Origin of the sequence: Bacillus sp. UNC69MF (assembly GCF_000746035.1) — a bacterium.
GTDB lineage: Bacteria > Bacillota > Bacilli > Bacillales > Bacillaceae > Bacillus > Bacillus velezensis.
The window spans coordinates 1-57,671 of record NZ_JQKM01000008.1 but is presented as its reverse complement, the minus strand read 5'-3'; the positions used below and the strand labels follow the sequence as shown (position 1 = coordinate 57,671).

Below are 57,671 nucleotides of genomic sequence, written 5' to 3'. Positions count from 1 at the left end.
CGACTTCGTACCGGTCCAGCAATTCTTTGATTTTTTTCCGGGCTTCCGCTGTCTTTTTTACGGGAGCGTGCGGGTAAATGACGTCGATTTTCAGCACTTTTCCCGTCTCATCAACAACTGCCAGTTTGCACCCCGTACGGAAGGCCGGATCGACGCCGAGCACGACTTTTCCCTTCATCGGCGGCTGCAGCAGGAGCTTACGCAGGTTTTCAGCGAAAATATGAATCGCCTGCGCGTCTGCTTTTTCTGAAAGCTCTTTGCGGATATCGCGCTCAATAGCCGGCTGGATCAGGCGCTTGTAACTGTCCTCAATGGCCTCTTTCAGCGTTTCTTTCACAGGCGTTTCACGGTGTTTGATAATTTGCTTTTCTAAATAAGCTTTTATCTGATCGGCGGGCGGTTCGATCGCAATCTTTAAAATGCCTTCTTTTTCACCGCGATTCATCGCAAGCACTCTGTGAGGAACGACCTTTTGGATCGGCTCTTCGTACTCGTAGTACATTTCATAGACGTTTTTCTCGTCATCTGCGGCTGACTTGCCTGCCGCGGAAGTGAGAATTCCTTTTTTATACGTTTCCTGGCGAATCCACTTTCTGAAATGAGGATCATCCGAGATTTGTTCGGCTATGATGTGCTTCGCGCCTTCAATGGCTTCCTCTCTTGAAGCGACTTCTTTTTCTGCACTGATATATTGATCAGCGATGTCGTGAAGGCGGTTTTCTTTCGGGAGAGAAAGAATATAGTCCGCAAGCGGTTCAAGACCTTTGCTTTTGGCGACGGTGGCTTTTGTTTTCCGTTTTTGTTTGAAGGGACGGTATAAATCCTCGACTTCCTGAAGCTTAACCGCTTGTTCGATTTTTTGCTTCAGCCCTTCCGTCAGCTTGTCCTGCTCAGAGATCAATCTGATGACTTCTTCTTTCCGCTGCGTCAGGTTTTGTATGTATTGCCACCGCTCGGAGATTGCCTGAATCTGCACCTCGTCCATTGAGCCGGTCTGCTCTTTTCGGTACCGCGCAATAAACGGGACGGTATTGCCGTCTTCCAGCAGGCGGATGACACTTTCGACATGTTTTTGGGATAACGCTGTTTCTTCAGCAATTTGTTTTTTCAAAAGGGCTAACGTTTCCATATCACAAAAGCCTCCATCTCTTCATTCTTTCTCTAGTGTATCAAAAAACGGCGGAACATAAAAAAAGCAGCCTTACGATAAAAGCTGCCCTAGAATATAGGTCAAATCATCACGTCTGGATGTTGTGTACGGATGAAGTGATTTTGATATATCTTCTATTGAGTGTCCCTGCTTTAAGCAGGTGCGGATATGCGGAACCTCAAGCCCATCCGTGTAGATGATGAACCTCGCCCCTTTTTCGTATGATGACGTATACGTTTTGTATCTTTGCGGTTTGCCTGAGAGGTAACCCGAAATCGGCAGCGGATGAAAGACTTCGCCTGATGGGGAGTGCAGGAAGAAACGGACGTTGCCGATCGAGCAGTATGTCAATTCCCTTTTGATGAAATTGATTTTTAAGATGGAGGCAGTCGCCCCTCTTTTGTTTTTCATCGCTTGATTGCAGCGCTCAATGATGCTTTCCACATCCTCATCCGCATACGTTTCCACGATGTCTTTAATGGCTGACGAGGATTCGTTGGCAAGAGATCCGCTGCCGAGACCGTCCGCTACCGCGCAAACTAATTCTTCTTCATTCGCCTTCATAAAAAAGCTGTCGCCGCATATGGACTTGCCTTCTTTATTTAATTGGTATACAAGAGTTTGAACATGTTCATTTTCTTCAACCTGAATCATTACATTAGCTCCATGGAGGGATCTCCAATCAAGGCCTCTCTCAGTTTTTTCACCGCTTTCCGCTGCAGGCGCGAGACGTGCATTTGAGATATTCCGAGAATGTCCCCTGTTTCTTTTTGGCTTTTATTTTGCACAAATGTTAGATCGATAATCTGTTTTTCGCGGTCGGACAGCACATGAAGCACGCTTTTGATCATCATCTGCTGGTTGACGCGTTCGTATCCTTCCTCCTGCGACCCGACGATATCTAAAATCGTGACGGTGCTTCCGTCCGCATCCGCTTCGATGCTGTGATCGACAGAAAGCGCCTGATAGCTTTTTCCCATCTCCATCGTTTCAAGCACTTCCTCTTCTGACACATCGAGAAAGGCTGCGATTTCTTCGACTTTCGGCGACCGCTGCGTCTCTGTCGTCAGCTGATCCACCGCCATTTTAATGCGCGGCCCGAGTTCTTTAATCCGTCTCGGGACGTGTACGCTCCATGTTTTATCTCTGAGGAAGCGTTTGATCTCGCCGATGATGGTCGGAATCGCAAATGCTTCAAAGGATTTGCCGACCTCGGGATCATACCGTTTAATGGCTCCGAGAAGTCCGATCATCCCGACCTGGCGGAGATCTTCGTGAAAGCTTTTTCCTTTCGAATATTTCTTTGCCAGCATTTCGACGAGATTGGTATACACCTCGACGAGTGTTTCCTGGGCTTCTTTATTATCATGTGTTTGAAAGTCGCGTATGAGCCGATCAACTTCATCTTTAGTTAGTTTCGTAGTTTTTGATGGTTGTGCCATGATCAACTCGCTCCCCATTTAAATACTTTGTCATCGCCACGGTTACGCCAGAGTTGCTTTGAACTTTGACTTCATCCATGAGCGTTTCCATTAAATACAGACCGAGCCCTCCTTCTGACAATTGATCGACTGTGTGTGAAGGTGTGTACGGCCCGAGATCCTGCTGCTTCTGATCAAAATCAAAGCTGTCTCCCTGATCGGCGACAATGACCTCCAGCCGATCCTCAAACACACCGAACCGCACGGATACTTCTCCCTTATTTTCATCTTTGTATGCATGCTGGACAGCGTTTGTACAAGCTTCGCTGACAGCGATTTTTAAATCTTCAATGTCATCATAGGTATAGCCCATTCTGCTTGCGACCCCTGATAACGTAAGCCTGACGATTCCTACATATTCCGGTTCGGCCGGAATTTTCATCTCTATATAATCAACTGATGTACTCATTGCACGCCACCTTCTGACTTTGCCGAAATGTCAATGATGTCCTTAAGCCCCGTAATTTCAAACAGACGGACGAGCCGGTCGGAAAGATTCTCAAGCTTGAGAGAGCCGCCTTCCTTGCTCACCGTTTTAAACACGCCTACAAAAACGCCTAAACCCGTACTGTCCATATAATTTACATCTTTTAAGCAGATTCTCATGTCCTTCCCCTCGTTTGCCAGGGGCATCAGCTTTTCACGAACCACCGGAGCTGAGTATACATCGATTTCTCCAGCGATATTGATTTGTATATCTGAAAGATTCTCCTTCATATCTACCGTTAAATTCATCGTATCACCTCTGAAAGTTATCCTTACTCGTGCTAATGGCTTTTTACCCGTGCTGCTGTTTTTTTAAACCTTTCTTTTCAAAACAATTAACGTAAAATCGTCATGAAGCTGAAAGTCCTGGAGTCTCAGCAGGCTGTCGTAAATGTTTTTGACCATATCCTGCGCGGAGCAGTCCATATGTTCTTCCAGCATGCGCTGAATGTCGCTGCGTTCTAAGAAACCGTTTTCGGTACGGCATTCGGTGACGCCGTCAGAAAAAAGAACGATCATGTCTCCTTCGTCCATGTGCTGTTCATATTGGCTGTAATCAAAATCCTGAGAAATTCCCAGCACCAATCCTTTTGCCTCCAGATCATAAAACTTTTTTTCTTTTTCAGAGTAGTAGAAGCCCGGTTCATGCCCCGCAGAGGCATATGTAAATTGGTGATTTTTCGTATTGTAGTTTGCGTAAAACATGGTGATAAACATGCTTGAGTCCACGTTCTGTTCTACAACGCGGTTAAGATTTTTCAGCACTTGGGAGGGGTGAATGCCGATCTCCGGAAGAGAGTCCATGGCATACTTGATCATCGACATGCACAATGCGGCGGGTATTCCTTTTCCGATGACATCGGCTATCGCGATGTTAATCGATTCCTTGTCTTTGACAAAGTGATAATAATCCCCGCTCATCTGTTTGGCGGGGACGCTGATCGCCCCGATATCCAGATCTTCTTCTTCAGGAATTTTTGTGCCAAGCAGCGTCTGCTGAACATTTGCGGCAATTTCAATTTCTGAACGAAGCTCCTGCTGGATATCTCTCAGACTTTGATGTTCCTGATAAGCCATCCCGTAGCCAATCATGACTTCTATTAAAAAATCCAGCGAATGAAAAACATCTTCCGGCAGATCCGGATACAGTTCCTTTACTACTTTTCGGTGGATACTGATAATCTCCTCCGGAGGAACCTGATGTTCAATCGTTTTTCGGCTGAATTTTTGGGCTTGATATAAAGATGTTTCTGTTAATTCGGCTATATATCGGCTAAGCAGCTGATGATACCGCTGCTCTATAACCTCCCTGAAATCCACGTTCTAACCTCCTACCGAAGCCATTTCACGGCTTGAATCTCTGTTCCTTCCTCTGCAACAGATTGCAGGCTGAATTCGTCCATCAGCCTTTTGACGCCCGGAAGTCCCGCTCCCAGTCCGCCTGACGTTGAAAAGCCGTCTTCCATCACTTTACGGATGTCGGGGATTCCGGGTCCTTTGTCTTCTGCTATAATTTTAAGGCCTTTTTTCCCTCTGTCGTTTACTTGTTCTATGCTGACCTGGCCTTTGCCTGCATATAAGTAAATGTTTCTGGCCAATTCTGAGATAGCCGTCGTGATTCTGGCCTGGTCCACCGTACCGAAGCCTAATTCCTTCGCAACGTTGCGGCCAAGCTGTCTGGCGGCTACGATATCCCATTCTGTCATGATTTTCACACAGGATTGGTCGTTCATCGCTATTCCCCCAATTCCCGCTTCAATGTCTCAAGCCCTTGCTCTAAATCGAGCGCCGTTTCAATTTCCTCAAGTGAGATTCCGAGTTCAATCAATGTGACCGCCACAGCCGGCTGAATTCCCGTCAATACGACCTTTGCGCCCATCAATTTAGACATGGTGATGACATCGCCGAGCACTTTCGCGATAAATGAATCGATCATGTCAACGGATGTCAGGTCAATGACGACCCCGTTTGCGCCGGTTTCATAGATTTTGTTCAGCAGATCTTCTTGAAAATGCAAAGCTGTCTGGTCGTCAAGTTCCCATTGGATGGATACCAATAAGCAGTTATACAGTTTCAGGATCGGGATTTTTGGATGTCTCACAATGTTATTCCCCCAATGAAACGATTTTTCGATTTGTCATTTCAAGCGCTGTTTGAATTCCTTTTTGAAGGGTATTCTTCGTAATAACCTGCGACAAATCAATTCCCAGATTAACGATCGTCTGCGCGATTTCCGGACGGATTCCGACGAGCAGGCATTTCGCGCCGACAAGCCGCACCGCTTCCGATGCCTGAATAATATGGTGCGCCACCATCGTATCAACGACCGGCACGCCCGTGATATCAATTAATACAACCTGTGAACGGTGCTTTACGACGCCGTTTAACAGATTTTCCATAATGTGCTTTGCACGCTCCGTATCAATCGTCCCGACAAGCGGCATGACCGTTACATGCTCAAATACCGGGATCAGCGGAGCCGACAATTCCTGAAGCGCGATTTTTTGCAAAGTAACCGTTTTTTCCCAGGAGATAGAATACTGATTTAAGATTTCCGTGTTGATCGGATTGAAAAAGCTGTCTATTTCCAAAATCAAATCTGCTCTGTCCTGATCGGCCATATTAAGGTCGACCATCGTTTCGTAAAGCAGTTTCCAAAACTCTGACAGGGTGGCTGAAAGAAGTTTCAGTGACAGGCCGAGCTGAACGGCGCGCAGTGCGAGTTCACTGATCTGCTCTTCTGTGGCCTCGTCATTTTTAGTCGATAATAAAAGAATGTCTATATAGTCTTTACAAATATTTTCACATATGTGATTCGTAAGCTGATAGTCTTCCTGATTGCCTACTTCTTTTAGTTTGGCTGTCCAAGTATCAAGCAGTTCATCATGCTGATCAATGATGAACTGATACACTTTCTGATTCGACATGGGTTTCACTGACCTCCCGACACAAAACAACAAATTTTGTTTGATTATCTCTTTATTATAGCGCTTATGTTTTTCGAAAACAAAAAAAGTTGCTCTTTATGAGCAACCAAAATATGACTAAAAATCAATGAGTGCCAAACTGATTTGCAGGGCTTCATCAACCTTATCCATCATTTCATCATCCAGATGAGTTATTTTATCCGTTAATCTTTGCTTGTCAATCGTCCGAATTTGCTCCAGCAAAATAACGGAATCTCTTTCAAAACCGTAGCGTTTTGCATCAATTTCGACGTGGGTTGGTAATTTCGCTTTCTGTATTTGGGCTGTTATGGCTGCAACAATAGCAGTCGGGCTAAAGCGATTTCCGATATCATTTTGGATCACTAAAACCGGGCGTACGCCGCCTTGCTCTGAGCCAACAACAGGAGATAAATCAGCAAAATAAACATCGCCGCGCTTTACAATCAAAATGATTATCCTCCGCTGACTAAGCGCTCAACGGTCGTTTCTGCTTCGCACTCAGCATAGTGAGCCTCAGAAGAGATATTCAAGTTGATTTTCGCCATTTCCATATACCCGCGTCTCATCAAATCACGGTTATGGCGAGTTGTCCGTTCGCTGACATACGCTCTCACTGCTTGTGATATCAGTTCGTTTCTGCTTCGTTTCTCCCGCATCGCTACACCATCCAATTCAGCTACTAAGTTTTCAGGCAAGCTGATTTTCATTTCGGTTCTTGCGCTGGATTCAGACAAAAAACATACACCTCCACCAAACTTACGGATACGACCAATACATCCATCCAGACATAATGATACCATTATTCAAACGTCAAGCAAAGCTGTTTTATAAATTCTCTTTTTCCGGATGACGGCTACTTGTTTGTATTATCTTGCAGTAAAGGATTTCTTACTTCCATTATACTCTCATTTTCCAAAAACATACGGGGAACGCGGGAACTAATGGTACAAGGGACCTCGTAATTAATCGTCTCAAGCCGCCCTGCGATTTCATCCATCGTGATCGTTTCTCCCTTCTGGCTGCCGATCAGGGTGACTTTGGTGCCCGGCGGATAAGATTGATCTAATTCGACCATCAATTGATCCATGCAGATTCTTCCCGCGATGTTCATCCGTTTGCCGCCGATCAGCACAGACGTGCCGCTCAGCTTGCGGAGCCACCCGTCCGCATAGCCGATGGGAACCGTTCCGATCCATTGATCCTTCTCTGCCGTATATGTTGCGCCGTAGCTGACGCTTTCCCCTTTGCGGATCTTTTTCACATGGGATAAAACAGAGTGCAGCGCAAAAGCCGGCTTTAATTGAAACGGAATTTCGCTTTGGATGTCAGCAGAAGGACGAAGCCCGTACATACTGATGCCGAAACGAACCGCGTTAAAGAAGCCTTTTTTAAGACGAAGTCCGGCAGCGCTGTTCGCGCAGTGCACCATCAATTCTTTTAAAGGAAGCGGAGCGATCAATGTTTTAAAGCGGTCAAACTGGAAGAGGAAATAATCTCTGTTTTTCTCATCCGCGGTAGCAAAGTGGGTGAATACGCCTTTACAGACTAAACCGGGATTTTGGCTGAGGATTTTTAACACGCTTTGGATTTCTTCCTCCGTTTTGACTCCGAGTCTGTTCATGCCGGTGTCGACTTTCAGATGAAACGGCACTGTCGCACTTCCGAGGTGGCGCGCAGCTTCCTGAAGCCATTCAACAGAATACCCCGTGAGTGTTACGTCATACTCGGCAGCTGCTTGTACATATTCGGGCGGCACGGCGCCAAGCACGAGAATCGGCGCTGTAATGCCCCGTTTTCTCAATGAAATCGCTTCATCCAGTATGGCTACGGCAAGACAAGAGGCACCCGCTTCAAGCGCGGCTTTCCCAACTTCCAAATCTCCGTGGCCGTAAGCGTTCGCCTTTACAACCGCCATGAGATGGACGTTTTGCCCGATGTGTTTTTTCATATGCGTGACATTTTCTTTAATCGCGGACAGGTTGATTTCCGCCCACGTTTCTCTGTAAAAGGATGCTGTGTTCATTCGATACACTTCCTAGCATTATTTTCAATTCATATTGTTATTATCATACTAAAATTATTCTGCAAAGTGAAATGGAATCAAAAAAGAGACCGACAGCGGCGGCCTCTTTTTTGACGTTATTTTGACGACTGTCCCTGCATGCTTTTGGCGGCGGCCACCATTTCATCTTTTGTAAGATCCTGTGATGACAGAAGATAATCCACTCCGTCATATGTCCACGTTAAAGACGTATCAGATAATGCCGCAACCGTGAAGCCGAGATTAACCGGTTCGCCTTTCAGCGTGACGGCAGAGGCGGCTTTTGCGATATGGGCTTTTTCTTGAATAAGGGTGAATGATTTTTCTCCGCCGTAAGTCATGACGATCCGTTTGCCGTCCGCCGTTGAAATATCTTTCTCTTCAAGCTTTTTGACGCCGGCCGGCACTTGAAGCGGTGTTTTGACCGCAAATGAATCAGACGGCTTGGCGCTTGTGGCGACGTCCATCTGGGAAAGCGTCATATTTTTCTTCTCGTCAAAAGAGTCTTTATCAAACGGCTTGTTGAATTCAAAGCTTTTGAATTCGACTTTTACCATCACTTTCCGGTCTGTATCCATGACTTTGACGAGCGACGGGCTCATGTCCTTTTTGTTGAAAGTGATTTCCTGAGTCGGCAGCATTTTGTTGTGCTGATAGTTTGTTTTTGTTTCAAACGTGTACTTTTTATCTTTGGCGGAATAGACGGCGTCTTTGTCATGCTGCACGTCTTTTACAAGTGACTCAAACAAATATACTTGGCTGCTGTTATTCGGCCAGTCGCTTTGGAATCTGAAGCTCTTATTTAACGACGGCGTGAGGACAAAGACTCCGTTGGCGTTCCGTAAAATGACTTGGTTTTGGTCTTTTTTCGGATTTTCCAGATAGACCCGGTACAGGGAAGGCTTTTTATGCCAGATTTCCACATTGTATACTTGCGGATCACTCCCCGTTTCGATGGTCATTTTGGCTTTCGCTTTGTACGAGGTGTATTCTTTCGCCTTCTTATCTAAACCGTTCACGATATCTTCCTGTGATTTTTGGCCGCAGGCCGAAAGAATAAGGACGGCAAGCAGTCCCGTTAAAAGCAAAACAAAGCTTTTTCTCACCTTTTTTCAACCCCTTCTTCTCAATTGATGTAAAGGGAAGAAATCGCTTGTTTGACTTTAACGGTACGCCCTGAACGGACGGACGCGTACCATAAAAGCCTCAAACAACTTGTCTCCCTTAATGCACTATCAAATATATGAAGGGGTTCCGGCTAATATGCAGACTAGCGTGACAACCTTTCAATCACGACCTGTGCCGCGGCGTATTCTTTTGTATGGGTAATGGAGACGTGAACCGCCGCGCCGTCAAGCTTGGCGCAGGCCAGCACAGGCTTTCCCGCTTTGTCGTTTCCGGTTTCAATATCCTGAAAGCTGAGCTCTTTGCCGATACCTGTGCCGTATGCTTTCGAAAAGGCTTCTTTTGCCGCAAATCTCCCCGCGAGAAATTCAATTTTCCTTTTGTCCGACAGCAATGTAAAACGGGCGTATTCAGCCTCCGTCAATATTCTTTGCGGAAACCTAGCCTGCCGGCTGAGCATGTTTTCAATTCTGTGCAGTTCAACGATGTCGATTCCGATTCCGAAAATCATGTGAATTCCTCCTAAAAGTCCGTACTAAAAAACGGTTTATGTCATAAACGTGTTACTATATATGTAACAAATCAGATGCAAAGGGGCTTGCGATGTTTATACGAACGGAAAATTTCCAGACTTTTATCAGACGTTATCCGGCCGTCAGCTGTATCTTGGCGCTGCAGGCGTTCTTGTGGCTGTTTTTCAGTATGCCGCTTCATTCCGTCATGATGTGGTCAGATGCTGTGACAGGCTATAATTACGGCGTTTCCTCGGGAGAATGGTGGCGGCTGGTGACACCGATGTTTTTACACGCGAATTTCACTCACCTTTTGTTTAACTCCATGTCTCTCTTTTTATTCGCGCCCCCGCTTGAGCAGATGCTCGGAAAAGTCCGTTTTCTGATTGTGTACATCGTATCGGGCATCATCGGCAATATCGGCACGTATCTTGCCGAACCGCTTGATTATGTGCATGTCGGCGCATCCGGCGCGATCTTCGGACTTTTCGGCGTGTATGTGTTTTTGACTGTTTTCCGCAAGGAGCTGATCGGCCGGGATCAGTCGAAAATGATTATGACCCTGCTTATCATCGCGGTGCTGTCGACGTTTATCAACTCTAATATTAACATTATGGCGCATTTGTTCGGACTGGCAGGCGGATTTTTGCTTTCCTTTTTATGCGTGCAGCAAAAAAAGCGGCGGTATTAACCGTCCGCTTTTTCATATGAATACCAGCGCCCGATGCGTTCGGCATCTTCCTCGCTGACATCCTTCAGCATGACATGCTCCATGTGGTGAGCTGATTTCACTGCGGTAGCCACAGATGCGAGCCGCCTTCTTTTTTGCAGAAAGGAGCGGCTGACTTCAAACATCTGCATTCTTCTTCTCAGCATAATCGTGGTCGTCTTCCCGACCAGCCTCGTGGTGATCTGAAGCCTGCCGCCGTTTATGCACCATGACGCTGTCCTAAACGAGGCATATCCAAGCACCAGTTCGACGGGAAGCACAAGGAGCGATGCATATCCCCACGGTTTAAACAGAATACAAAGCGGGATGATCACGAAAACCGAGAAGATTATGGATCGGAATAAATACCGGCGCAGCGCCCTTTTCGGCAAATGATTTCGGTTTTCTTCCAGCACGTAATCCGGTGTGAAACCGTTCAGCATCACTCCGAGCTTTGATTTGCGGATGATCGGAAACAGAATCGTCTGTGCTCCTTCTTTCTCATTCCCCGCACTGCCGGCGCTGACAATCGCAACCGTCGCGTATCCGAATAATTGCCTGATCACATTTTCTTTCATTTTAATGGCTTGGATTTTACGGAGCGGGATTGTCACTTGATGTTTTTCAATAATTCCTCTGGTAATGACCAATTCGTGTTCCTTTTTTTCTATCTTAAAGTTGGCATGCTTGATCATCATACCGGCGATGCTTAACAGCCAGGCGATGAACAATCCTATGAAAATGATCACGGCGTATATACCGATGCTCGCATGCTTGAGAAAAGAAAACCTGTCATAGAGCCAGTCCATCGGAAGTACTTCATCAATCTGAGAAAAGAGGGCGAATACCGCTGAGATGATGACACCGATTCCCCCGGATGTTGAGGCGGCCATAAGCAGCTCACCTACAGACAGGCGGTAAACGGATTGCACATCTTCCCCGCGCATCGGCTCCTGCTCCGCTGCGGTCTCCCCTCGTTCTTCTTGCTCCGCTTTTTGCTGAAAAACAGCCGCTCTGATCCGTTCCGCCTCTTCCACAGTAATGGCGGATAAGACAGCCTCGGCGTTTTTCCCGTCGCCGGCCGTTTCGATTTGAAGCTTAACAAGCTTAAAAAGCTGCTGAATGATGCCGGCACTCGTATTCATTGATTGAATCCGGTCAATGGAGATGTATCTCTTTTTCGTAAAAAACAAGCCTTCTTCAATTCTGAATTCTCCGTCCTCAATCCGGTATGTAAATTTTCTCCACTCGATCACACTTGCCGTAATCAGCCAGATAAGCAGGACGGCGAGCGCAATGCCTCCGTAAAAGCGGATGAAGTGGTTGGAATTAACAATATAGACGAGAAAAAATGGCAGAATAATGTTTTTAATGGTTTCGATAATAGTATGGAATAAGTTCAAAATCACGGCCGCCGGGTGCAGACGTTTCGGCTCAGACATCATCTTCCGTCACCCTTGCCAGACGGGAAATGGAATCCCTCAGCCGGTCAGCTTCCTCCATATCAAGCGCCGGAATGGAATGAACGGTTGCCGCCGTGGAGATTTTGACTGAGGCCAGACGATACCTTCTGAGGAGCGGGCCTTGTGAAGTATCTACGTGCTGCACCCTCACCATCGGCACAATGACCCGTTTGACAATAAAAATGCCGGATTGAATATCAATTTCATTTTCATGGACTTCATAGCGCCAGATCCTGTGCCTGATTTTCGGTATGGCATAGACGGATATCACTGAACCGAATATCCAAATGATGCCGAGGACTCCGGTGATCCAATACGGCCAATGGAAGAAATGGCTTAAAACAGCTGCTGCTATAACGGCCAGAAGACAGAAGGCGGACAGGATGATTTCCTGAAGACGCCAGACTTTTAAGCCGCTTGGACTGATTCTATTTTTTGGCTGTGCTCTCAACATACCTACCTCCCATTTTTTATCATACATACAAATACGGCTGATTTGCAAAAAAGATTCACTTTCCGGCATATCAAAAAAAAGCGGACCCCGTAAAAGGGTCCGCTTCCTGTGTTTTAGTATGATTTTTTCTGGCGTCTGTCACCTGAAGAACGGCGGTCGCTTGAGCGTTTTTTATCGTAGGAAGAACGGTTGTTGGTTTTCCCTTTGCCGCCGCGGTAGCCGCCGCCTTGGCCGTCTCTGCGCTTAGAAGTACGCTGGTTTTTATAGCGTTTGCTGACCATCGGCGCTTCATCAGTGAGGCGTACAGGCGTGCTGTCCGGCTCTTTTGTCGCCATTTTAATGGCTGCAGCCACAACTGTCACTGCATCATGATCTTCTAACAATTCCGCAGCTGCCGTCATGTAGAAGTTCAGGTTGTTTTCGCTGATCGCCGTGCGCAGACGGTCAACCGTCACCTGCTGCTGTCCTTCTAATGCTTCGTCAAGCGTCGGCTCTTTCATACGGTCCATTTTGCGTTTTGTCGTTTGTTCAATCGCGCGAAGCATGCTTTTCTCACGCGGTGTGATAAACGTCATCGCCATACCCGTTTTTCCTGCACGGCCCGTTCTTCCGATACGGTGAACGTAGCTTTCAGGATCTTGAGGCACGTCAAAGTTGTAAACGTGGGTAACGCCTGAGATATCAAGTCCGCGGGCGGCAACGTCAGTCGCTACAAGCACTTCGATCGCACCTTCTTTAAATTTACGAAGCGCAACCATACGTTTCGCCTGCGTTAAGTCGCCGTGAATTCCTTCAGCCGCATATCCGCGAAGGTTCAGGGCTTCAGCAAGCTCATCGACACGGCGTTTCGTACGTCCGAATACGATCGCAAGTTCCGGAGACTGAATGTCAAGAAGACGAGTCAGCGTATCGAATTTTTTGCGCTCCTGCACTTCCAAGTAGAACTGCTGAATGTTGGACACAGTCATTTCTTTCGCTTTTACTTTTACGTGTTCCGGCTCAGTCATGAAACGCTCTGCGATCCGTTTGATCGGCGCAGGCATTGTTGCTGAGAATAAGAGCGTTTGGTGGTCGCTCGGCACGTTTGAGAGAATGGATTCAATGTCATCAATGAATCCCATATTCAGCATTTCATCAGCCTCATCCATGACAACCGTATTCACGTTGTTTAAACGGATCGTGCGGCGGTTGATATGGTCAAGAAGACGCCCCGGCGTACCTACGATGATATGCGGGTTTTTCTTCAATGCGCGGATCTGACGTCCGATATCCTGGCCGCCGTAAATAGGCAGTACTTTCGCACGCTTATCTTGTCCGATTTTATATAACTCTTCAGATACTTGAATGGCTAATTCACGGGTTGGCGCGATTACGATTGCTTGAATATTAGGAGACTCGGGGTTCATTTTTTCAACAAGGGGTATACCGAACGCAGCTGTTTTACCTGTACCTGTTTGCGCTTGTCCGATGACATCTTTATTTAAAAGTCCGAGCGGAATCGTTTGTGCCTGGATCGGTGTTGCTTCTTCAAATCCCATACGATTGATTGATTTCATGAGATCAGAACTTAATTGGAAATCTTGAAACGTTATAGTCAAATTATTCAAACTCCTTCTGATTGCTGTTTCAGTAATGTCGTGATTTACCACTAAAAACCGCCCTTTCATCCAAAGGACAGGATCATACGTATACAAAGCCCGAATTACTTTACGTTTAATCTTACCATTACACTATGTGTTTTTCAATAAGGCGAGATGGTCAGGCGGCCGGAAGCGGCCGGACCGGATTCTTCCCGCGAACGAGGCCGGACCCCGCGCCGGACGGGATTTCCCAGCCGGCGGTCTTTCTTTTTCATACGGACAGAATTATTTCACCCTGAATTAGTTTCTTCATTTTTGTATATTTTTATAATGCTGATCAGTATTTTTTCAGTTCTTCTCTAATAAATCTTTAACGATTTCTTCGAGCTTCATACCTCTCGATGCTTTAAACAGAAGGAGATCGCCGGAAGCGGCCATTTCCTGTATGGCGTGAAGCAGTTCTTTTTTGTCAAGATAATGGCTGACGCGCCCTTCTTCAAAATGCCGGCGCGCTCCGTCAGCGATGAATGCGCCGAGTGTGCCGTAAGTAAATACATGGTCGATTTCCGCCGGATTGACCGCAGCTCCGCATTCTTCGTGGAATGCTTTTTCTTCATCACCAAGTTCAAGCATATCACCGAGCACGAGCATTTTCTTCCGATAGCCTTTCATCGTTTCGATTAATTCGACCGCCGCTTTCATTGACGTCGGGCTCGCATTATATGCGTCGTTTACGATCGAGATGCCGTTGTCCGTTTTGACCAGTTCCAATCTCATCCCCGTCACCTTCAGGCGGCTCAGTCCCAGAGCGGCATTTTCCGGCGTAATGCCGAAATAGATGCCGGCGGCGTATGCAGCCATGGCATTCATCACATTATGTCTGCCGAGAACCGGAATAAAGAAAGAACGGTCGATCCCGTCGATATTGAAGTACGTGCCTTCTTCCGCGTGTTTTATTTCTTTCAGGCGGAGATCATTGTCCGCGCCTGCGCCGTATGTCGTTGTCCGGCAAGTGTACGTCTTTTCGCGAAGCAGCGGCTCATCCCCGAAATAAAACAGAACGCCGTCTTCCCGAAGTCCGTTTATAATTTCAAGTTTCGCCTCCGCAATTCCTTCTCTTGAGCCTAAATCCTGCATATGGGATTCGCCGATATTGGTAATGACGGCCGCTTCCGGTTCAGCAAGACGGCTCAGAAAATCAATTTCGCCCCTCGCGCTCATTCCCATTTCTAAAACGGCGATTTCTGTATCTTCAGGCATGGCAAGCACAGTCAGCGGCAGGCCGATATGATTGTTGAAATTGCCGGCGGTTTTGTGAACGCGGTACTGCGTGCCGAGAACGGCGTGAAGCATGTCTTTCGTTGTCGTTTTTCCGTTGCTCCCGGTCACCCCGATAACCCTTGTGCCGAGCTCTTTCAAATAAGCTTTTGCCAATGTTTGCAGCGCCTCCAGCGTGTCATCGACCAGGATGACAGCACGCCCTTCCGGCGGATTCGGTTCAGAGCGGTCCCACAACACCGCGGAAACGCCTTTTTCGAATGCTTGCGGCACAAAGGTGTGGCCGTTAAAATGCTCGCCTTTTAAAGGAATGAACAGCTGATTTTTTTCCAAAGTCCGCGTATCGGTTGCGGCGCCCTCAATCATTGTTTGTTCAAATTCGGGATTTGTCAGTGTGCCTTTGACCATGTCTGCGATTCGTTTTACAGTTCGCTTTATCAAAGGTGGCACCTCGCTTTCTGAAAATGTTGTCTGTTATGGGAAAAGACACTGCCCCTTCAGGCAGTGTCCGTCTTCATTAAAATGTATGTTTAATCAGCTGTTTTTCGGCATGGCGTTCTTTTGCCAGCTCAACCAGCTGTTCGATCAGATCACTGTAATCTACACCTGCTTCTTTCCAAAGCAGCGGGAACATGCTGAATGGCGTAAAGCCCGGCATTGTGTTCACTTCGTTAATGAGCACTTGACCGTCATTGGTCAGGAAGAAATCGGCGCGGACAAGGCCTGATCCGTCAATCGCTTTGAAGGCTTTAATCGCCATTTCGCTGATTTCCGCATATTGTTCATCCGTCACTTGCGCGGGAATCATTAAATCCGTGTCGCCGTCTTCATATTTCGCTTTGTAATCGTAAAAGTCGGTCTTCGGAGCGATTTCACCGACGGCGGAACATTTCGGTTCGTCATTTCCGAGCACGCCGATTTCGATTTCTCTGCCGGCGATTCCTTCTTCCACCACAATTTTCCGGTCATACTCAAAAGCCAGTTCGAAGGCTTTTTCAAGCTCTTCACGGTTTCGGCATTTGCTGATTCCGACGCTTGATCCGAGGTTCGCCGGTTTGACGAAGCACGGATATCCCAGCTCCTTTTCAACCTGCTGTAAGCAGCTGTCCGGCGTCTGTTTCCAGTCCTTTTTTAAGAAAGCGGCGTACTTCGCCTGCGGAAGCCCCGCTTGAGCGAACAAATGCTTCATGATGACTTTATCCATGCCGGCTGATGATGCAAGCACCCCGTTGCCGACATAAGGAACGTTCAGCAATTCTAGCAGACCCTGAATGGTGCCGTCTTCACCGTTCGGTCCGTGGAGAAGCGGAAATACGACATCGATCGGCGCCTTTTCGTCAGGCGACGCTTCAGGAAACATTTCCCGGTTCAATGCTGATAGAGCGAAACTTTCACCATTTTGTTCCAGCTGAAGCATTTTCACGTTGGAAACCGGCTCAGTCAGCAGCGGGCCTCTTTGCCATTCTCCTTTTTCAGTGATGTAAATCGGATGTATATCAAACTTCTCAGTATTAAGCGCTTTTGTTACAGCTAATGCTGTCTGCAGCGATACATTGTGTTCGGCTGACTTTCCGCCGTACACCAATCCTAGACTTGTTTTCAATGGATATTCCCCCCACAACAATTCATCTTTACTATCTTATCACTTTCCTCAGAAAATGATCTAATTATTTTTGGGCATTCTGAATATGAAAGCATTTGTATGTAATTCCTTTTTATTTTATATTAAAATGGCATGGAAAAGGAGATGTGTCATATGAAAAAAATCAGTACAACAGAACAATTTAATGAACTTATTCAATCCGACAAGGAAATCATCGTGAAATTTTTCGCTGACTGGTGCCCTGACTGCACGCGCATGAATATGTTCATCGGCGATATTTTGGAAGAATATAATCAAAATGATTGGTATGAATTGAACAGAGACGAGCTCCCTGAGCTTGCCGACAAATATCAGGTAATGGGCATACCGAGCCTTCTGATCTTTAAAAACGGCGAAAAGAAAGCGCATCTTCACAGCGCAAACGCGAAAACGCCCGAAGAAGTCACAGAGTTTTTATCACAGCATATTTAATTCGTTTCACGATCTTTGTTTATGACTTCAGGCTCTACATGAACATGGACATGAGTCACATCATGTTCATGTTTTATTACATATTCGACCTCATCGGCTACTTCATGGCCTTCTTTCACAGACAGTCCCGGATCTACCGTAATGACCAGTTCCACATGAACCGTGCTCCCCAAATACCTTGCTTTCACATCCTTCAGCCTGCTGACCTCTTTTATTTCTTTCACCGTGTGTTTATACGGCTCCAAATCTTTCAGATCAAACCCGTCCGTCAATGAGTGGGAAGCATCTTTGAAGATGTCCCATGCCGTCTTACAGATGATGATTCCGATCAGAAAAGCAATGACCGGATCAATCCACGGCAGATGAAGCCGGGCGGTTAAGACGCCTATAAACGCCCCAATACTGACATAGGCGTCAGAACGGCTGTCTTTCGCCGCCGCATGAAGCGCAGAACTTTTAACCCGATCCGCAAGTCGGCTGTTATATACATACATGCCGTACATTACAATCGCGCTTCCGAGCGCCGTCCATGCCGCAATGAAGCTCGGCTCGGCCTCCGTTCCGCTGACAATCGCCTTTGCCCCTCCGATCAGCACTTCAAAACCAACCGCCATCATAATAAAAGACGCAATTAATGAAGAAATTGTTTCAGCCCGATAATGTCCGTAGGCATGATCACTGTCCGCGGGGCGCTGGGAAATCCGGAGCCCGATCAGCACAGCCAGTGATGCGACAATATCCGTGGCATTATTTAACCCGTCCGCTCTGAGCGCTTCGGAATGATAAATAAGACCGATCACCAGTTTGACGGCGGCAAGGATGAGGTACGCGCCGATATTAAGAATCGCGCCTTTCTCGCCCCGTTTTAAGTTTGCCGTTTGATCATTCATGTAAGGACTCCTCCATTCTCATTCATAGTATGGATGGAAAAGCGGAAAAATAGCAGCTTTGATCTGAGCAAATGCAATATTCGACAGCATTATTCCCCGGGAAACTTTTTGTCGAAAAATTGGCGGTATTTTCCCTTTACATATGAATATGCCCATTGTATACTTTCATTAACTGATAATGATTCTCAATATCATTTGATTAGGAGGGTAATCATGAGGTCTTCTCCTCAGCTCAGATCATCAGTTGAAGGACGAAAAAAACATCTGATCCATTTGCTGATCAATAACGGAATATACAAAAAGTCGGAACGGCATTTATATGAATTATCGCTCGGAGAATTAGAAAGCGAATACAAATATGTTAGGAAGGTGCGGGCTCATGGCGAAACGTAAAATAAAAACATACGAACAGCTGATAAAAGAAAACAAGGCGGCCATTATGAATAATCAAAAGCTGATGAATGTGATCTATGACAGAATTGACCGCAAGCATCAAAAACTGCTCCGGCACAACAGCCATACATAAAAAGAGCCTTTTTCAGGCTCTTTTTTTTATTGCTCAAAGGCTTCCGCCGCTAATTTGCCGATGACCGCATCGTCCATCGGCGGATTGTGAAGGCCGGCCCGGGCATCCCGATAATACCGCTGAAGCGGATTGTTTCGCTCCAGGCTTTTTGCGCCGGTGATTCTCATTGCTTTATCAACAACAGAAAGGACGGCATTTGTCACAATATGTTTTGCGATGCCGAGCTCGCTTTTGATGAAAGGGCGGCGTTTCGGGTCATCATACATTTGCGCCGCCGTGAAGAGAAACTGTCTCGCTTTTAACAATTCAAGCTCCATTTCCCCGACACGCTGCTGAACGGCCGGCACGTCTTTAATCGGTCCGTTCAGGCTGTTCGGCGAATATTCGGATGCAAACCGGACGGCATAGTCCCTTGCCGCTTGAGCGATGCCCAGATAAGCAGCCGGAATGTGAAGCAGCCAGCCATTCACTTTCGCCGCTCTCGGCCCGCTGATAAGCTCCACAAGCCGCTCGTCACTGACCGTGACATGATCTAAAAGGAGATCATGGCTTCCGGTCGCCTTCATGGCAATCATATCCCATGTTTCTTCGACTGAAACGCCTGACTGATCTTTATGAATGAGAAAAACACCGCTCGTTTGTTTTTCTTCAATCCATGCCGTCACAAGCATATAATCCAAAGTCAGTGAAAGGGTTGTAAAGGTTTTTCGGCCGTTCAGCACCCATTTTCCGTCTTTTTTGACAGCGGAGGTGCCGGGTCTTCCTCCCCTCGTCGGACTGCCGGTCTGCCGTTCCGTCGCTGCCCTGTTCAGGACAGCTCCCTTTTTCACCTCTTCTGTGATAAATGAAAAGACATCTTCATCCCAGCTGTTTCCTTCTCCGAGCTCACCCATGACGGATAAATGCCAGCCGATTCCGAGAGCAACGGCCGCGTCTCCCCGCGCCAGCCGTTCCTGAAACAGCACCATATCATAAACGGAAATGCCTGCACCGCCGAATACCTCAGGTACCGTTAACGCCGTATATCCCGCGTCGCGCAGTCTTTGAATTTTCTCCGCAGGAAAACGGCCCGCCTCATCATCAAGCGCGGCTGTTTTTTGAAATTCGTCTGCAAGCAGGCCGATTTTTTCCACCCATTCCCTCTGCCGTTCATTCTGTATCCATAAAGACACTGGAATCCCCCCATTATAATTCCGATAAAGTTAATAAGTATTATAGAGATTCAAGTCTCGTTTCGCAACTGTGAGGCTGTACAAAAAAAACACGCTATTCCATGGAATAGCGCGTTCAGACTGCTTCCGGGCCGCGGTCCTGCTTAAGCCCGAGATAAATCAGCATATATGTGAGATAACCCATCGTCATCACAAGCCCGCCAAAGAAAAAGCTAGAAAAAATCGGCTCTTCAAACGCGGTAACTGCCGCAAGCACGATCCAGCTTGCATACAGGTAGATGATGAAATAACGGAATCCCGACTTCATTTTATATAAGAGAAACAGCCCCACTGTAGAAAACAAACCCAGCGCAAGCCTGAAATAAACAAGATGTTCGAATTGGAACATGAATGACACAAAGGAAAAACCAAGCAATAACACAATCGGTAATGCGGTAATAAAATTTCTCAAGTGAGCACCTCCGTCATTACCTTTATTATAAATCAAAATAGCATAAATTATTGATTTATCGTGATCTTTTTCACAAAAATGTCATTCCTTTACTTTATACCCGAACATCGCGTTTGCAAAAGCTCCACCAAGCGACGGCTAAGAAGAATACGATATGGATAATGATAATGCCTGCGGAAAATAACGGCGTCATTCCCGCAAACAGCGGTTTCGCCCCGCTCATATATTGCGTCAGGTCAGTATTTGCGAACAGCAGAAAACTTCCCCATTTGTTTTGGAAGAGCGACATAATCGTCACGAGTGATTTTGCGCCATACAGCACGATAAATGACAAAATGACGGCCGTTGCGCTGTTTCGGAATACAGAAGAACACAGCAAGCCAAAGCATGCCATCGCAAACGCCTCGACCCAGTTCGTGCCGATTACTTTCAGGGTGTTCATAAGAAGCGTCCCTGATTCAGATGTCACCGACACGCCGAAGAAAGCCATGCCGAACAGCAGAGACAGAATATAGTACGCCGCATACAGGTACAAGCTGACCAAAAATACGGTAATGAGTTTAGATACAAAAATCCGCTCCCGCTTTACCGGGCGGATTAACAAAAATTTGATCGTTTTCTTATCAAATTCAGCGGAAATGATCGTTGCCGCGATCACGATCGTTAATGCCTCAAGCAGAATATTCAGCCCGGGCGCGTACGCCATATAGCCGATGAAATTCTCATCCGTTCCGGAACTGATGACAAGCCGTTTAATGACAAGCGCCATAATAAATTGGAGAACGGCCATCAGAATCAGCGCCACTAATGAGACTTTTCGGTTAAAGAGTTTCATATGCTCATTCGCTGTCAATTTAAACATTCGTCTCCCCCTCCTCTTGAAGCGCCGTCGTCACTTTCATGAATTCATCCTCCAGCGATTCCGCATACGGCATGATGGAATACACGAGAAAGTCTTGTCCGACGAGCGCACGGTTTAATGCCGGGATGTCCTTCTTCGCTACGGTGACGGTAATGCCCCCGCCGTTTTTCTCCGGAGCAAATTGCTGTTGGGACAGCCATTCGAATGCTTCGTCAGCCGGCTGAATGTCGAGGACGGCTTTTTCTTCTTTTTCCTCAGCGCCGCGCAGAACAACCTCTGTTTTGATCTCACCTTTTTGAATGATGATAACACGGTCGCAAAGGTCCTCCACTTCACGCAATAAATGCGTCGCAAAAAGGATGCTCGTCCCTTCAAGCTCCGCGAGTTCCTTTAAGTGATCGCGGAAATCCTTCATTCCGCCGGGATCAAGCCCGTTTGTCGGTTCATCTAAAATGAGCAGATTCGGACGGTGAAGAATGGCCTGCGCAATCCCGAGACGCTGACGCATACCAAGGGAATACGTTTTAACTTTGTCATGAACGGCATTGGTGAGCCCGACCCGTTCGATGACTTCCTGAAGCCTGTCCTCTTTGATGTTTTTGTGCATGTTGGCAAAGTGCTTCAGATTTTCCCACCCCGTCAGGTACGGGTAGAATTCAGGATTTTCCACGATCGCTCCGACGGATTCAAGCGCTTTTTCGAAATCAGCATCGTGCTGAAAGCCGTTAATTGTAATCGTGCCGCTGTTTTTCTTTAAAAGACCGACGATGATTCGGATAAGTGTGGTTTTTCCCGACCCGTTCGGACCGAGCAAACCGATGATCTCGCCCTGCCTGACATCCATGCTGATGTTTTTTAAAATGTGCTTTTTGCCTATTGTTTTGTCAAGGCCTTCAATATGTAAAATCGGCTCAGTCATACAGCCTTCCTCCTTTTTCACAAAAAATAAACAGTGCCCGTACATAGGCACTGTCTGCATTATAACATTAGTCATATATTCGTGAAGAGCCGGAGCCGACGTTATGTCTTATCCGGGACCGGTCCGTTTTTTTCCTTCTCTTCATTATTGACGACATCCAGAATATCAAGCAGGAACACAAAAATCGGAATTCCGATAATCAAGCCCCAAATGCCGAAGAAATGTTCCGAGAAAATCAGAACTGTAAAGGTAAAAAAGATCGGCAGTTCCGTTTTCGCTGACATCAGTTTCGGATTAAGGAAGTACGTCTCAATCGCATGGATGACGAAAATGACCAGCACGATGTAGATGACATACGCTGCGCCGCCCGTCGTATATGCGATGATGCTGAGCGGAATGAGCGAAATCACCACACCCGCAACGGGAATGAGCCCGAGGAAAAAGACCATGATTGACAGGCCGAACAGCTGCGGAAAATGCAGAATCGCCAATGCGATCAAGGTGAGGATACAGTTCACCAGCGCGATAATAAATTGGGCTTCAAGCACTTTGCCGAATGTTCTCGCAAACTTGCTGCCGAAATAAGCAAGTTCGTAGTAAAAAACAGACAGCTTGCTGTGCTGAAATTTTTTCATAAACTCCGTGAGCCGCTTTTTCTCGAACAGGAAAAACATGCTGAGAATCAGTGACATCACGACCTGCAAACCGAAAGTGCTGATATCGGCCAAGTATGTATACAGTACATTAAAACCTTCTTTTACATAGGAACCGATATTGATATCGCCGAACACGCTCGATATCTCATCATAAAACGGAATGACATCGGGATGATACGCGATGTGCTTGATCTGCTTAATCAGCTGTTCAATCTGCTTGGCAACAATCGGGTAAAAGACAAAGCCTCCGACAGTCGCCCCGACAGCCAGCGCAATATATAAAACGGTGATGACCACCCTCTGGCTGATCCGGAAAAAATGGTTCAACACGTGCCGGATGACAGTCTCCAGCCGATCCATCAGAAAAGTAAAAATAAACGTAAGCAAAATCAAATTAATCATACTTCGGAATACAACTAACACCCCAGTCAAAACAAGAAAAACGGAAAAACGTCTGACACCCGGATGCTGAAAAAATTTAAAAATAGCCGCCATTTATACACTCCTGCTAGGACAAAAAGCCCTTAGATTTCATCTTTCACTCTCTAATTGTAAATTATATAACAAAATGACGCTAAGGTCTTTGTCCACCTCCTAATAAATTTAAACAAATTTATCTTTTTTACTCATGGCGGCCGAAAAAAAGAACGGCATGCCCGATGCATGCCGTTCCTTTCCTTTTATACCGCCGTTTTCATTTCTTTAACGGCCTGTGTGCTTTTCGCTTCGTCAAACTCATTTTCGCTCTTGGCTACGATGATGGTGGCGATTCCGTTTCCGATCAGGTTGACGATCGCCCTTCCTTCACTCATAAAGCGGTCGACGCCGAGGAGCAGCGCCAGCCCCTCCAGCGGAATAACCTGAAGCGCCGATAAAGTGGAGGCGAGCACGATAAATCCGCTTCCGGTTACGCCCGCCGCGCCTTTTGATGTCAGCATCAGCACGAGAATGATCGTAACCTGCTGGCCGATGGTAAGGTCAACGCCGAACACCTGCGCCAGAAAAACCGTCGCCATGGACAGATAAATCGAGGTGCCGTCCAGGTTAAAAGAATATCCCGTCGGAATGACAAGGCCGACAACCGATTTGGAACAGCCGTAACGCTCCATTTTATCCATCATCCGCGGAAGGACGGACTCAGAAGAGCTTGTGCCGAGAACGATGAGCAGTTCATCTTTAATAAAACGGAGATAGTTCCACAAGCTGAAACCGAATAGTTTGCAAATGATATTCAAAGCGACAAATACAAACAGGAACATCGTAACGTATACAGACAGCATCAGACTCGCCAGCGGCTTGATGGAATCAAGGCCGAAGTGCCCGATCGTATAGGCCATGGCTCCGAATGCGCCGATCGGCGCCGCGCGCATGATGTAGCCGATGATTTTGAAAAAAACATGCGACAGTTTATCAAAGAAATCAATAATGCTTTTGCCTCTTTCACCGAGCGCCGCCAGGCCGACACCGAATAAAACAGAAAAGAATAAGACCTGAAGAATGTCGCCTTTTGCGAAAGCGTCAACCATATTTGACGGAACGATGTGAGTGATAAATTCAATCCAGTCAATCCCCTGTCCCCCGTTTTGCGTGTACTGAGAGACATCCCCTTTTTCAAGCTTGCTGTAATCAAGCCCCTCACCGGGTTTCATGATATTGACGACCAGAAGTCCGATAATAAGGGCGATGGTGGTCACGACTTCAAAATAAATAAATGCTTTTCCCCCGACTTTGCCGACTTTTTTCATGTCTCCCATCTTGGCGATGCCAAGCACGATCGTCAGGAATATGATCGGTGCGATAATCATTTTTACCGCATTGATAAATGTATCGCCGAGCGGCTTCATCTGCTTCCCGGCCTCAGGCCATACGAGTCCGACAATAACGCCGATGATAACCGCCGTGATGACCTGCACCGTAAGATTTTTGAAAATTTTCATCCATACTCCCCCTTGCCTCTCGCTGCGTCTATACAAAAATGATAGCGTTTTCAAACAAAGAGGGGAAGCTTATGATCATAACGGACATTTTGGTCTTTTTGGTCTCGGCTAGCGGACGAATTTGTAGCGGTTAACCGGCCGGCCCACTCCCCCGTATTGAATGTCGAGCTTAATCTGGCCGTCTTTTTCAAGAAAATCAAGATAACGCCGCGCTGTCACCCTGGCGATTCCGAGCGCTTTGGCGGCTTCTTCAGCTGAAAGCGGCTCCGTCTGCTGTTTCATATAGGTCAAAATTTCATTCATCGTAAAATGATTTAACCCCTTCGGCAGATCGCGGGACGGATTTTGCGGAATTTTAAGCAGCATGTCAAGCTGCTCTTGCGACATGGTGTCATGCTCTTCAATTTTCCGTTTATATTGTTTATAGTTTTCGAGCGCCTGTCTCATCCGCTCCAGCTTAAACGGCTTCAAAATATAGTCGGCCGCACCGTTTTGCAGCATAAGCTGGATTGTTTCTTTGTCTTTTGCGGCCGAGACGATGATGACGTCCACTTCGAGCTTTTGTTTTCTGATTTCCTGGAGCGTTTTAATTCCGTCTTTTTTCGGCATGTATACGTCTAATACCACGAGCCCGGGCCGCAGATCTTTAATAAGCCTGATTCCCTCGTCTCCGTCAGCGGCTGTGGCGATGACGCTGAACCCCGAAACACCGGTGATAAATTCTTTATTCACCTCCTGCACCATCGGATCATCTTCAATAAGCAGCACCTTGATGTCCATCGAATGATTCCTCCCCCTTCATCGGAAATAAAATAGAAAATGCCGTTCCCTGTCCCTGCCGTGTGTCGACTTCAATAACGCCCATCCCTTTGTCGACGATTTGTTTGACGAGGTACAAGCCGTATCCCGTTCCTCCCGTTTTATTGACGGTAAACCCTTTGTCATAAAGGCGCGGGATGTGCTGATCGGAAATCCCGCTTCCGTTGTCTTCTATTAATATAGCAAGCACTTCATCATTTTGCTCGATACTGATGTCAATATGTTTGTCCTCCGTGTCCGCTGTTTCGAATGCGCCGAACGCATTTTCAATTAAATTGCCGAGCAGGACGACAATGTCATGCTGGTCGACATGCTCCGGAAATGCCGAGAAACTGCTGTTTTCATCAATTTTCACAGAAATGCCAAGCTCTTTTCCTCTTTTGATTTTGCTTAACAGCAGTCCCGCCGCAGCGTCATTCTGAATGGCCTGATGAAGAAAATCGGTGACGCTTTCTTGTTCTGATGATTCCTTAAAAGCAAGCTGGAGCGCTTTTTCTGATTTTCCGAGCTGAATCAGTCCCGCGATGGTGTGAAGCTTGTTCATATGTTCATGATTTTGAACTCTGAGCGCATCGACAAAATTTTTCACACCTGTCAGTTCTTCCGCCATTTTCGCGGCTTCCGTCCTGTCCTGAAAAATGGCGACGGCTCCGATGACCTTCTTTTTCATGACGATCGGAATTCTGCTGCTCATGATCACCTTTCCGCTGACTTGGATTTCTTCATTATATACGGCTCGGTTCCGCTCGACGATCTCAGGGAGCCGCGAATCTTTTAACACGTCCCAGATCAGCCTGCCATCGGTCTCTTGTCTGACATTGAATATCTGCTTCGCTTTTTCATTAAAAATGGTGATGTGATGCTGATTATCGATCGCGATGACGCCCTCATTCATCGAATGAAACGTAGCGGTCCGTTCCTCATACATTCTCACGATCTCATGGGGCTCCAGCCAAAACATTTGTTTTTTGATGTGGCGGGCCAGCAAAAAGGAGCCGGCCAGTCCGAACCCGAGCGCCAGCAGAACGATAAACAGTATTTCATGTTTCAGCTGAAGAAGAATTTCACCGAATCCGGGCAGCGTTTTACCGGCCAGAACGACGCCGATCTGATTCAAATCCCGGTCTTTGATGGGATAAAAAGCGCGGACGGCGGTGCCGATCTCTCCCTTTGCTTCGGAAAAATAAATGTGCTCGGCGAACGCCGCGGCTTCGTCCTCACCCCTTGAACGCTTTCCGATCATTGTGCTGACGGGATGTGAATAGCGGATATGATCCATATCCATGACGACGATGTAGTCCGCTTCATTGATGATCCTTATTTCTTCGACCGCATGGCGCACGTCTTCCCTTTGTTTTTTCTGCTCGAGGGCGCGTTTGACATCGGTCATCTCAGATACCGTCCGCGCGGTATTCATCAGCCGTTTTTTCAGCTCGCGCTCCTCTGTATGCTGAATATTGCCGATCAGCACGATGCCGACGATCAAAAAGGTAAAAAGCACGACGATATACGAAAGTATGGTGATTTTCCAGCGGATGGTGAGCTTTTTTTTCGTCATTGACCTCTTCCTTTCCGTCTCTTTACGAAAACGGCCCGCCCGATTATGCTTGTTATAGAAAATGGCGGAGGGGGTTTTCGATGAAAAGCTTGCTGACTTGTCTCAGCCTGATGGTACTCGGTATCGGAACCGCTTTATTCATCGGCTTTCATGATCGTTTCTCAACGGAAGAACCGTATTATGATGACGAACAGGAAGGCCTGAAAGATCAAATCGTTTTCAAATTCAGCCATGTCGTTGCTGAGAACACGCCAAAAGGGCGGGCGGCGAATAAGTTTGCCGACCTTGTCTATCAAAAGTCCGGCGGCACCATTAAAGTAGAGGTGTTTCCAAACGGGAGCCTCTATTCAGATAATGAAGAAATAAACGCCCTCCAAAACGGGGACGTGCAATTCATCGCTCCCTCCACCTCAAAGCTCGGATCACTGTCTCCCGAATGGGGTGTTTTGGATCTGCCGTACGCGTTTACAAACTATAAAGCCGTGCAAGAAGGCCTCAACGGCAAAATCGGCACACGCCTGTTCGCTTCTTTAGAAAAGCATCATTTGAAAGGTCTGGCGTACTGGACGAACGGGTTTAAGCAGCTTACGTCAAATAAAGGACCGATCTTCACTCCGGACGATTTGAAAGGACAGGCGCTCAGGATCATGCCGAGCAGCGTGATCGAAGACCAATACCGTCTGCTCGGCGCGCACCCGCGGCAGGATTCCTTTAATTCCACGTTTCAGCTCTTGGAAAGCAATCTTGTAGACGGAGAAGAAAATACGATTTCAAATATCTATTCTAAAAAATTTTATAATGTTCAAGATTATTTGACAATCAGCAATCACGGGTACCTCGGTTATGCCGTGATGACCGACGAGCATTTCTGGAATTCGCAGACAGAAAAAACGAGAGCCATCTTAACGGAGGCGATGAGAGAAACGACGGAATGGAACGAAGCCTCCGCTGAGAAAATGAATAAAGACCAGCTTGAAGAGATAAAGAAGAATTCATCCATTCATATTCATGTGCTGAGCAAAGCGGAAAAGAACACATGGATGAAACGCCTCGACCCGATTTACGGACAATATGAACAGGTGATCGGCCGCGGGCTTGTGCAGGATTTGTTATCCTTGCGCCGCGAGCCTTAGCAGGACCAATACGCCCATCTCCGTTTCATCCCTTTTCCCGCCGGGGAAGTAAATAGGGACAGAGCAAAAAAAGGAGATGGAGACATGTTTACACATACGAAAAAACTGCAGCATCCGGCTAAACCGGATCGTCCTGACCCGCTGTTCGCCAAAAAGATGCAGGAAATTTTAGGGGGACAATACGGGGAAATATCCGTCGCCATGCAATATTTGTTCCAAGGATGGAATACACGGGGCAATGAAAAATATAAGGATCTTCTGATGGATACCGCGACGGAAGAAATCGGCCATGTCGAAATGATCGCGACGATGATTGCGAGACTGTTAGAAGACGCCCCGCTGGCAGAGCAGGAAAAAGCGGCTGATGACCCGGTCATCGGGTCCATTTTAGGTGGGATGAATCCGCATCATGCGATCGTCTCAGGACTCGGCGCAATGCCGGAGAGCAGCACGGGCGTTCCGTGGAGCGCAGGCTATATCGTCGCAAGCGGAAACCTTCTGGCAGACTTCCGCGCCAATCTGAACGCCGAATCACAAGGAAGGCTTCAAGTCGCACGCCTGTATGAAATGACCGATGATAAAGGCGTGAAAGATATGCTCAGCTTTTTATTGGCCCGCGATACCATGCATCAAAACCAATGGCTTGCGGCCATTAAAGAATTAGAAGCACAGGAAGGCCCGATCGTTCCTTCCACATTCCCGAAGGCGCTGGAAAAACAGTCATTCTCCCATAAGCTTATTCATTTCTCAGATGGCGGAGAAAGCGCTGAACAAAATTGGCTGAAGGAAACAGCGCCGGACGGAGAACCATTTGAATACGAAAAGGAACCGAAAGCGCACGGCGAAATAGCTAAGCTGGATCCTGTCCCGCCGTATGTCCACAACACGCTTCCCGGACGCGAGTAAAGACACAAGCCCAAAACAAACTGTTTTGGGCTTTCATTATGCCTTCTGAACCGTCCAGTCCGGTTCGTACCGGATGTCCGGATGATGTAACAGCTCGTGAATGACAGGTTCATCCTCTTCATACAGCATCACTTCTATTGAAAGAATCGCAGCCTTCTGCTCGTTTTCTTCGTATAGGCGGTCATGTTCGCTCTCCATAAAATCATCATAGGCCTGTCTGTTCTCCCAAACGCTGATGATCTCTGCGATGAACAGGCCGTCTGCGTTTTTCCGCCACCCGCCGGCCTGTTTGACGAAGCCATTTACACATGATAATGCTCCCCACCTTGACTGTGCTTGCGCAAATGCTTCAGCGTTTGCAGCGTCTGTTTCACATACAATTTTTTTGATCAGCATGACGTTCATCTGTGATGACTGTTTTCGCATGCGTATGCTCGACACAAAGATTGACGGTTCTGACGTAAGAGCGGGTGCGGTGAATCGTGCCTTTCGGGATGAGCAGGCTGTCATTTGCCTTGAGCACTGCGGTTTCTTTGTCCTTAAAATCAATCAGCAGCTCCCCTTCCAGAACGATGAACCATTCATCTGAGTCAGGGTGATGGTGCCAGTCATATTCTCCCGTAAACACTGCGAGGCGCACACAGTGGTCATTGATCTCCGCGATTGAAAAATTGTCGTGTTTTTCTTTGACTTTATTGGCGATAGCGAGCAAATTCAGCATGTCAGACACGAGTGAAAAACCCCTTTTTCATTTATTGTATCGCAACGGCGGCTCAGATCAAGATTTTCCCAAAATAAAAAGCGATCCAGCTGATACGCCGGATCGCTTTTGATCTGCAGGTTGTCTGCCTTTTATGCTTTTATTAGCTGCTTCGTCTGTTTCCGCCTTTTTGGCCGATTTCCTTATAAAAATCTTTGTCATGATTTTTGCTTGTGGCTTCTCCGCCTTTTTGGCCGATTTCTTGATAGAATTCCTTGTCATGGTTATTGCTAGTGGCTTCTCCGCCTTTTTCACCGATTTCCTGATAGAATTCTTTGTCGTGATTTTTGCTTGTGGCTTCTCCGCCTTTTTGGCCGATTTCTTGATAGAATTCCTTGTCATGGTTATTGCTAGTGGCTTCTCCGCCTTTTTCACCGATTTCCTGATAGAATTCTTTGTCGTGATTTTTGCTTGTGGCTTCTCCGCCTTTTTGACCAATTTCCTGATAGAATTCTTTGTCATGGTTATTACTTGTCGCTTCTCCGCCTTTTTTACCTGCTTCTTCTCTGCTCATTTTGTTATTATCTTGTGCCATTTTTGAATTCCTCCTTTAATTGGTGTTGGTTGTTGGTTTCCCGATTTCAGAACTGCTAAACAAAGAAAACACATTGAATGTGTTTTCGGGTGGTTTTTTATCATTCTGTATCCTTCATGCGTTTTAGAATCCGGCGTTTTTTATAAAGCATGATGCCTGTTTCCGCGATGCTTTCTAAAGCTGAACGGTTGGCGGACGCGCCGAAGATGATGCCTGCGGCCGGAACCATTTGCAGCAGTTTTTTCGCGGCGAACGTATCGCGATAGCTGTAAACGACTTCCCGCCAGCCTTGGATTTGCGAGGCGACGCGCTGATAGGCGCGGTCGTTTTGATCATATTGCCGTAAATCTTGCAGGATCGCTTTTTTTCCGATGACGTCACTGGATGCAAGCTGTAGCAATTTGACGATAAACACGCGTTCTTTTTTGTCTTTCGGATCAAAGCCGTAAGCAACCGCGATATCCTGCAGCGTCTTTAAGGACAGGCCGAGCATCGCCGGAATGTCTGCCGCCAGCGTGAATACGCCGCCGACTCCCGTTGCGGCTCCCTGCACCGTCGCGGCCTTTACGCTTGTACGCGCTATGGCTTCTGCGATTTCGTCCATGACGGCAAGCGGCGCATTGCGGATGTCGTGAAGCGTTTGACATGTACCGTGCGGCAGCCGTTTTTGAAACTTTTTCATGATGCGCTTTTCTGATGTCAGGTACTGTCCGCCTGACTGAATAAACGTTCCCGTTTCATCGAGAATGAGTCCGATTTTCCTCTGAATAAATTGCGGTGTCAGCTTGTCCAAAAGCTGAAACGGCAAGCGGGTGAATGTTTGCCAGAACATCCCCCTCTGCTGCGCCTTTTCCCATTTTTGAATGTCTCTCAGTTGTCTTTCCAGGTCTGTCCGCTCTTCTGTCACCCGTCCTGCACGTCCTTTCTGATTTCTTTCTTCATAGTATACCTTTATGGCGTTTTCTTTTTACACCCGGACGGATTTTTTATCCGGAAAACATCCCATTGTTTAATTTCCTTCAAATTCTGTATATTGTATAATTTTGAATAATACGATTGAAGGAGAATGTTGAATGCAATGGATTTATTTAAGTTTAGCGATCATTTTTGAAGTATTGGGTACGGTCAGCATGAAATTATCAAATGGATTTACAAAACTTGTCCCAAGTATTTTATTATTATTGTTTTATATCGGCAGCCTTTGTTTTCTTACTTTGACTTTGAAATATATAAGTGTCTCCATCGCGTATGCGGTCTGGTCGGGGATGGGGATCGTGCTGATTTCCGTGATCGGAATTTTTTTCTTTCATGAACAGTTCTCTGTCATAAAAGCCGTCTCTGTTCTTCTGATCATCATCGGTGTCGTTTCCTTAAACTTTATTTCTGAAAGTGAAACGTCATCAAACGGCATCAGCGTTCATACGGACAGAAACAGATGATGAAAGGGTTAAAGGTTCTCTTCCTCATTACAGATATTGGATTTATCGTTTATTGGATTGTTACTTTTTTGAGTGGATTCCAAAAAACATGGTGTTTAAAGATTATGATAACGCCATGATCATGGCCTGGAACTGGTCATTCTTTCCCTTAGATATTTTCATTTCGATAACCGGGCTGTACAGCTTGTTTCTTTATAAACGGAAACATGCGTTATGGCGCTCTTTCGCATTAATATCACTTGTGCTGACCTTTTGTTCAGGCCTGCAAGCGATAGCCTTTTGGGTATTTATCGGTGATTTTGATTTTATGTGGTGGGCATTCAATCTGTACTTGCTTCTTTATCCTTTATATTTTATTCAGAAATTGCTGGTCTCTCGTAAAAATAGCTGTCATTCTTTTTGATGAGGCGGTTTTCTTTTTCTTCAGGCGGGAAACACTTTTCATAAAGGAGTGATAGACATGCCTTGGTCTATGAAGGATTATCCGCAATCATTGAAGAATCTCGAGGAACCTGTGAAGAAAAAAGCGATCGAAATCGCGAATGCGATGGTAGATGAGGGTTATGAAGAAGGACGGGCCATTCCCATTGCGACAAGTCAGGCGAAAGAGTGGAAAAAAAACGCTTCTAAGGAAGAAATCGATCAGCTGATGAAACACGATGATGAAACGAAACGCGGAAATTGAATCGGAATAAAGGAAAAACCCCGCTCTCAAGAGAACGAGGTTTTTCTGATTATAAACCGTAATAATAAGATAGCGTGGTGACTGAAACGTAGCCTGTCGCTCCTGCATACGTGACTTTCAGCCATTTATTAGAATTGGTGTAGTGGCCTTGAACATATTCTCCGGTTACCCAAGAACCTGTAATTTTTTTACCGCTTGAGAATGTTGTGATCGTTGAACAGCTGACCTTAGAGCATGAGCGCATATTAGCACCGTAAATACCGACTGTGCCCCCGCTGGCTAAAATGGAAACGTCCGGTTCAGCTTTAGGTTTGAAAGCTGCTGCTGATGCAGAGCCGCCAAAAGCGAATAAAGAAACAGCAAAAATCATGGCTAAAGAAATGATCGACAAACGACGTACCAAGAAAATTCCCCCTCTTTTATCATATGGCCGGAAAGCTTTCCTGACGTTATTATACTTTTTCGCCCGGGAGACTGAAATAAGTCTAATGCTCCAACTTCTTTTCTTCGCAAGTGACCATGCCGATTCTTTTTTTGATAGATAACAGCGGTTTATTAGACTGGAATCACTGAAATATCGTTGATTCAAACGTTTATTCAGAGCGGCCGGAGTTTTTCCGGAGGTCATTTGAATGGTACAGAAAGGTTTTATCTTCCAATGGAAAGAAACATTATTATTCTATTTACCCGGGAAAACGGAGGAAATACAGCGTCTTTTTCTCAAATCAGTTGGGCGGACAGAAAGTTGTGAAGTTATATAGGCAAGTGTCCTCTTTTCACCTTTTTAAAAGAACGCTCAACGCATCCGCGCATGATCCGACGCGGAAACACGCTTTGCGAACGGCATCGCTTCTTTCCCGGAACGATGCCGTTTTCATTTTCGGACCTTTCTTCGGCGGGATACATATCATAGATAAAACAGGGCATCAATGTGCCGGTTTATTGAACATAAAGAACTTGACATCTTATAATAGCGGATTTATGATGTAGATAAAATAATTTGCGTCTAGGAAACTTTTTGTTATTTAGCTAAAAATCTATCGGAATTTAGGTGAGACATAATGAGCAAAGACATCTCAGCACAATCACTGCAAGCAAAAGCCGTGCAGGATGCACTTGACGGCAAAAGCAAGGGATTCAAGCGGCTTCTGCCTTTTTTAGGCCCCGCCTTTATCGCGGCGATTGCCTACATTGATCCGGGAAACTTCGCTACGAATATCTCAGCTGGTTCGAAGTATGGGTATATGCTGCTGTGGGTCATCCTCTTTTCAAACTTGATGGCTTTTTTAATTCAAGTTCTTTCCGCGAAGCTCGGCATTGCCACGGGTAAAAACCTTCCGGAAATCGCCAGAGACCGGTATCCGAAATGGGTATCAGCCGGGCTGTGGATACAGGGTGAACTGGTGATTATGGCAACTGATCTGGCAGAATTTATCGGGGCGGCGCTCGGACTCAACCTGCTGTTCGGCATACCGATGGTTGAAGCGGCCATTATCGCGGCGATCGGATCATTCGCGATTTTAGAGCTGCAGCGCCGGGGTTATCGGGCGCTGGAAGCGGGCATCGCCGGACTTCTGTTCGTCGTGGTGATCGCCTTCGCTCTGCAAACCTTCTTTGCCAAACCTGACGCCGCCTCCGTTCTCGAGGGGCTGTTTATCCCGAAAATTGACGGAATGGACAGTGTGCTCTTGGCAACCGGGATACTCGGCGCAACCGTGATGCCGCATGCCATTTACTTACATTCCGCACTGACACAGCGCCGTGTCGTCGGAAAAACGGATAGTGAGCGGAAAAAGATTTTTAGATTCGAGACGATTGACATTCTCATCGCGATGGTGATCGCCGGGGCGATTAACGCAAGCATGCTCATCGTCGCTGCCGCGCTTTTCTTCAAGAACGGGCTGTATGTAGAAGATTTAGACGTGGCTTATCAGCAATTCGGCCACTATATCGGACCGGCTTCAGCCATTCTCTTCGGGATCGGGCTGCTGGCCGCAGGACTTTCAAGCTCTTCTGTCGGCACATTGTCAGGCGATATTATCATGCAGGGCTTCATCCGTTACCGTATCCCGCTTTATTTGCGGCGTTTCATTACCATCATTCCGCCGATGATCATCATTATCTCGGGGGTCAACGCCACAGAAGCGCTCGTATGGAGCCAGGTCGTTCTTTCATTCGGCATCTCCTTTGCGCTCGTGCCGCTGATTATGTTTACAAGCAACAAACGCCTGATGGGCGCCCTGACGAACCGAAAATGGGTGACGGCTCTCGCCTGGCTGATTGCGGTTTTGGTGATCGCGCTTAATCTGTTTGTGATCTACGATTCATTCCGTTAGAAAAAAACCGGCCATTGCGGCCGGTTTTTCTTTTGACGCCGGGTGCCGTTCGTATCTTTTTCCGGGCGTTTTTGGTATGATAGAAGAAAAATCGGAGTTTTGCTTATGTCAGTATTTATCCTTTTTTATCTGTGGATTGTGCCGATTGTCATCGGCATCTTCTGTTCTCTTTTTGCTTATCGGACAACGGGTAAGAGACGTCTGATTCCCGGCTTTTTGATGATCGCATTAAGCATCGTTTCCTTAATCACGGGGCTTTGGATCGGCGGGGTGAACTATCATGTGTTCATCGGGGGCATGTTTTTATTCGGTACGTTATTGGCCGGCTCCGCCTTCCCGTTTTTCTTCGCTCTTTCACGCAAACGAAAATAAACAGGCATGCCGCCTGTTTATTTTTATTCATTAACCCTAAATTATAAAACCGCTCCGATAATGTGATTCCGCCTCAATCAGCCTGTACATGTGTTATATAGGCTCCAGCCCATGTCCCATCTCATCGAAACTGCAGCCAAAATGAATCCTACTAAAGAAGATTTTGAATTGTAAGAAAAATACTGTATTAAAAGCCTATTTACCCCAAAAATACCTATTGATAGAATGGTATCTGAGAGGGGAAAATGTTCAAAGCGGATCATATCGGTCCCGCCTAAATACATAGTCTTTCATTTCTCTCTACACTACATTTCTAAAGGAGGATTTCCCATTAGACACGCAGCTAAAGGCATTCTGTTTGCCGCATCTTTAGCCCTTGTAACTACTACTTTTGTCCCCGCATCCTTAGCTAAAGAAAATCATAATAATACTGCCAATGCCACTGGAACGACCAAATCATTTTTTTATCAGACTGATACGCAATTTTCCTACGGACTTAAAGCACAAAGCGATGCATCTGTGTCAAAACCAGTCAAAGATGTAATCAGAGAAGTGCTGAAAAATAAAACAAAATTATTCAATCTTGTTGAAAAATTAGCAGGAAAGAAAATAAGAAATGAACTCGAATCCGTTTTCAATGAACACATCGAACCGGTTTTAAAGAAAATGCTGAACGAGTATGTCGCCTTAAGCTGGGCTGACGTGGAAAAGAATCTTTATCTTTCACTTAAAAAGTCCGGACTTTCTGACAGCCAGGCTAAAAACCTCGCTCAATTGACAACTTTAGCAATGAAAGCATTTTAAAATCATTCATAAATGATCGTCAGGAAAATACGTATGAAGTAATGCAAAGTGCTGTTAGATTCACTCTAATAGCACTTTTTCATTGGAGATGTCACATGACTGTCTTTTTTACTGTTCTGCTCACTTTCTTATGCTGCCTTGTGATTTCATCTCTTATTTTTATGATTCTATTAAAAAAAGAGATCGTGGATACACCGCCCAACCGCTTAGCTCATGCAGCATTCATCGTACTTATTGGATTCTCCCTGTTCTTGGCTATAACTGTACCCAGCCTAGTTATGTATTTTGCAGCTATAACTGTAAATCATTTTTTCGGAGAATATATCATCTATGGTTCACTTTCAGACTTATACATATTTTCTGTCGTCGTAAGTATCTTAGCTTTAGTTTATATGCTTATCCTTACAGCAATTGTAAAAGGAATGACTCATGTTTTGACATTGCCTGCTTGGTCAGCCTATATCCTTGAATTCATTTTTGCATGGGCTGCTGTTTACTTCTCAATCCAATACGTTTCCAATCATATCATTGAGAACATATCTATATTTCAAGGTGGAGAAATTCTTCTTTCATTGTTCATCACTTTCTTATTTTCGGGATTGGATATCCTTTTCACTAATTTGGATAAGATCACAAAAGAGAAATTAGGCTAAGGGGGTAACAAATATGAGAATAATGACATATATATCCTATTTTTCTATTTCTTTAGTTTTGCAGGTGGTATGGCTGCTATTAATAAAAAGAACCTCTAATATATTTCTGATAGATATGATTACGGTGTCCTTCTTATTCACCCTCTTTATGTTCATCTTGGATCAAATGTTCAAAAATAAGCGGACAAATTAGGGACTGTTTTTTAATAATCCTCGGGCTTCTCTTTCGTTTTGAAATGATTCCGGATCTGGAGATGTTATGGTGAGCCATTCATTAATGAATAACACCAGCCTCTGTAAAATACTTCTCCTTTTATATAACATCCTGACTTTTCCGTCATATATTCATACGAAAAAACTGCAATAGGGAGTAATGAAACATGATATTGTTTATTGGCAAGTTCATGTTGCTCTTTTTACTCTGTTCGCTGGCATATTATTTGTTTAAAATTGTTTATTACAATATAGGGAAGAACATTGCGCTTAAAACCCCGAAAGGGACAAAGACAAACCGGACGGCACGTGTATTTGTCAAAAATGGAACTACACTGAATGAGGGAGATTACTTTATGATCGCTGTTGTGACCGCTCTCTGGCTGTTCTTGAGATGAATTGCACTGAGCACTGGTCCTTCATAAGTTTTTTGATCAGCCATCGCTCGCCAGCCGTGGCTTTTCACAATCTCCGTTTCCGGTTAGGACGGCTATATGCAAGCCAAGTCGCTCAACAAACAAAAAAATAAACAGGCATGCTGCCTGTTTATCAAGCTGTCGAGATCTTCTCGATAGCTCCTTTGTTTTTCCTTGAATGATTGAAGAAAGGCTTAAAAATGGACGGCGTCTTTCTCATGCATGCATCGTTCAAGAAAACACTTCACAGCAAAACGGAAAGGTGAACGCAGTTGATTACTGGATAAGAAAAAGAAATCCTCCAGTCTTAAAAGGTGGAGGGCAAAAATTGGAGAATACTTAAATATTTATAGCTTTTTCAGCGATGTGGAAAGTTCCAGAATCACTCATTTCAGCAGTATAAACATTTGTTACACTTAATAATCCAGTAAAAAGAATACCGATTAAAGCGGAGCTGATTATAACCTTCTTCATTATATAGCCTCCGTAACCTTAAGTATTTGTGTTTGGGCATGTATGGTTCTCTTTAAAAAGTTTCTTCCCTCTGCATAGTTTCTCTTCTCAAAATGAAAGTCACCTAATTTTTCGGTTAGCTCTGCGAAATCAGACCAAAGGCGTTTCTCTTCCAAGTAACCTAAGCTTTGTTTCACTTCTGTTTCATTATATTCTTCGTACAATGAATTAATGATTTTTAATTTAGCCAAATATTCCTCTTCATTAGAAGTCCGAGCACGATTTAAAGCCGTTTCATAAAAGAAACGCGCTTCCTTGGCTTTATCACATTGGTACAGGACATTTGCCATCATATATAATGATCTCACACCATACACTGTATCAATATGTTCTTTCACGTCTATTGCCTTTTTGAAATTCTCTTCAGCAGCAATTAAATTTTTCCCTCTTAAATAAACTAAGCCTAAGTTATGAAAGATCACTCCGATAATTCTTTTCACTTTTTCCTCATCCAACCCACGGGCGATCCTTAATGCTTCCTGATAATATGATTCTGCTTCCGTCAGCCTGTACATATCGTACATGTTAGCACCAACCATCATATTACAGCCAATCACTTTCACTTTGTATAATTGACTTTTTTCAAACAATTGCTTGGCTTTTTTCAAATGATTGAGGGAAACAAAGTGCTGATCAATTTGATAATAGGCATCAGCTATTTTGTAATGAAATTCAGCTTGCTCCATTTCATCTGATACAGCATTCAACTCTCTCTCTGCTTTGCGATAATAGCCTATCGCTTCAACATACTCTTTATGATCAAATTCATACATTCCACGAAAAAATAATGAGTAATACTTCAAGAGGCCTGTAAGTCTTTTTTGCGGCTTTTCTATTTTTTCAAGCAGTTCGTCGACTGTGGGGCGATCTCGATATCTGTCTTCCGGCTCCAAGGAATCTAACATCAATTGGTGACGAAAGCACATCAATGAATAAAAAACAAGCAAATCCTGATCCTCTTCCATCTCCTCTATTTCCTGTTCAACTTCAGCCTTTAAAATCTCAGCATCAGGCACACTGAACTGGCGAATCATCTTGTACCATTCATTGATCTTGACACCAACTTGGGACGACGGCAAAACTTGGTCCACACTTACCCCTCCCTCTAATCACTATTTTTGTAATATTATAACTTTTCCTACAATAAACAGAAACGAAAAAATCCCGCAATTTTCGTCGCGGGATTTTTGGGATTATGGTTTTGGTGTACACTCTTGATTATTCCATTTAATATTTTCGCTTTGTAAAATTCATTATAGTCTTAGTGATTGAACCGGAGATAAGGCAGGCTCCCGTCATGATAAACACCCAAATTAAAAATGTTGGCTCTGCCCCTATTACAACAAACATAAATATCAATGACAGGATCAATACGACGACAACCATAGTCCATACTTTTTTAAAGATGAAATACCCTATTATCCCCAGCATAAAAGAAGCTGCCGGAAGAATAATGAGTATGATATATGCAGGGCTCAAAAATGGGCTAATATAAACACCTCCTACTTATTTTAAAATTTCGAACCGGGCAATTTCCCACTCTTTTTTTGCTTTTAGCGGGATTGTTTTTACCTTTTTGCCTGATTTCAAATCATAAGACGTGATATCTCCAAGCTTGTTATCACGCTGGATATCAAAGTTTTTGAGTAAAACATACATCTGTCTGTCATTGAATTGAACATCATTCATTAATTTGTTATCATCCCCAGCATAAAAATCAAAAGATTTTTTCTTAACCATTTTTTTATCAAACACCTGCAGCTTCCCCTCAAAAGAAACAGCTAAGATGCTATCTTTTAATATTTTCAATTTTGCAGGATGAAACCCTTTCTCCATCTCGACTTCTTTTTTTACCTTAAGAGTCTCTCTGTCTATTAATATGAGCTTAGAATTCTCTTTCTCATTCACGTTATCATTAACTGCCAGTACAAATGTATTTTCATCTAGAGCTTGGAATGCATCCTTTTCATCCATGAAGTATATCCCTTTATTCGGTATGGATGCCTTGTTCTCTTGCTTATTTGTCTCTGGGTTAATTGAAAGGATGGACATACTTTCTTCATCACTTGAAATGACATAAATTTTATTTTTAGCGACGATTGCTGATCCAAGTTCTCCGTCAAGCTTTATTTGTTTCTTGTTTTTTCGGCTGTTTCCCTTCCAATATACCAGTTCACTTTCCAGCCCTTTGTCTGTATATCCAACGTTAATGTCATGGATGATATAACCGTCAGAACTATTTATAAAGAAAGCACCTTCATCCTCAGTTGTTTTTGACAAACTCTTTTCATTTATTTTGTTTATTTTTCCGGTTTTATTGTCTATCATCAAGTGATTATTGCTTCTATTTGATGAGAAGAACGTATCGTTTTTGTTATATGAAGACATCGTGAAATTTATACCATCTTTCAATTCCAAGCTATCCATTTTAGCACCATCTTCACCGTAAACCCCAATCTCACTTCCCCTATCTAAAGTGTTAGAAAAACCAACAATAAATTTTGCATTGTCAATATCCTTTAATACAGTCTTTTTATTGCTGCTTCTTTCCTCTTTTTCATTCCCAGTTTGGATGAGACCGCAAGAGGTTGTGACTATCAGTATGCAAATGAAAATAAACAGGGTCTTAAGTCTATTCATATTTTCCTCCCTTTGAAATGACAAAACAACCGGTGCAGCACCGATTGTTTTTGTCAATTTGTTTAACCCTTGTGATAAAAGATTGTTGTGTTATTGGATTTTACAAGCTCCATTGGTGTTACAACGCTGTCCCATTTGACATTGTCAATATCAATACCTTGGTTTTTCCAAGAACGCCAAGCTAATTGAGAACAATAAAATTTAGCAGTTGTCTTTTTATTTAAAAAGTTGAAATTATATTTCTTTTTATTATCTGCTTGCTTTTCCGCATATTTTGCAGCGTTTATATACTTATTGTTATTCGATCCTTTAACCCATAGACCATAAACTTTCTTTTTACTTCCCCAGTTATTATTATATCTGCGAACTCCATCTTGGTTTATAGGGCTCCAGCTTTTCGCCCATGCTTCAACTGTTTTTGATTTGTTAGTTGAAACAACCGCAGCATGTCCTACACCAATAGACCAACTTCCAGAATTAATTTCATAGCTTGTAAGAACATCACCTTTTGTACCTAACGCTTTTGCTGCAATTTGGTTCTTGGGCTGATATTCAGGCTCCTTGTATTTAGGAAGAACTTCATCAATTTGACCAGAGGCTTTCAATTCTTTGATTTCTTTTTGGGAATCCTTATACAAGTCTTCTGCATGTTCTTGTACATACGCATACTCTTCTTTACTCATTTCATAGAATTTCTGTACTTCCTCACTTGTCATGCCGGCATCTTTCATTTCCTGTATTTCCGTTTGGACTTTTTCATTAGTAAGTTGCGGAAATCCTTCAGCATGTGCACTTTTCCCAAATCCCAAGCCTAAACCGGAAATCAACATAGTTGTAGAGAACATGGTGGTAAGTAAAAATTTACTCTTTTTCACGTCAGTATCCCCCTATTGAATATTTTCCCTCCTTTTCTAAGATATAGGATATAAATAAGGTTGTAAACACCTTTTTTTAATTATTTAGGATATTTTAATCATTTCTATCTAGTGCATAATGACACAAAATCGGGATATGCAGTGCCAACTGAACTATAGGATTTGGGTTTTGCACGATGTTTATCAGGCAATGTGTTGTTTCACTATTTCTTCGTAAGGTCACCCTTCAAATTTTATACAAATTTACAAGTATTTGAAATGCCTTCCAACAAACACATTCTACCATTGATGCGAACCACAATTCTATATACTTCTTTATTTTTATGAAATATATAGAATTGTGGTACAGCCCTATTAAAGGGCTGTTTCATTTATTTCAGAAGAGACAACATTTTTGCTTTCGTTTTTGGCCCGTAAATACCGTCAGCAGTCAATCCATACATGGACTGGAACCGTTTGACTGCATTTGCAGTCTTCGGTCCGTAATAGCCGTCTATTCCGTTATTCTTCGCCCCTTTGTCCGGGCAGTAATAAAGAGCCGCTAGAGCCGTCTGGATCTGTTTCACAGCTGTTCCCTTAGTTAAGGGGCTTGTCACTTTAAAAACGCCTGACGGCAGCGTGTAAGATGATTTCTTGCCTTTTGTTGGAGAGCCGGCCGAATCCGCCAGCTTTAATACTTGGCCGACTTTGATAAAATTCGGATCCTTGATACCGTTCAACCTTTGCAGGGTGGCCATGCTTACACCAGTTTTCTGTGCAATGACAGAAAGAGCATCGCCTTTCTTGACGGTGTACGTCGCCCCGCCTGTCTTGGTTTCTGTTTTTGCTGATAAGGGCTGGGTGATGCTGATGTGCGAACCACGTTTGTTATGAACTGTCCTGGTCCTTCATAAGTTTTTTGCTCAGCCATCGCTCGCCAGCCGTGGCTTTTCACAATCTCCGTTTTCGTTTAGGACGGCTATATGCAAGCCAAGTCGCTCAACAAAAAAATAAACAGGCATGCTGCCTGTTTATTTTTTTATAACCGCCGGCTTTTTAAAACAGCCGTTTTAAGCTTTTCTTGAGTGACGGCATTTCGATTTTTTGGTTTTCAAAGAAGTTTTTCAGCATGTATTTGCTGAAGCCCTTCGCTTGGCCGTAAGTGATTTTTCCCGGAAGCGGCGGCTCGTCGCCGATGACGGCGTCGATGACGACCGGCTCATTTGAGTTGAGCGCTTCATGAAAAGCAGGAGCCAATTCCTCGTGTTTCGTCACTTTGATGCCTTTTGCTCCGCAGCTTTCTGCAAAGGCGGCGTAATCCATATTTTGCAGCTGGGTGACGTAGTCAATGTTGCCTTTGACCCGCTGTTCATATTCAATCATGCCTAAATTTTCGTTGTTTAATATGACAACCGTAATCGGCAGTTTATATTTAACAGCTGTCGGCAGATCCTGCATCACCATTGAAAATCCGCCGTCTCCGCAAATGGCGATGGACTGCCGCTCAGGTTCGGCAAGGCTTGCGGCAATCGCTCCCGGAAGCCCGCATCCCATCGTGGCGAGCCAGCTTGAGACGATAAAGTCCTGCTTCTTCATTTTAAAATGGCGGGCCATCCACACCGTAACCGTTCCGACATCCACTGACAGGACGGCGTCCTCTGCGGCCGCATCCTGAAGCCGGGCAATGACCTGCTGCGGCTTGAGCGGATGAGTCGCTTCGGTTTCATCCTTTTCGATTTCCTTCCACCAATGCTTCATGTGCTCGGTGCAGGCGTCCAAAAATCTTCTGTCTTCTTTATATTCAATGTATTCCGTCAGCTCTTTCAGCCCCAGAGCCGCATCACTGACGATTCCCGCATTGACGGGATAGCGCTTGCCGATTTTCGCCGGATCCGAATCAAGCTGAATGGCGGGCGTATCATCCGGGAGATAATCCCTGTATGGGAACGATGTGCCGAGCATGATCAGCAGATCGCATTCCTCCATTGCTTCGTAGGCGGGCTTTGTGCCGATTTGCCCGAGATTCCCGAGAAAGTGGGGATGGCTGTCAGGCACGACGCCTTTTGCCGGAAGGGTAATGACAATCGGAGCGGCCGCTTTATCGGCGAATGCGAGCAACTCCTCCTTTGCTGATTTTAACCCTTGGCCGGCGAGAATGACCGGTTTTTTTGCGTTGTTAATATATTGCGCGCATGTCACGAGATGTTCTTTTTTCGGCTCTATATCAGCTTTGAGGTATATCGGCGATGTGTAAACCGGCTCCCGTTTGATTTTTTGCGCGAATAAATCATCAGAAACGGTTAAAACGGCAACGCCTTTTTTGCTGTAAGCCGTGCGGATCGCCTGATTCAGAAGATCGGGCAGCGCTTCTGCCGTATGTACTTGCTGGTTGAATACCGCCACGTCCTCAAACATTTGCTCTAATTTGATTTCCTGAAAGCTGTCACGGCCGATTTCATCGGAAGCCACCTGTCCCGCAATCGCCAGCACCGGAACGCCGTCCGCTTTGGCGTCGTATAAACCGTTCAGCAGATGAACGGCCCCCGGTCCTGCGATTGAAAGGCAGACACCGATCTGCCCGGTCAGTTTTGCCTCAGCCGCGGCTGCCAGGGCTGCGACTTCTTCGTGCCGGGTTTGTATGAATGTCAGGTTATTTCGTTCATGTCTCAGTTCTTCGATAAATTCATTAATGCTGTCTCCGGGAATGCCGTATATATGACCGACTCCCCATTGTTCAAGCAGCTCCGTCATTACGTGTCCTGCTGTTTTACTTGGCATACTGCATCCTCCTTTTACCTGTATTCATCCCCTTTTTCATACAGGTTGAAACACGAGCTATACTCTCAGCTTTTTTCTTAGCAGATCAAGGATGGATAACAGATTTCGGTCTTTAAGGACTGCCTTTTGATTTGCCGCCCCATTGAGTCCGTCTTTTATTTGCCGTTTTCTGTTCGGCACCATGAACAGCGGCAGCCGGTTTGGGGAAAACCAGCGTAAAGCGGCGGTTTCCGGCCCGTTCATCAGCGGAGTTCCCCCATTAATGGCTCCGATGAATACATGTTGTGTATCTTCAAATGCCGGCCTTTCATACTCACCGGCTTTTTGCAGGATGGTCACGTTATAACCGGTTTCTTCGAAGGCCTCTCTGACGGCTGCGGCTTCAGATGTTTCACCTTCTTCAATCCTGCCCCCGGGCAAATCCCATAAGGGAATGTCTTTTCGTTTTACGAGCAATATGTCCCGCCCGTCATTTTGTATGATGACAAAAGCGCCTTGTGCCATGTCGTCCTCCTTTACAAAAAAGACCGCAGCATTTTAGCCTGCGGTCTTTGCCGTTACTTTTTAAAATGATACGGCAGGGTGGCGACGATGATGTCCTTCTTCCAAAACAGCCGGACGCGGAGCAAGAAGGCTGATTGGTTGTGAAGGATGGTCTGCCAGCGTTTTTTCGTAATGAATTGCGGAAACAGCACCATCACGGAGAACTGTTCTTTTTTCGCTTTCTGTTCGACCGTTTCCAAAAATTTATCAAACGGGTGAACCAGACTGCGGTATGAGGAATGCAGGGTGACGAGGCGGACACCGTTATGAAGCTCTTCCCAGCGCTTTTCCACCTTTTTTTCGTTTTCTCTGTCAAAGGAAACATGAACCGCAATGACCTGATCCGATAATGATTTCGCATACTGAATCGATTTTTGGACGACGGTGGTGACACCGGCGACAGGCACGATGACGACGGTTCCCCTGATTTCCTCAGGCTGCTGATCAACGACCCGCAGCTGTTCGCCGACCGCGGTGTAGTGATTTTTAATGACGAAAAACAGCATGACGACAGCAGGCATGAATAACAGCACCGGCCAGACAAGATTGAACTTCGTCGCGAATAAAATACACAGCACCATAAATGAAATGGCGGCGCCGCATGAGTTGATCAGCATTTTTACCGCCCAGCCCTTCGGCTTCTGCCTGATCCACTTGATGCACATTCCCGTCTGCGACAGCGTAAACGGAATGAACACGCCGACGGCATAAAGCGGAATTAAATGTTCCGTGCGGCCGCCGAATAAAAGAATGAGCAGGATGGACGCGATACCGAGAAAGATGATTCCGTTTGAAAATCCTAACCGGTCGCCTCGTACCGTAAACATTCTCGGCATATACTGATCGCGCGCTAAATTAAACGCCAGCTGCGGAAATGCGGAAAAGCCCGTATTCGCCGCAAGCACGAGAATCAATGATGTAACGCCTTGAATGAAATAATACACCGTATGGCGTCCGAAGGTTTCCGCGGCGATTTGCGAAATAACGGTCTCGTTAGGCTTCGGACCCGTGCCGTAGCCGTACGCCAGCACCGTAATCCCCGTAAATAAGATCGCCAGCAGAATCCCCATCATGGCCAAAGTGCGGGCCGCGTTTTTTGCCGGAGGATTTTTAAAGGCCGGGATCGCGTTTGAAATGGCTTCAACACCGGTCAGTGCCGAACAGCCCGAAGAAAAGGCCTTCAGCAATAAAAACAGCGTGATGCCCGCCACAGGTGTGCCGATCGGCGTGTGTTCGGCCGGATGAACCTGGCCCGTCATGAGTTTAAACAGCCCGACGACGATCAAAAGGACAAGCGCCGCCACAAACAGATAGACGGGATACGCCAAAATGGACGCCGACTCTGACAGTCCTCTCAAATTTAAAATCATAATCAGAATCACAAGCAAAACAGCAATGAGCAAATGATGCGGGTGCAAAGCCGGAAATGCCGATGTAATCGCGTCAGTTCCGGCAGAAATGCTTACCGCCACCGTCAGAATATAATCAACAAGCAATGAGCCGCCCGCAATCAGGCCCGGCTTCTCACCAAGGTTTTCTTTTGACACCATATAAGCGCCCCCGCCTTGCGGATAAGCGTAAATAATCTGTCTGTAGGACAGAATCAAAGCAAGCAGCAAAATGAGAACACCGGCTGCGATCGGAATGGAATACCAAAACGCGGCCGCGCTTACCGCAGCCAAAATGATCAGAATCTGTTCCGTTCCGTAAGCAACTGATGACAGCGCGTCTGAAGAAAGCATGGCGAGCGCCTTGAGTTTCGTGAGTTTCTGCTCTCCGGCAGCCTGTGATTTCAGCGGTTTCCCAATCAAAAATCTTTTGATTGAATGGTACATTTGTTGTCTTCCCCTTTTTTTCATTTTCCGTTTGATTTACAAACCCTTACTGCTATGATGTCTCCGAATGCTGATTGCATGCCATATTTCAGCACAGCAAAAAGACACAGAGGCAAACGGATGCCCCTGCGCCATAATCGTGCACAGGTTTCATTCATCTCCTCTCATGAACGCTTACGAGGTTAGCTGTCGGATTCGGGCTGATGAGAGTTGGCCCTACCTGAAAAAGGATTCACCCCAAGCGGCATCACGCGCCGCAAATTGGTTCCCCCGCTCTGATTACAGATTAAGCGATATAGATTATAAAAGAGATCATACTCCCGTCCCGTTCAGTTGTAAAGGGGCTTTTATGCTGTTTCAAAAATAAAAAAATCACCGCCAAAAATGGAAATAAAAATACAAAAAAAGAGGCCTGTTAACGGCCTCTTTTTCCTTCATTACTCTTCGCTTTTTTCATGATCCGCTTTTCTTTTTTTCCTTCTTGCCGTCAGCCAGATCAGACCGGCCGCAATGATCATAAGCGCCGCGAAAACAGCAATATACGTAACGTTCAGTGCTGCGGACCGGCTCTTCGTATCAGCCGCCGGACTGCTGTCATCGGACTTGATTTGCTGATGATTCGAAAACAACTGCCGGCCGGCCGTTTCGTTAATGACGGTTGCGGCATCGCTTGTGCTGTCTAAAAAGCTGATCAGCTCTTTTGTGACAGACGCGCCGCTTCCTGATAACGGAGCAAAAACAGCGATGCTCCGGCCGGAGTCCCAAGGTGATTCCTGGGTAAACGCGACTTGTTTCGTCGTCTCATTCAGCATCTGAAACGAAGAAACATCGTACGCGCCGCTGCGGTCTGACGGCACGAGAAGCTTAGAGGCGTTTGATTTCAAAAGCGGAATTTGCGGCAGGCCTCCGATAAACACAACATTCCGGCCTTTGGCATCCGCTTCCTTCATGTCTGATGCCGTCTTTACGGTAAAGCCGTTTCCGAATGAATCCGCCACCAGAGAAAGCTCTTTCAGTGTCTGTATGTTTACGTCATCCGGGATGACGATCACTGTTTTCTCTTTCCCGCCGCCCGCAAACGGGAGCGGCCATTGCCCGAAATCCGCTTTCTGCGCCGCATCGCTTACCGGATACGTCAGCGTGCTGCTTTTATCAATATAGACCCATTTGTTTTCGTCACGGTCGATACACGGATTGTTATGTTTCAAACCTGATGTGACAAATTGCAGATCAATGTACCTGCTGCTTCGCAAAAGCTTCGGATCAATCGGGATGGAGACGTGGTAAAAGCCGTCTTTATCTTTATTGCCGAGATCATCAAGACGCACCGCATTCGGCTGTCCGTTGACCGTGACGTTAAGTTCCGCTCTCTCAGCGTCATCATCTGAATCCGCCTTCGTCCGGATCGATTCCGACGTTTTTAATGTAAGTGAAAGCTTGACCTTACCGTCTTTATCAACAGCGGCCGCCGCAGGGTAAAAGAAGTGCTCTGACGCCGTTTTGTTTGATCCGACCGTTACATTTCCCGCGCCGAAGTCCTCTAGTGTCAGTTTATTGCCTGTCTTTTCCGCAGCGGGCTGAAGGCGGCCGATTGTCAAAGTATCTCCGCCCAGCTGGCTTGAATAAGCGCTGTCTGTGATGACGCGGATTTTATCCGCCAGCGTTTTGTCTGATTGCGCCGTGACAAACAGGACGGGCTGCCGTTTGTCCCCTGATGTCAGAACCCGTTCAGCGAGAAGAAGTTTGTTGTCTTCCGCTTTGATGTTCCCCCGTTCGAAAAGCTCTTTTATTTTACCGTTCCAATGCTGATCAGCGCCGATGATAATTGACGGATTGCTGATTTTGCCGGCGTCGGATTCTTTTACATAGGATACCTTCAGCCTGCTGTCTGCCGTTTTCAGAAATGCTTCTGTTTTGACTGCGGCTTCAGCTTCCGCCGAGGTCGGTTTGTCAGGAAGGATAATATCGGTTTCTTCACCCGTATTGCCTGATTGGGCAAACGGATACGGGAAATGGCCGAGATCCGCTCCCTTTGACTTGCTTGCTTCTGAAAGCACAAGGCGGCTGTCCGGATAAATTTTTATCCAGTTGCCTGACGTATCCTGCCTGACGCAGACGCCCTCTTTTAATACGCCGTAAAATCGTAATGATACATTGTGATAGCCTTGGGCGGATTGGCTTTTGCTGAGATTGAGCTTCACCGTTTTCCGCTTGGAACTGTCGTCAAGCTTAATGGATTTGACGGGTTCATCATCAATGGCGATGGTTAAAGAAGACGGGGCAATTAATAAGTTTGACGCCTCGTAATCAATCAGAAGCGACTGATCGGCATTCGAAGCTCCCGCAGGAATCTGATAGGTCAGCTCTGCGCTGTCTTTCGCCCCGTACAGTGTCATCAGATCGACAGTCAGCGCCTGCTGCTCTTTTGCGCCGGCGCTTGTTCCGAGGGCGGAACCGTCCGTTTTCAGTTCCCGGGCCGCGGCCGCCTGCCCGTTAGACATCAATAGCAAAAGGCCAGTTATCAATATGATCGCTTTTTTCAAAAAGGTCACCCGCTTTTATTTTGATTGTATCGCTCCGTTTTGTACCACTTGACTTCCTGCTTGAACAAGCGGTGCTTGATCTCTGTGAATAATGACCAGATGACGAGCACGATCCAAGCCTGGGAGTATGTAAAGTACATCAGAAATACGATAAAGAAGTTTTGTTTGTTCATTTCTGTTTTTTCAATGCTTAAAGTAATCATGACCTCAGTCATAAACAGGAAAAAGGCCAGTATCCACAAAATCATCGCCAAAAACCCGACAGCCAGATGCAGGTCGTAAAAAAGATTGATGATAAAAATCGTGTTTGACATGATCACACCGAAGAAAAACAAAAAATACGTAAAAAAGAAATAAAACAGATCGAAGATGATCCGCTTGCGTTTCAGCTTAAAAAATTGGGATAAAAACTTGAGAACCACGTATTGGTTGCCGCGCGCCCATCTTGTCCGCTGACGCCACCACACCTTCCATGTCTCAGGCTCCTGCTCCCATGTCACAGCCGCCGGGAAAAAGCGGATATGATAGCCGAGATTATACACGCGGATGGTCAGCTCGGTATCCTCCGCCAGCGCCTTATCATCCCAGCCGCCGAGCTGTTCGATAATGCTCCGCCTGATCGCGAAGTTCGTTCCCGGGATGGTGGCGATTTTGAACCATTTCCATCTGCCGCCCTGCGCCATCCACTGAAAGCAGATGGTTTCAATATTGATAAACTTCGTCAGGATCGTTTTGGCCGCGTTGATGACACGGAATTTCCCGACAACCGCTCCCGCTTTCTCATCATTCATCAGACCGAGAACCAGGTAGTACACCGCCATTTTTTCCGGCGTGTTGTCCGCATCATACACGCAGATCACGTCTCCGTTCGATTCCGCGAACCCTGAGTTCAGCGCCGAAGATTTTCCTTTTCCGGCGTTCGGGGGCTTTGTAATGACCATTTTAATGAAGTCATACTGACGGGAAAATTCATTGACGATGTCTCCCGTCCGGTCGGAGGAGTTATCATTAACGACGATGATCTCAAGCCTGTCTTTCGGATAATACAGATTCACCATCGCCTTCAGCGTCTGCCTGATGACGACCTCTTCGTTATGCGCGGGAATGAGCACGCTGACCTTCGGGAGCTCCCCCATCTTTGCGCGCCATTTCGGAATGTTCCGTTCGAAGGTCATATAATGCCTGAATCCGCCCTGCATCAGAAACATGTGATAGAGAAGCATCACCCATATTAAACTTAATGAGATAAAAAACAGAATGTTACTCAAGGCTCCTTCTCTCCTTAAAAATTCGTTTTTTTAATGTGGCGCGCAAATAAAGGACGTAGCAGGCGAACATGATGATAAACAATAACACCACGCCGGAGAGAATCCAAAGCGCTTTTTCCAGAGGCGTCTGCTGATGGTGATTGAAAAAGGCCGTTATCGGATGAATCTTGTTTTCCACATGAATGGTCCCGTCTCCGTCCGTTTTGATCCTGACGCTGTCCGACGTTACCGTTTGCTTCGTTTTCTTCAGATCGAGCCACTCGCCGCCGGGAATCCGCTCCATTTGATTGACGAGCTCGGGGAGGTATTTCATGCCGAGATACGGATGGTAGAAACCGCCCGCCGTTCCGCCGCCGAAATCAATCATCTGCGAAATATGATTCTCCATATCTCCGAGCGGATTTTCCTTTGAGTTATCGGCATAACCGATTGTTTCAGGGTACAGCGTCATCCCGTCCAGCATAGCCGGCTTTGAGACGAACGGAGGGGCGCCCGAGGTTTTCCACGTCGTGCCGCTGAGCTGCACTTGTCCGAAAATGCTGGAGAAATAAGAAGATGCGATTTTGTAGCCTTCTTCAGACATCGTATAGTGCGGCGCTTCGAATGACAGCGGGTAAAGGCCGAGCTCTGTCAGATCGTCAATCGCCTGCTCCAGCTTCGTTCTCGTGTAGATGTTTTCTTTTTCACGGAAAGGCTTCACATACGCCCGGTACGCTTTTTCATTCGGAAAATCCTGTTCCTTTTCAAGCTTGACCGGAGTATCATCCGCATTTTCTGACGTAATCGGCTGATCCGCTTTGGCATCCCAAAATTCAAAGCCTTCTCCCGTTTCGCTGTATCGGTATGCGTGCGTGTAGCCGTGAATAATGATGCTGCCGCCCATTTGCTGAAGTTTTTTCAGGACGCTGACCATTTTCGGCTTGTCCGCCAAGTATACTTTTTCTCCGTTTTCCGGATTGAGATAGACCGGAATGACCGCCAGAATAAACGGAATGTGTCTTTTATGCAGGTAAGCGCCCGCTTCGTAAAGCAATGTTTCATCTGACATCGGACTGATGTCTTCAAGCCGTAAATAAAGGAGGGTGCCGCCCGCTGATTCTCCGAATGCGTTGCGCAGCGCTTTCGCCGTCAGAAACGAATCATTTAACAGGCTCGTCACACCGAAATAATAGTCAGAGCGCGCCGTTTTCCACATAAAAGGGCGGGTGCTGCCGTCACCGGACCGGTATGTATAAAGGGACTTTCCTTTTACTCCCGATACGCCGAGCACGGACATCCCTTTTTCAAGCGGCATGTCTGTTTTTTCTTCTTTGCCGTAAATGCGGTATACCGTTTCTTTCTCTGTCAGGGACAAACCCGCAAATTGGCGGAACTGTCCGGCGTTATAGCCGATGCTGATAAGCTGCTGCGGCATACTGCTGATCAGAGACACAAATGATGTGCTGAGCTTTTTTTTCGTGACGCCGTAATAGATGACGCGCCGATTCTTTTTGAGGTCCGCGGCTGTGATGTCTCCGTCGCTTTTCACGGTGACGGCGGATGAGAAATGGCCCGCGGTCAGATCAAGCATTTTGACCTCAGCGGTTTCTTTGCCGTCCGTGCTTGTATAAATAATGAGAATGCCGTCCTTTTTGTCTTTTGCTTCCGCCGTAAGGGGAACATAAACCGCCGAAATCATGAAGAGCGCCGAGAGTAAGAGACGTATCCATTTAGAGTTCATTCATCATCATCTCGTTTTCCAGTTCATTTAAAAATTGCTCAGCCGTTTGTAAATCCTTTCGGTACGCCAAGTAACATACACGGAAGGTGATGGAGACGTATTTACCGTTTTGCAGCCGGTACGTATCCAATTCCTTTTTCAGCTTCGCCAGAACGGCCGGCATGTTTTCTTCAGGCGTATGGGTCAGCACGATGCCGAACCGTTCGGCGGACGGCCTGAATTTTTTGTCTGTTTCCCGAACGCTTGACCGGATTTGGCGGCTGATAAATGCCAGCAGGCGGTCGGTCTCTTTTTCTCCGTAGAGGGATTTGAATTCCTTGAAATAATGCATGTGCAGCAGCAAAAAGACGAAGGAATTGCCGTAGCGTTCCGCCCGCTTGATCTCCTCGGAAAGCTCCAGCTTCATCCGCAGATGGTTGTCAAAGCCGGTCACCCTGTCGACGGCGACAAAGCTCGTAATCTCTTCACGCAGCTGTTTCACTGTGCGCTCAAGCCCCTTCGCCAACTCGTGAATCCTTCCCGCTATGTAAGAAAAGACGAGCAGCGCAATCCCCCAAATGACCAGCACCTGCAGACTTTCGGCACCGGCAGACGCCATAAAGCTCCCGGTCTGAAACCACAGGAGCAGGCTGCCGAGAACAAATAAGACGAGTAAGGTGATGACGAGCGCGTAGATTGCCCCGAACCATATGCCGGCTCCCGTGACAAGCAATGTGATGCAGGTTATCAGAAGCCCTGCGGATTGCTGAGACGCATAGTAAATAAAAAAAGACAGCAGCACCAGCATAACTGCTGTGTAGCTGCACAGTTTTTGTGATTCATTGAATGATATTTTCATTAAACAATTTCCTTTCAGCCAGAAGCGGCAGCAGGTTATCGAAAGAATGTGTATCGCCCCCGCTCATATAGCCGCCGTAATCAGGTTTCAGCGTGTCCAGTGTTTCAAATGAAGTCATTCTTTCATAAAGCGGCTTGATGACAGCCGGATCAGCTTTTTGTTCTGCTAAAAAAAGAACGGCCAGGGCGTAAACGGACGGTGATTCGTATTGAACCGCCGGCTCCTTCGTGTCTGCGCTGTATCGTCCGTACAGCTGTCCGCGCGACTTAAATTCCTTTATAATCCATTTCGACAGCACAGCGGCTGTGCCATCGCCCCGCTTCAGATTCACGGCGGCATACAGCTGGTCGATGACATTGACTTCGCTGTCATATTTGTATTCCTTAGTTTCGGTATTGAACGATTTCGGCAGAAAACCATTTTTCAGGGGCGCAAGATTGAGAACTTCGAGGTTCCGGTTTTCCGTTTTCTCATCGATAATCCCCTTTTCTCTGAGCATCTGTAAGGCGCCGGGGTCGACATAGGACAACGTCACGGTCTTTGACGCGGCATTTGAAGCGGCATCATAATAATCCGTAAAATACCCGTCATTCGTATTGTATTTTTCCAGCGCTTTCCCGATCTGCACCGCTGTTTTCCCGTATTCACTGTTTCCCCACAGGGTTCCGGCCTCATTCAGACAGTTCATGATTCTGAAATCATCAATTAAGGCATTGGTGCCGCTCGCTTTATTCCCGTCAATCTTCCACGACACGAGCTCGTTTTTCGTCAGAAACGAATCGGTGAGAAGCTGATATTGCGCTTGAAACTGCCGTTCATCTTTCCTGTTCAGCAAAAATGCCATCCATAGTCCGAGAGACTCTGATAAATATTCCGGCTCACCGGTTATGTTCGTCCGGATCATCCCCCGCCCGTTCATCAATTTATGATAAATAAAATGCTCTGCGGGCTGAAGCGGCCCGGACGGTTCGGCTGCCGCCTGTTTTTCAGTGCCGGCCTCCGCGCACCCCGCCGTCAGAACGATCGAAATCAAAAGGATCATCAGACGAAAAACGAATTGCTTCACAGTCCATCCTCCTATTTTATAAATCCTTTTTTAGACCCATATCTTATTTTTTCACAAAGTATTTTTACTATATAGGAAACGATAAAAGAATACTAGCATTTTTTCACATTGGGAAATTTTAAATGGGAGCGCCGTCTGCTCACCTTTTCCCTCTTCGTCTGGATCGTATTCCCATTACAGTTAAAAACACAACAAAAGGCAGCATTTCTTTACAAATGCTGCCTTTCTCTGATCTATTTATCCAGGCCGAGTTTTTTCAGCTGTTCTGCCAGCGCGTTGTTCATCGGCTCCTCTTTGTTTTGGCTTTTCATATAAGAGTTGATGTCCCGCTTGGATGCGCGTCCGGATTTATCTTTCGCCTTGCGCTTTTCAAAGACGGACAGTTTCTCCCGGTGGCCGCATACACATGCGAAGGTTTGGCCTTCGCCCTGGCCGCGAAGCTCCATTTTCTTATGACAGTTCGGACAGCGGGCGTTTGTTTTTCTTGCCAGCGTTTTCCGGCTGCCGCACTCACGATCCTGACATACGAGCATCGTGCCGCGTTTGCCGTTGACTTTAAGCATCATTTTGCCGCAATCAGGGCAGGCGGTGCCTGAAATGTTGTCATGTCTGAAAGTCTGGCTGCTGTTTTTGATTTCCTTCACCGTTTTGCCCGCATATGTTTTCATGTCTTTAATGAAGACGGCGGATTTCAGTTTGCCCGCTGCGATGGCGGAGAGCTTTTGCTCCCACTCAGCGGTTAAGGCCGGTGATTTTAAATCTTCCGGGACGAGCTGTAAGAGCTGCTTCCCTTTTGACGTAATGAAAATATCTTTTTCTTTTTTCTCGATCAAGAAACTGTTGAACAGTTTTTCAATGATATCAGCGCGGGTGGCGACTGTTCCGAGTCCGCCGGTTTCACCCAATGTTTTCACAAGGTTCTTCTCTTCTCCCTGCATAAAGGCGCTTGGGTTCTCCATCGCGGATAACAGCGTGCCTTCATTAAAGCGCGCCGGCGGTTTCGTCTGTCCGCTCGTTTCTTTCAGTGATGAGACAGTGAGGCGCTGACCCTGCTGAAGATCCGGGAGGGTCTGGTCTTTGTCTTCCTCATGATCGTCGTCATCCTCGTACATATCATACACGGCTTTCCAGCCAGGCGATTGAACCGTTTTCCCTTTTGCGGTAAATGTTTCGCCGCCGATATCGGCTGTGACCTTTGTTTCTTCGTATTCGAACGCCGGCATTAACACGGCGAGAAAACGTTTGGCAATCAGGTCGTAAAGCTTTCGTTCTTTGTCGCTGAGGCTTGAAATGATCAGCGGCTCCTCTGTCGGAATGATGGCATGGTGATCCGATACTTTCGCATCATTGACGAATCCTTTATGCGCTTTGACGCCCCGCTTCAGTATTTGATTGACGTACTGTGCGTACGGCTTAACTTCCATGCCGTTTAAACGGTCTTTTAAAGTCGGCACGATGTCTGCGGAAAGGAATCTGGAATCCGTCCGCGGGTAAGTGACAAGCTTATGCTGTTCATACAGCTTTTGAAGCACGGACAGCGTCTCTTTTGCGGAAAAACCGAAGCGCTTATGAGCGTCCCGCTGCAATTCCGTCAAGTCGTAAAGACCGGGAGCGAAGCTTTTCTTCGCCGTTTTTTTCAATTCTGAAATGACCGCCGGCTTTCCTTGGAGATCTTTTGCCAAACGGCCGGTCACCGTCTGATCGAATGTTCTTGTCTGCTTTGTTTTTTTATCCTGCCATGTCAGCGTCATCTGATCAGCCGCCGCGCGGAGACCGTAATAAGGAACGGGTTTGAACGCCTGAATGTCCGCTTCACGCTTGGCGATCATCGCCAATGTCGGAGTCTGGACGCGTCCGCATGACAGCTGTGCGTTAAATTTCGTCGTCAGCGCGCGGGTCGCGTTGATGCCGACGATCCAATCCGCTTCCGCTCTGGCAACGGCGGAATGATACAGGTTTTCGTACTCTTTGCCGCTGCGGAGCTTCTGGAATCCTTCTTTAATCGCCTTATCCGTCACAGAGGAAATCCACAGCCGCTTAATCGGTTTGCGGACGTTTGCCTTTTCGATAATCCAGCGGGCCACAAGCTCCCCTTCCCGTCCTGCGTCTGTAGCGATTACGATCTGGGTGACGTCTTTCCGGACAAGCTGAGCTTTGACCGCATTGAACTGTTTTCCTGTTTTTTTAATGACGACGAGCTTCAAAGGCTCCGGAATAATCGGCAGATCCTCAAGCCGCCATGATTGAAATTCTTTGCCGTATCCTTCAGGGTCAGCGAGCGTTACCAGATGCCCGAGCGCCCATGTGACGATGTAGCGGTCGCCTTCAAGATATCCGTTTCCTTTTTTATGACACTTCAGAACGCGGGCCAAGTCCCGGCCGACTGAAGGTTTTTCAGCTAATACAACTGTTTTTGACATGCTTTTCACTTCTCTTTCTTTCACAATCATCCTGTTATTATAACAGACTTCCTCACGCTCTCTCTAATCGAGGACGTTTTTTGTGTCAATTTCTGAGAAAATGACGTGGGTCACGGTTTGGGCATACGGAGAGGTGCGGTTGATGAAGTGTTCGATCGTTTCCAGGCTGTCCGCGTTCATCTTCAGCATATAACACGCCGCCCCGGCGACCCGAAAACAAAATTCAATGTTGGGAATGGATTGAATGTAGGTTTTAAATTGATCGTATTTTCCGTTTTTCACTGTCGCTTCGACAATGCAGGAAACAGGAAGCCCGATCTTTTTTTGATCAATGTCCAATGTATAGCGCTTAATGACGCCGAAGGATTCAAGCTGTCTGACACGCTCTGTGACGGACGGAGCTGACAATTTGATTTTTCTGCCCAGTTCCCGCATGGACAGGCGGCTGTCCCGCTGCAGCTCTTTAATGATGCTCAGATCCACATTATCTAGTTTCATGACTGTAGTCCTTCCTTACCCTTTTGGCTATATTATCAAGAGAAATCCGAAAAATGACAAGAACAACAGCTGAAATCATGAAGGTTTTTTCAGGAACAGACGCGAAATGGTCATATTAGGACTGCCCTTTGCTTATAGTATAGAGGAAAAAAGATGTCCGACAGGAGGGAGCTGTATGTTACACACGCCGATCGGCAGACTTCGCACGATGGGGTTTATTGAAGGAATGTCGCTTTTGGTGCTGCTGTTTATCGCGATGCCGCTGAAGTATTGGGCTCACCATCCGCTCGCCGTCACCATTGCCGGTTCCATTCACGGCGGTTTGTTTATCATTTATCTGGCGGTGCTGGCGTATGCGGCGTTTACTGTCAAATGGCATGTGAAGTGGTCAGCCGCCGGTTTTATCGCGGCCTTTATTCCGTTCGGTAATTTTATTTATGATCGCGGCCTGAGAAATTATCAATAAAAAAGCTCCTCTTCTGGGGACTGCCCCCCGTTTTTGAGACAGGGGTCAAAACACCTTTTAAACAGCCAATTGCCGATAGTTTATCGGTGATTGGTTGTTTAGTTTGGTTTGAATACGAATATTGTTATAATAATGAATGTATTCTATGACAGTGCGTTCTACGATGGCAGTCGTAGTTCGATCAATGCTGTTAAGATAGAACGTTTCAGACTTTAGCGAGGAATGAAACGATTCGATGGAGGCATTATCAGCGGGCGTCCCTTTGCGGGACATGCTCATGGTAATGCCTTTTGTTTTAACAGCTTTTTGATACTCGTAAGATGTATACACAGAACCTTGGTCACTA

The 57,671-nt window shown here is 46.1% G+C and carries 62 protein-coding genes, 3 pseudogenes and 1 riboswitch (1 of these 66 running past the window's edge); of the genes and pseudogenes, 15 read left to right on the top strand and 50 right to left on the bottom strand.

Annotation, left to right across the window (positions count from 1 at the left end; all coding sequences use genetic code 11):
* From BR62_RS0107625 to acpS, 14 genes are all read right to left on the bottom strand, one after another.
* Positions 1-1,129, bottom strand: the 5' portion of a protein-coding gene (locus BR62_RS0107625) for a Tex family protein (protein WP_032870338.1). The gene continues 1,031 nt to the left of window position 1, outside the view; 1,129 of the gene's 2,160 nt are visible here — the first part of the coding sequence; its start codon is at positions 1,127-1,129; its stop codon lies off the left edge, out of view.
* Between the two features lie 72 nt (positions 1,130-1,201).
* Complete coding sequence (locus BR62_RS0107620; RefSeq protein ID WP_007410234.1) at positions 1,202-1,804, bottom strand: phosphoserine phosphatase RsbX; 603 nt, start codon at positions 1,802-1,804, stop codon at positions 1,202-1,204.
* On the bottom strand, positions 1,804-2,592 hold the full coding sequence (gene sigB / locus BR62_RS0107615; RefSeq protein ID WP_003156171.1) for an RNA polymerase sigma factor SigB: 789 nt from the start codon (positions 2,590-2,592) through the stop codon (positions 1,804-1,806). The genes BR62_RS0107620 and sigB overlap by 1 nt, the downstream gene beginning before the upstream one ends.
* Complete coding sequence (gene rsbW, locus BR62_RS0107610) at positions 2,558-3,040, bottom strand: anti-sigma B factor RsbW (protein ID WP_003156173.1); 483 nt, start codon at positions 3,038-3,040, stop codon at positions 2,558-2,560. Before rsbW ends, sigB begins: the two co-directional genes overlap by 35 nt.
* The gene (gene rsbV, locus BR62_RS0107605; protein ID WP_003156176.1) at positions 3,037-3,366 is read right to left on the bottom strand and encodes an anti-sigma factor antagonist RsbV; all 330 of its coding nucleotides are present in this window, start codon (positions 3,364-3,366) and stop codon (positions 3,037-3,039) included. Before rsbV ends, rsbW begins: the two co-directional genes overlap by 4 nt.
* Positions 3,367-3,429: 63 nt before the next feature.
* Complete coding sequence (locus tag BR62_RS0107600) at positions 3,430-4,437, bottom strand: PP2C family protein-serine/threonine phosphatase (protein ID WP_007410233.1); 1,008 nt, start codon at positions 4,435-4,437, stop codon at positions 3,430-3,432.
* A gap of 11 nt (positions 4,438-4,448) precedes the next feature.
* Complete coding sequence (locus tag BR62_RS0107595; protein ID WP_003156178.1) at positions 4,449-4,850, bottom strand: anti-sigma regulatory factor; 402 nt, start codon at positions 4,848-4,850, stop codon at positions 4,449-4,451.
* Between the two features lie 2 nt (positions 4,851-4,852).
* On the bottom strand, positions 4,853-5,218 hold the full coding sequence (gene rsbS / locus BR62_RS0107590; protein WP_003156180.1) for an RsbT antagonist protein RsbS: 366 nt from the start codon (positions 5,216-5,218) through the stop codon (positions 4,853-4,855).
* Between the two features lie 4 nt (positions 5,219-5,222).
* The gene (locus tag BR62_RS0107585) at positions 5,223-6,044 is read right to left on the bottom strand and encodes an STAS domain-containing protein (protein WP_003156182.1); all 822 of its coding nucleotides are present in this window, start codon (positions 6,042-6,044) and stop codon (positions 5,223-5,225) included.
* A 117-nt stretch (positions 6,045-6,161) separates the two neighbouring features.
* Positions 6,162-6,512, bottom strand: coding sequence for a type II toxin-antitoxin system endoribonuclease NdoA (ndoA, locus tag BR62_RS0107580; RefSeq protein WP_003156187.1), 351 nt, complete (start codon positions 6,510-6,512; stop codon positions 6,162-6,164).
* Between the two features lie 5 nt (positions 6,513-6,517).
* Positions 6,518-6,799, bottom strand: a complete 282-nt coding sequence (gene endB / locus BR62_RS0107575) for a type II toxin-antitoxin system antitoxin EndoAI (protein WP_003156188.1) — start codon at positions 6,797-6,799, stop codon at positions 6,518-6,520.
* A gap of 119 nt (positions 6,800-6,918) precedes the next feature.
* Complete coding sequence (gene alr / locus BR62_RS0107570; RefSeq protein ID WP_025284272.1) at positions 6,919-8,088, bottom strand: alanine racemase; 1,170 nt, start codon at positions 8,086-8,088, stop codon at positions 6,919-6,921.
* 116 nt (positions 8,089-8,204) lie between these two features.
* Positions 8,205-9,212 carry a LolA family protein gene (locus tag BR62_RS0107565; RefSeq protein ID WP_007410230.1) on the bottom strand — a complete coding sequence of 336 codons (1,008 nt, stop codon included), beginning with the start codon at positions 9,210-9,212 and terminating at the stop codon, positions 8,205-8,207.
* Positions 9,213-9,376: 164 nt separating this feature from the next.
* Positions 9,377-9,742, bottom strand: coding sequence for a holo-ACP synthase (gene acpS / locus BR62_RS0107560; RefSeq protein WP_007410229.1), 366 nt, complete (start codon positions 9,740-9,742; stop codon positions 9,377-9,379).
* 92 nt (positions 9,743-9,834) lie between these two features.
* On the opposite strand from acpS, the gene BR62_RS0107555 reads away from it, so the two are divergent.
* Entirely contained in the window at positions 9,835-10,434 is a 600-nt protein-coding gene (locus BR62_RS0107555) for a rhomboid family intramembrane serine protease (RefSeq protein ID WP_015239195.1), read from the top strand.
* Here BR62_RS0107555 and BR62_RS0107550 read toward each other — a convergent pair.
* From BR62_RS0107550 to BR62_RS0107525, 5 genes are all read right to left on the bottom strand, one after another.
* Positions 10,431-11,897: a PH domain-containing protein gene (locus BR62_RS0107550; protein WP_015239194.1), complete on the bottom strand. Its 1,467-nt coding sequence runs from the start codon at positions 11,895-11,897 to the stop codon at positions 10,431-10,433. The genes BR62_RS0107555 and BR62_RS0107550 overlap by 4 nt on opposite strands.
* Positions 11,887-12,366 carry a PH domain-containing protein gene (locus BR62_RS0107545; protein WP_007410226.1) on the bottom strand — a complete coding sequence of 160 codons (480 nt, stop codon included), beginning with the start codon at positions 12,364-12,366 and terminating at the stop codon, positions 11,887-11,889. The genes BR62_RS0107550 and BR62_RS0107545 overlap by 11 nt, the downstream gene beginning before the upstream one ends.
* A gap of 116 nt (positions 12,367-12,482) precedes the next feature.
* Positions 12,483-13,967, bottom strand: coding sequence for a degradosome RNA helicase CshA (cshA, locus tag BR62_RS0107540; protein ID WP_015239193.1), 1,485 nt, complete (start codon positions 13,965-13,967; stop codon positions 12,483-12,485).
* Positions 13,968-14,297: 330 nt separating this feature from the next.
* Positions 14,298-15,668 carry a UDP-N-acetylmuramoyl-tripeptide--D-alanyl-D-alanine ligase gene (locus BR62_RS0107530; protein WP_032870333.1) on the bottom strand — a complete coding sequence of 457 codons (1,371 nt, stop codon included), beginning with the start codon at positions 15,666-15,668 and terminating at the stop codon, positions 14,298-14,300.
* Between the two features lie 76 nt (positions 15,669-15,744).
* Positions 15,745-16,830 (bottom strand): D-alanine--D-alanine ligase, encoded by a 1,086-nt coding sequence (locus BR62_RS0107525; protein ID WP_023356724.1) that lies wholly within the window; start codon positions 16,828-16,830, stop codon positions 15,745-15,747.
* Between the two features lie 153 nt (positions 16,831-16,983).
* Between BR62_RS0107525 and BR62_RS0107520 the strand changes: the two genes are divergently transcribed.
* Positions 16,984-17,301, top strand: a complete 318-nt coding sequence (locus BR62_RS0107520; RefSeq protein WP_003156200.1) for a thioredoxin family protein — start codon at positions 16,984-16,986, stop codon at positions 17,299-17,301.
* Here the strand turns inward: BR62_RS0107520 and BR62_RS0107515 are convergent.
* Positions 17,298-18,191, bottom strand: coding sequence for a cation diffusion facilitator family transporter (locus BR62_RS0107515; RefSeq protein ID WP_032870330.1), 894 nt, complete (start codon positions 18,189-18,191; stop codon positions 17,298-17,300). The two genes, BR62_RS0107520 and BR62_RS0107515, sit on opposite strands and share 4 nt — an antisense overlap.
* Positions 18,192-18,404: 213 nt before the next feature.
* Here BR62_RS0107515 and BR62_RS0107510 point away from each other — a divergent pair, with 213 nt between their 5' ends.
* Positions 18,405-18,584: a Fur-regulated basic protein FbpA gene (locus BR62_RS0107510; protein WP_003156203.1), complete on the top strand. Its 180-nt coding sequence runs from the start codon at positions 18,405-18,407 to the stop codon at positions 18,582-18,584.
* The gene (gene fbpB / locus BR62_RS19105) at positions 18,571-18,717 is read left to right on the top strand and encodes a Fur-regulated basic protein FbpB (protein ID WP_003156206.1); all 147 of its coding nucleotides are present in this window, start codon (positions 18,571-18,573) and stop codon (positions 18,715-18,717) included. The genes BR62_RS0107510 and fbpB overlap by 14 nt, the downstream gene beginning before the upstream one ends.
* Before the next feature lie 26 nt (positions 18,718-18,743).
* Here the strand turns inward: fbpB and BR62_RS0107505 are convergent, their stop codons facing one another.
* The 8 genes from BR62_RS0107505 to BR62_RS0107470 form a co-directional block, all read right to left on the bottom strand.
* Positions 18,744-19,889 carry an acyl-CoA dehydrogenase family protein gene (locus BR62_RS0107505; protein WP_032870328.1) on the bottom strand — a complete coding sequence of 382 codons (1,146 nt, stop codon included), beginning with the start codon at positions 19,887-19,889 and terminating at the stop codon, positions 18,744-18,746.
* Between the two features lie 115 nt (positions 19,890-20,004).
* Positions 20,005-20,340, bottom strand: coding sequence for a hypothetical protein (locus BR62_RS0107500; RefSeq protein WP_007410218.1), 336 nt, complete (start codon positions 20,338-20,340; stop codon positions 20,005-20,007).
* A gap of 94 nt (positions 20,341-20,434) precedes the next feature.
* Positions 20,435-21,202 (bottom strand): ABC transporter permease, encoded by a 768-nt coding sequence (locus BR62_RS0107495; RefSeq protein ID WP_007410217.1) that lies wholly within the window; start codon positions 21,200-21,202, stop codon positions 20,435-20,437.
* Positions 21,195-22,121: an ABC transporter ATP-binding protein gene (locus tag BR62_RS0107490; protein WP_012116860.1), complete on the bottom strand. Its 927-nt coding sequence runs from the start codon at positions 22,119-22,121 to the stop codon at positions 21,195-21,197. The genes BR62_RS0107495 and BR62_RS0107490 overlap by 8 nt, the downstream gene beginning before the upstream one ends.
* A gap of 101 nt (positions 22,122-22,222) precedes the next feature.
* Complete coding sequence (locus tag BR62_RS0107485) at positions 22,223-23,272, bottom strand: AI-2E family transporter (protein WP_007410215.1); 1,050 nt, start codon at positions 23,270-23,272, stop codon at positions 22,223-22,225.
* 185 nt (positions 23,273-23,457) lie between these two features.
* Positions 23,458-24,714, bottom strand: a complete 1,257-nt coding sequence (dctP, locus tag BR62_RS0107480; RefSeq protein WP_012116859.1) for a C4-dicarboxylate transporter DctP — start codon at positions 24,712-24,714, stop codon at positions 23,458-23,460.
* Between the two features lie 108 nt (positions 24,715-24,822).
* Positions 24,823-25,494, bottom strand: a complete 672-nt coding sequence (locus BR62_RS0107475; RefSeq protein WP_003156219.1) for a response regulator — start codon at positions 25,492-25,494, stop codon at positions 24,823-24,825.
* Positions 25,469-27,091, bottom strand: a complete 1,623-nt coding sequence (locus BR62_RS0107470) for an ATP-binding protein (RefSeq protein ID WP_014416956.1) — start codon at positions 27,089-27,091, stop codon at positions 25,469-25,471. Before BR62_RS0107470 ends, BR62_RS0107475 begins: the two co-directional genes overlap by 26 nt.
* Positions 27,092-27,171: 80 nt before the next feature.
* On the opposite strand from BR62_RS0107470, the gene BR62_RS0107465 reads away from it, so the two are divergent.
* Complete coding sequence (locus BR62_RS0107465) at positions 27,172-28,224, top strand: TRAP transporter substrate-binding protein (RefSeq protein ID WP_025284268.1); 1,053 nt, start codon at positions 27,172-27,174, stop codon at positions 28,222-28,224.
* Between the two features lie 84 nt (positions 28,225-28,308).
* Positions 28,309-29,130 (top strand): manganese catalase, encoded by an 822-nt coding sequence (locus BR62_RS0107460; RefSeq protein ID WP_032870326.1) that lies wholly within the window; start codon positions 28,309-28,311, stop codon positions 29,128-29,130.
* Between the two features lie 36 nt (positions 29,131-29,166).
* On the opposite strand, the gene BR62_RS0107455 is transcribed toward BR62_RS0107460, so the two are convergent.
* From BR62_RS0107455 to BR62_RS0107440, 4 genes are all read right to left on the bottom strand, one after another.
* Positions 29,167-29,526: a DUF4937 domain-containing protein gene (locus BR62_RS0107455; protein WP_032870324.1), complete on the bottom strand. Its 360-nt coding sequence runs from the start codon at positions 29,524-29,526 to the stop codon at positions 29,167-29,169.
* Complete coding sequence (locus BR62_RS0107450) at positions 29,501-29,860, bottom strand: cupin domain-containing protein (protein WP_032870322.1); 360 nt, start codon at positions 29,858-29,860, stop codon at positions 29,501-29,503. The genes BR62_RS0107455 and BR62_RS0107450 overlap by 26 nt, the downstream gene beginning before the upstream one ends.
* Before the next feature lie 133 nt (positions 29,861-29,993).
* Entirely contained in the window at positions 29,994-30,425 is a 432-nt protein-coding gene (gene gsiB / locus BR62_RS0107445) for a glucose starvation-inducible protein GsiB (protein WP_032870320.1), read from the bottom strand.
* A 100-nt stretch (positions 30,426-30,525) separates the two neighbouring features.
* Positions 30,526-31,332: an EcsC family protein gene (locus BR62_RS0107440; RefSeq protein ID WP_032870318.1), complete on the bottom strand. Its 807-nt coding sequence runs from the start codon at positions 31,330-31,332 to the stop codon at positions 30,526-30,528.
* Positions 31,333-31,498: 166 nt separating this feature from the next.
* On the opposite strand from BR62_RS0107440, the gene BR62_RS0107435 reads away from it, so the two are divergent.
* From BR62_RS0107435 to BR62_RS0107425, 3 genes and pseudogenes are all read left to right on the top strand, one after another.
* On the top strand, positions 31,499-31,864 hold the full coding sequence (locus BR62_RS0107435; RefSeq protein WP_007410206.1) for a DMT family transporter: 366 nt from the start codon (positions 31,499-31,501) through the stop codon (positions 31,862-31,864).
* A pseudogene (locus tag BR62_RS0107430) lies at positions 31,861-32,267 on the top strand (DUF5360 family protein). The gene BR62_RS0107435 and the pseudogene BR62_RS0107430 overlap by 4 nt, the downstream one beginning before the upstream one ends.
* Positions 32,268-32,324: 57 nt before the next feature.
* Positions 32,325-32,540, top strand: a pseudogene (locus BR62_RS0107425) (DUF2188 domain-containing protein); the annotation flags it as partial.
* A 58-nt stretch (positions 32,541-32,598) separates the two neighbouring features.
* On the opposite strand, the gene BR62_RS0107420 reads toward BR62_RS0107425, so the two are convergent.
* Positions 32,599-32,952, bottom strand: coding sequence for a hypothetical protein (locus tag BR62_RS0107420; RefSeq protein ID WP_007410203.1), 354 nt, complete (start codon positions 32,950-32,952; stop codon positions 32,599-32,601).
* A gap of 655 nt (positions 32,953-33,607) precedes the next feature.
* Between BR62_RS0107420 and BR62_RS0107410 the strand changes: the two genes are divergently transcribed.
* The 5 genes from BR62_RS0107410 to BR62_RS19835 all read left to right on the top strand — a co-directional run bounded on the left by BR62_RS0107410 (position 33,608) and on the right by BR62_RS19835 (position 37,325).
* A complete protein-coding gene (locus BR62_RS0107410; protein WP_094032124.1) occupies positions 33,608-34,885 on the top strand; it encodes an Nramp family divalent metal transporter in 1,278 nt (425 codons plus the stop codon).
* Positions 34,886-34,990: 105 nt separating this feature from the next.
* Complete coding sequence (locus BR62_RS0107405) at positions 34,991-35,257, top strand: hypothetical protein (RefSeq protein WP_032870316.1); 267 nt, start codon at positions 34,991-34,993, stop codon at positions 35,255-35,257.
* Positions 35,258-35,482: 225 nt separating this feature from the next.
* Entirely contained in the window at positions 35,483-36,061 is a 579-nt protein-coding gene (locus BR62_RS19685; RefSeq protein ID WP_197055952.1) for a hypothetical protein, read from the top strand.
* Between the two features lie 95 nt (positions 36,062-36,156).
* Positions 36,157-36,714 carry a hypothetical protein gene (locus BR62_RS0107395; RefSeq protein WP_007410197.1) on the top strand — a complete coding sequence of 186 codons (558 nt, stop codon included), beginning with the start codon at positions 36,157-36,159 and terminating at the stop codon, positions 36,712-36,714.
* Positions 36,715-37,094: 380 nt separating this feature from the next.
* Positions 37,095-37,325 carry a hypothetical protein gene (locus tag BR62_RS19835; protein ID WP_012116845.1) on the top strand — a complete coding sequence of 77 codons (231 nt, stop codon included), beginning with the start codon at positions 37,095-37,097 and terminating at the stop codon, positions 37,323-37,325.
* A 357-nt stretch (positions 37,326-37,682) separates the two neighbouring features.
* Here BR62_RS19835 and BR62_RS19940 read toward each other — a convergent pair whose 3' ends face one another.
* The 16 genes and pseudogenes from BR62_RS19940 to BR62_RS0107310 form a co-directional block, all read right to left on the bottom strand.
* Positions 37,683-37,817 (bottom strand): hypothetical protein, encoded by a 135-nt coding sequence (locus tag BR62_RS19940; protein WP_254926347.1) that lies wholly within the window; start codon positions 37,815-37,817, stop codon positions 37,683-37,685.
* Positions 37,817-38,947 carry a Rap family tetratricopeptide repeat protein gene (locus BR62_RS0107380; protein ID WP_032870314.1) on the bottom strand — a complete coding sequence of 377 codons (1,131 nt, stop codon included), beginning with the start codon at positions 38,945-38,947 and terminating at the stop codon, positions 37,817-37,819. The genes BR62_RS19940 and BR62_RS0107380 overlap by 1 nt, the downstream gene beginning before the upstream one ends.
* Before the next feature lie 136 nt (positions 38,948-39,083).
* Positions 39,084-39,287 carry a DUF2651 family protein gene (locus BR62_RS0107375; protein WP_228767510.1) on the bottom strand — a complete coding sequence of 68 codons (204 nt, stop codon included), beginning with the start codon at positions 39,285-39,287 and terminating at the stop codon, positions 39,084-39,086.
* A gap of 75 nt (positions 39,288-39,362) precedes the next feature.
* On the bottom strand, positions 39,363-40,496 hold the full coding sequence (locus tag BR62_RS0107370) for a hypothetical protein (protein WP_029326216.1): 1,134 nt from the start codon (positions 40,494-40,496) through the stop codon (positions 39,363-39,365).
* 62 nt (positions 40,497-40,558) lie between these two features.
* On the bottom strand, positions 40,559-41,326 hold the full coding sequence (locus BR62_RS0107365) for a septation ring formation regulator EzrA (RefSeq protein ID WP_080130846.1): 768 nt from the start codon (positions 41,324-41,326) through the stop codon (positions 40,559-40,561).
* Between the two features lie 416 nt (positions 41,327-41,742).
* A pseudogene (locus BR62_RS20035) lies at positions 41,743-41,997 on the bottom strand (peptidoglycan-binding domain-containing protein); the annotation flags it as partial.
* 409 nt (positions 41,998-42,406) lie between these two features.
* Positions 42,407-44,128: a pyruvate oxidase gene (locus BR62_RS0107355; RefSeq protein WP_014416943.1), complete on the bottom strand. Its 1,722-nt coding sequence runs from the start codon at positions 44,126-44,128 to the stop codon at positions 42,407-42,409.
* Positions 44,129-44,185: 57 nt separating this feature from the next.
* A complete protein-coding gene (locus BR62_RS0107350) occupies positions 44,186-44,632 on the bottom strand; it encodes an NUDIX hydrolase (protein ID WP_007410188.1) in 447 nt (148 codons plus the stop codon).
* Between the two features lie 53 nt (positions 44,633-44,685).
* Complete coding sequence (locus tag BR62_RS0107345; RefSeq protein WP_007410187.1) at positions 44,686-46,506, bottom strand: APC family permease; 1,821 nt, start codon at positions 46,504-46,506, stop codon at positions 44,686-44,688.
* A gap of 156 nt (positions 46,507-46,662) precedes the next feature.
* Positions 46,663-46,809, bottom strand: a riboswitch (cyclic di-AMP (ydaO/yuaA leader).
* Between the two features lie 134 nt (positions 46,810-46,943).
* The gene (locus tag BR62_RS0107340) at positions 46,944-49,049 is read right to left on the bottom strand and encodes a cellulose biosynthesis cyclic di-GMP-binding regulatory protein BcsB (RefSeq protein WP_032870309.1); all 2,106 of its coding nucleotides are present in this window, start codon (positions 49,047-49,049) and stop codon (positions 46,944-46,946) included.
* A 5-nt stretch (positions 49,050-49,054) separates the two neighbouring features.
* A complete protein-coding gene (locus tag BR62_RS0107335) occupies positions 49,055-50,317 on the bottom strand; it encodes a glycosyltransferase family 2 protein (RefSeq protein ID WP_017419244.1) in 1,263 nt (420 codons plus the stop codon).
* Positions 50,310-52,037, bottom strand: coding sequence for a DUF2334 domain-containing protein (locus tag BR62_RS0107330; RefSeq protein ID WP_032870307.1), 1,728 nt, complete (start codon positions 52,035-52,037; stop codon positions 50,310-50,312). Before BR62_RS0107330 ends, BR62_RS0107335 begins: the two co-directional genes overlap by 8 nt.
* Positions 52,027-52,875 (bottom strand): diguanylate cyclase domain-containing protein, encoded by an 849-nt coding sequence (locus tag BR62_RS0107325; protein WP_032870305.1) that lies wholly within the window; start codon positions 52,873-52,875, stop codon positions 52,027-52,029. Before BR62_RS0107325 ends, BR62_RS0107330 begins: the two co-directional genes overlap by 11 nt.
* Positions 52,856-53,941 (bottom strand): hypothetical protein, encoded by a 1,086-nt coding sequence (locus BR62_RS0107320; RefSeq protein ID WP_032870303.1) that lies wholly within the window; start codon positions 53,939-53,941, stop codon positions 52,856-52,858. Before BR62_RS0107320 ends, BR62_RS0107325 begins: the two co-directional genes overlap by 20 nt.
* A 233-nt stretch (positions 53,942-54,174) precedes the next feature.
* On the bottom strand, positions 54,175-56,361 hold the full coding sequence (locus tag BR62_RS0107315; protein ID WP_032870446.1) for a DNA topoisomerase III: 2,187 nt from the start codon (positions 56,359-56,361) through the stop codon (positions 54,175-54,177).
* Positions 56,362-56,424: 63 nt separating this feature from the next.
* The gene (locus tag BR62_RS0107310) at positions 56,425-56,859 is read right to left on the bottom strand and encodes a transcriptional regulator LrpC (RefSeq protein WP_007410180.1); all 435 of its coding nucleotides are present in this window, start codon (positions 56,857-56,859) and stop codon (positions 56,425-56,427) included.
* A gap of 175 nt (positions 56,860-57,034) precedes the next feature.
* Here BR62_RS0107310 and BR62_RS0107305 point away from each other — a divergent pair, with 175 nt between their 5' ends.
* A complete protein-coding gene (locus tag BR62_RS0107305; RefSeq protein WP_003156265.1) occupies positions 57,035-57,325 on the top strand; it encodes a DUF3817 domain-containing protein in 291 nt (96 codons plus the stop codon).
* Between the two features lie 57 nt (positions 57,326-57,382).
* Here BR62_RS0107305 and BR62_RS0107300 read toward each other — a convergent pair.
* The coding region (locus BR62_RS0107300) for an IS3 family transposase (protein ID WP_032870300.1) at positions 57,383-57,671 on the bottom strand (289 nt) is incomplete at its 5' end.

Bases quoted from the DNA above. Each gene is read 5' to 3' on its own strand.
- BR62_RS0107435 (WP_007410206.1), top strand. From the start codon at position 31,499: ATGCAATGGATTTATTTAAGTTTAGCGATCATTTTTGAAGTATTGGGT.
- rsbW (WP_003156173.1), bottom strand. From the start codon at position 3,040: ATGAGTACATCAGTTGATTATATAGAGATGAAAATTCCGGCCGAACCG.
- BR62_RS0107470 (WP_014416956.1), bottom strand. From the start codon at position 27,091: ATGACGAAAAAAAAGCTCACCATCCGCTGGAAAATCACCATACTTTCG.
- BR62_RS0107405 (WP_032870316.1), top strand. From the start codon at position 34,991: ATGTCAGTATTTATCCTTTTTTATCTGTGGATTGTGCCGATTGTCATC.
- dctP (WP_012116859.1), bottom strand. From the start codon at position 24,714: ATGAAAATTTTCAAAAATCTTACGGTGCAGGTCATCACGGCGGTTATC.
- BR62_RS0107485 (WP_007410215.1), bottom strand. From the start codon at position 23,272: ATGGCGGCTATTTTTAAATTTTTTCAGCATCCGGGTGTCAGACGTTTT.
- BR62_RS0107315 (WP_032870446.1), bottom strand. From the start codon at position 56,361: ATGTCAAAAACAGTTGTATTAGCTGAAAAACCTTCAGTCGGCCGGGAC.
- BR62_RS0107555 (WP_015239195.1), top strand. From the start codon at position 9,835: ATGTTTATACGAACGGAAAATTTCCAGACTTTTATCAGACGTTATCCG.
- gsiB (WP_032870320.1), bottom strand. From the start codon at position 30,425: ATGGCACAAGATAATAACAAAATGAGCAGAGAAGAAGCAGGTAAAAAA.
- BR62_RS0107365 (WP_080130846.1), bottom strand. From the start codon at position 41,326: ATGTTGATTTCCGGTTTAGGCTTGGGATTTGGGAAAAGTGCACATGCT.
- BR62_RS0107465 (WP_025284268.1), top strand. From the start codon at position 27,172: ATGAAAAGCTTGCTGACTTGTCTCAGCCTGATGGTACTCGGTATCGGA.
- BR62_RS0107520 (WP_003156200.1), top strand. From the start codon at position 16,984: ATGAAAAAAATCAGTACAACAGAACAATTTAATGAACTTATTCAATCC.
- BR62_RS0107330 (WP_032870307.1), bottom strand. From the start codon at position 52,037: ATGAACTCTAAATGGATACGTCTCTTACTCTCGGCGCTCTTCATGATT.
- BR62_RS0107550 (WP_015239194.1), bottom strand. From the start codon at position 11,897: ATGATGTCTGAGCCGAAACGTCTGCACCCGGCGGCCGTGATTTTGAAC.
- BR62_RS0107305 (WP_003156265.1), top strand. From the start codon at position 57,035: ATGTTACACACGCCGATCGGCAGACTTCGCACGATGGGGTTTATTGAA.
- BR62_RS0107585 (WP_003156182.1), bottom strand. From the start codon at position 6,044: ATGTCGAATCAGAAAGTGTATCAGTTCATCATTGATCAGCATGATGAA.
- BR62_RS0107350 (WP_007410188.1), bottom strand. From the start codon at position 44,632: ATGGCACAAGGCGCTTTTGTCATCATACAAAATGACGGGCGGGACATA.
- BR62_RS0107515 (WP_032870330.1), bottom strand. From the start codon at position 18,191: ATGAATGATCAAACGGCAAACTTAAAACGGGGCGAGAAAGGCGCGATT.
- BR62_RS0107355 (WP_014416943.1), bottom strand. From the start codon at position 44,128: ATGCCAAGTAAAACAGCAGGACACGTAATGACGGAGCTGCTTGAACAA.
- BR62_RS19940 (WP_254926347.1), bottom strand. From the start codon at position 37,817: ATGAAGAAGGTTATAATCAGCTCCGCTTTAATCGGTATTCTTTTTACT.
- BR62_RS0107395 (WP_007410197.1), top strand. From the start codon at position 36,157: ATGACTGTCTTTTTTACTGTTCTGCTCACTTTCTTATGCTGCCTTGTG.
- BR62_RS0107455 (WP_032870324.1), bottom strand. From the start codon at position 29,526: ATGCTGATCAAAAAAATTGTATGTGAAACAGACGCTGCAAACGCTGAA.
- fbpB (WP_003156206.1), top strand. From the start codon at position 18,571: ATGGCGAAACGTAAAATAAAAACATACGAACAGCTGATAAAAGAAAAC.
- BR62_RS0107495 (WP_007410217.1), bottom strand. From the start codon at position 21,202: ATGTTTAAATTGACAGCGAATGAGCATATGAAACTCTTTAACCGAAAA.
- BR62_RS0107345 (WP_007410187.1), bottom strand. From the start codon at position 46,506: ATGTACCATTCAATCAAAAGATTTTTGATTGGGAAACCGCTGAAATCA.
- rsbV (WP_003156176.1), bottom strand. From the start codon at position 3,366: ATGAATTTAACGGTAGATATGAAGGAGAATCTTTCAGATATACAAATC.
- sigB (WP_003156171.1), bottom strand. From the start codon at position 2,592: ATGGCACAACCATCAAAAACTACGAAACTAACTAAAGATGAAGTTGAT.
- BR62_RS0107510 (WP_003156203.1), top strand. From the start codon at position 18,405: ATGAGGTCTTCTCCTCAGCTCAGATCATCAGTTGAAGGACGAAAAAAA.
- BR62_RS0107310 (WP_007410180.1), bottom strand. From the start codon at position 56,859: ATGAAACTAGATAATGTGGATCTGAGCATCATTAAAGAGCTGCAGCGG.
- BR62_RS0107370 (WP_029326216.1), bottom strand. From the start codon at position 40,496: ATGAATAGACTTAAGACCCTGTTTATTTTCATTTGCATACTGATAGTC.
- alr (WP_025284272.1), bottom strand. From the start codon at position 8,088: ATGAACACAGCATCCTTTTACAGAGAAACGTGGGCGGAAATCAACCTG.
- BR62_RS0107375 (WP_228767510.1), bottom strand. From the start codon at position 39,287: ATGCTGGGGATAATAGGGTATTTCATCTTTAAAAAAGTATGGACTATG.
- acpS (WP_007410229.1), bottom strand. From the start codon at position 9,742: ATGATTTTCGGAATCGGAATCGACATCGTTGAACTGCACAGAATTGAA.
- BR62_RS0107620 (WP_007410234.1), bottom strand. From the start codon at position 1,804: ATGATTCAGGTTGAAGAAAATGAACATGTTCAAACTCTTGTATACCAA.
- BR62_RS0107460 (WP_032870326.1), top strand. From the start codon at position 28,309: ATGTTTACACATACGAAAAAACTGCAGCATCCGGCTAAACCGGATCGT.
- BR62_RS19685 (WP_197055952.1), top strand. From the start codon at position 35,483: ATGGTATCTGAGAGGGGAAAATGTTCAAAGCGGATCATATCGGTCCCG.
- BR62_RS0107490 (WP_012116860.1), bottom strand. From the start codon at position 22,121: ATGACTGAGCCGATTTTACATATTGAAGGCCTTGACAAAACAATAGGC.
- BR62_RS0107475 (WP_003156219.1), bottom strand. From the start codon at position 25,494: ATGGACATCAAGGTGCTGCTTATTGAAGATGATCCGATGGTGCAGGAG.
- BR62_RS19835 (WP_012116845.1), top strand. From the start codon at position 37,095: ATGATATTGTTTATTGGCAAGTTCATGTTGCTCTTTTTACTCTGTTCG.
- BR62_RS0107595 (WP_003156178.1), bottom strand. From the start codon at position 4,850: ATGAACGACCAATCCTGTGTGAAAATCATGACAGAATGGGATATCGTA.
- BR62_RS0107325 (WP_032870305.1), bottom strand. From the start codon at position 52,875: ATGAAAATATCATTCAATGAATCACAAAAACTGTGCAGCTACACAGCA.